49 protein-coding genes and 1 pseudogene (1 of these 50 running past the window's edge) are annotated in these 56,568 nt (G+C 70.2%); 23 read left to right on the forward strand and 27 right to left on the reverse strand.

Annotation, left to right across the window (positions count from 1 at the left end):
• Together AMYBE_RS0112745 and AMYBE_RS0112750 are read left to right on the forward strand one after the other, a co-directional pair.
• Positions 1-28, forward strand: the end of a protein-coding gene (locus AMYBE_RS0112745; RefSeq protein WP_020659768.1) for a hypothetical protein. Its footprint begins 566 nt before the window's first position; only the last 28 of its 594 coding nucleotides appear in the window; its start codon lies beyond the left edge, outside the window; its stop codon occupies positions 26-28.
• Positions 25-228 (forward strand): DUF6186 family protein, encoded by a 204-nt coding sequence (locus AMYBE_RS0112750; protein WP_020659769.1) that lies wholly within the window; start codon positions 25-27, stop codon positions 226-228. The genes AMYBE_RS0112745 and AMYBE_RS0112750 overlap by 4 nt, the downstream gene beginning before the upstream one ends.
• Positions 229-232: 4 nt before the next feature.
• On the opposite strand, the gene AMYBE_RS0112755 is transcribed toward AMYBE_RS0112750, so the two are convergent.
• The 5 genes from AMYBE_RS0112755 to AMYBE_RS0112775 all read right to left on the reverse strand — a co-directional run bounded on the left by AMYBE_RS0112755 (position 233) and on the right by AMYBE_RS0112775 (position 6,265).
• Positions 233-1,009, reverse strand: a complete 777-nt coding sequence (locus AMYBE_RS0112755; protein ID WP_027927610.1) for an SDR family oxidoreductase — start codon at positions 1,007-1,009, stop codon at positions 233-235.
• A 134-nt stretch (positions 1,010-1,143) separates the two neighbouring features.
• A complete protein-coding gene (locus AMYBE_RS0112760; protein WP_211226817.1) occupies positions 1,144-1,497 on the reverse strand; it encodes a hypothetical protein in 354 nt (117 codons plus the stop codon).
• A gap of 77 nt (positions 1,498-1,574) precedes the next feature.
• On the reverse strand, positions 1,575-2,516 hold the full coding sequence (gene ligD, locus AMYBE_RS0112765; protein ID WP_020659772.1) for a non-homologous end-joining DNA ligase: 942 nt from the start codon (positions 2,514-2,516) through the stop codon (positions 1,575-1,577).
• A gap of 32 nt (positions 2,517-2,548) precedes the next feature.
• A complete protein-coding gene (locus AMYBE_RS0112770; protein ID WP_154676181.1) occupies positions 2,549-4,111 on the reverse strand; it encodes a DUF2029 domain-containing protein in 1,563 nt (520 codons plus the stop codon).
• Positions 4,112-4,225: 114 nt separating this feature from the next.
• Positions 4,226-6,265, reverse strand: a complete 2,040-nt coding sequence (locus AMYBE_RS0112775) for an MDR family MFS transporter (protein WP_020659774.1) — start codon at positions 6,263-6,265, stop codon at positions 4,226-4,228.
• 381 nt (positions 6,266-6,646) lie between these two features.
• Between AMYBE_RS0112775 and AMYBE_RS0112780 the strand changes: the two genes are divergently transcribed.
• Positions 6,647-8,038 (forward strand): amino acid permease, encoded by a 1,392-nt coding sequence (locus AMYBE_RS0112780; protein ID WP_027927611.1) that lies wholly within the window; start codon positions 6,647-6,649, stop codon positions 8,036-8,038.
• 84 nt (positions 8,039-8,122) lie between these two features.
• Here AMYBE_RS0112780 and AMYBE_RS0112785 read toward each other — a convergent pair whose 3' ends face one another.
• Together AMYBE_RS0112785 and AMYBE_RS0112790 are read right to left on the reverse strand one after the other, a co-directional pair.
• Complete coding sequence (locus tag AMYBE_RS0112785) at positions 8,123-8,584, reverse strand: nuclear transport factor 2 family protein (protein ID WP_020659776.1); 462 nt, start codon at positions 8,582-8,584, stop codon at positions 8,123-8,125.
• 12 nt (positions 8,585-8,596) lie between these two features.
• Positions 8,597-9,505: a pyridoxamine 5'-phosphate oxidase family protein gene (locus tag AMYBE_RS0112790; protein WP_020659777.1), complete on the reverse strand. Its 909-nt coding sequence runs from the start codon at positions 9,503-9,505 to the stop codon at positions 8,597-8,599.
• Positions 9,506-9,609: 104 nt separating this feature from the next.
• On the opposite strand from AMYBE_RS0112790, the gene AMYBE_RS0112795 reads away from it, so the two are divergent.
• Positions 9,610-10,176, forward strand: coding sequence for a CGNR zinc finger domain-containing protein (locus AMYBE_RS0112795; RefSeq protein WP_154676182.1), 567 nt, complete (start codon positions 9,610-9,612; stop codon positions 10,174-10,176).
• Here the strand turns inward: AMYBE_RS0112795 and AMYBE_RS0112800 are convergent.
• On the reverse strand, positions 10,115-10,741 hold the full coding sequence (locus AMYBE_RS0112800; RefSeq protein ID WP_020659779.1) for a TetR/AcrR family transcriptional regulator: 627 nt from the start codon (positions 10,739-10,741) through the stop codon (positions 10,115-10,117). The genes AMYBE_RS0112795 and AMYBE_RS0112800 overlap by 62 nt on opposite strands.
• Positions 10,742-10,813: 72 nt before the next feature.
• Between AMYBE_RS0112800 and AMYBE_RS47000 the strand changes: the two are divergent.
• Positions 10,814-11,176 (forward strand): annotated as a pseudogene (locus AMYBE_RS47000) (EamA family transporter); the annotation flags it as partial.
• A gap of 550 nt (positions 11,177-11,726) precedes the next feature.
• On the opposite strand, the gene AMYBE_RS0112810 reads toward AMYBE_RS47000, so the two are convergent.
• The gene (locus tag AMYBE_RS0112810; protein ID WP_084470381.1) at positions 11,727-14,003 is read right to left on the reverse strand and encodes a glycoside hydrolase family 15 protein; all 2,277 of its coding nucleotides are present in this window, start codon (positions 14,001-14,003) and stop codon (positions 11,727-11,729) included.
• Positions 14,004-14,177: 174 nt separating this feature from the next.
• Here AMYBE_RS0112810 and AMYBE_RS0112815 point away from each other — a divergent pair, with 174 nt between their 5' ends.
• Positions 14,178-14,630, forward strand: coding sequence for a single-stranded DNA-binding protein (locus AMYBE_RS0112815; protein WP_020659782.1), 453 nt, complete (start codon positions 14,178-14,180; stop codon positions 14,628-14,630).
• A gap of 503 nt (positions 14,631-15,133) precedes the next feature.
• Complete coding sequence (locus AMYBE_RS0112820; protein WP_154676184.1) at positions 15,134-15,763, forward strand: hypothetical protein; 630 nt, start codon at positions 15,134-15,136, stop codon at positions 15,761-15,763.
• 15 nt (positions 15,764-15,778) lie between these two features.
• Here AMYBE_RS0112820 and AMYBE_RS0112825 read toward each other — a convergent pair whose 3' ends face one another.
• From AMYBE_RS0112825 to cmtR, 3 genes are all read right to left on the reverse strand, one after another.
• Positions 15,779-16,531, reverse strand: a complete 753-nt coding sequence (locus tag AMYBE_RS0112825; RefSeq protein ID WP_425386904.1) for an SDR family oxidoreductase — start codon at positions 16,529-16,531, stop codon at positions 15,779-15,781.
• A gap of 288 nt (positions 16,532-16,819) precedes the next feature.
• Positions 16,820-17,473, reverse strand: coding sequence for a cation efflux transmembrane domain-containing protein (locus AMYBE_RS0112830; protein ID WP_034286968.1), 654 nt, complete (start codon positions 17,471-17,473; stop codon positions 16,820-16,822).
• Complete coding sequence (cmtR, locus tag AMYBE_RS0112835) at positions 17,470-17,802, reverse strand: Cd(II)/Pb(II)-sensing metalloregulatory transcriptional regulator CmtR (protein ID WP_020659786.1); 333 nt, start codon at positions 17,800-17,802, stop codon at positions 17,470-17,472. The genes AMYBE_RS0112830 and cmtR overlap by 4 nt, the downstream gene beginning before the upstream one ends.
• 44 nt (positions 17,803-17,846) lie before the next feature.
• Here cmtR and AMYBE_RS0112840 point away from each other — a divergent pair, with 44 nt between their 5' ends.
• Positions 17,847-18,650: a helix-turn-helix transcriptional regulator gene (locus AMYBE_RS0112840; RefSeq protein ID WP_020659787.1), complete on the forward strand. Its 804-nt coding sequence runs from the start codon at positions 17,847-17,849 to the stop codon at positions 18,648-18,650.
• A gap of 88 nt (positions 18,651-18,738) precedes the next feature.
• Here AMYBE_RS0112840 and gcl read toward each other — a convergent pair whose 3' ends face one another.
• The 4 genes from gcl to AMYBE_RS0112860 all read right to left on the reverse strand — a co-directional run bounded on the left by gcl (position 18,739) and on the right by AMYBE_RS0112860 (position 23,421).
• A complete protein-coding gene (gcl, locus tag AMYBE_RS0112845) occupies positions 18,739-20,433 on the reverse strand; it encodes a glyoxylate carboligase (RefSeq protein ID WP_084469977.1) in 1,695 nt (564 codons plus the stop codon).
• 2 nt (positions 20,434-20,435) lie between these two features.
• The gene (locus AMYBE_RS0112850; protein ID WP_020659789.1) at positions 20,436-21,326 is read right to left on the reverse strand and encodes a 2-hydroxy-3-oxopropionate reductase; all 891 of its coding nucleotides are present in this window, start codon (positions 21,324-21,326) and stop codon (positions 20,436-20,438) included.
• Complete coding sequence (locus AMYBE_RS0112855; protein ID WP_020659790.1) at positions 21,326-22,150, reverse strand: hydroxypyruvate isomerase family protein; 825 nt, start codon at positions 22,148-22,150, stop codon at positions 21,326-21,328. The genes AMYBE_RS0112850 and AMYBE_RS0112855 overlap by 1 nt, the downstream gene beginning before the upstream one ends.
• 284 nt (positions 22,151-22,434) lie before the next feature.
• On the reverse strand, positions 22,435-23,421 hold the full coding sequence (locus AMYBE_RS0112860; protein WP_020659791.1) for a 2-dehydropantoate 2-reductase: 987 nt from the start codon (positions 23,419-23,421) through the stop codon (positions 22,435-22,437).
• Between the two features lie 417 nt (positions 23,422-23,838).
• Here AMYBE_RS0112860 and AMYBE_RS0112865 point away from each other — a divergent pair, with 417 nt between their 5' ends.
• Positions 23,839-24,576, forward strand: a complete 738-nt coding sequence (locus tag AMYBE_RS0112865) for a GntR family transcriptional regulator (RefSeq protein ID WP_020659792.1) — start codon at positions 23,839-23,841, stop codon at positions 24,574-24,576.
• A 140-nt stretch (positions 24,577-24,716) separates the two neighbouring features.
• Here the strand turns inward: AMYBE_RS0112865 and AMYBE_RS0112870 are convergent, their stop codons facing one another.
• The 4 genes from AMYBE_RS0112870 to AMYBE_RS0112885 form a co-directional block, all read right to left on the reverse strand.
• A complete protein-coding gene (locus AMYBE_RS0112870; protein ID WP_020659793.1) occupies positions 24,717-26,114 on the reverse strand; it encodes an OFA family MFS transporter in 1,398 nt (465 codons plus the stop codon).
• Between the two features lie 160 nt (positions 26,115-26,274).
• The gene (locus AMYBE_RS0112875; protein WP_020659794.1) at positions 26,275-28,404 is read right to left on the reverse strand and encodes an acetate--CoA ligase family protein; all 2,130 of its coding nucleotides are present in this window, start codon (positions 28,402-28,404) and stop codon (positions 26,275-26,277) included.
• Complete coding sequence (gene frc / locus AMYBE_RS0112880) at positions 28,404-29,633, reverse strand: formyl-CoA transferase (protein WP_020659795.1); 1,230 nt, start codon at positions 29,631-29,633, stop codon at positions 28,404-28,406. Before frc ends, AMYBE_RS0112875 begins: the two co-directional genes overlap by 1 nt.
• 17 nt (positions 29,634-29,650) lie before the next feature.
• Positions 29,651-31,465, reverse strand: a complete 1,815-nt coding sequence (locus AMYBE_RS0112885; RefSeq protein ID WP_020659796.1) for a thiamine pyrophosphate-binding protein — start codon at positions 31,463-31,465, stop codon at positions 29,651-29,653.
• Positions 31,466-31,862: 397 nt separating this feature from the next.
• On the opposite strand from AMYBE_RS0112885, the gene sucC reads away from it, so the two are divergent.
• From sucC to AMYBE_RS0112910, 5 genes are all read left to right on the forward strand, one after another.
• Positions 31,863-33,017 (forward strand): ADP-forming succinate--CoA ligase subunit beta, encoded by a 1,155-nt coding sequence (sucC, locus tag AMYBE_RS0112890; protein ID WP_020659797.1) that lies wholly within the window; start codon positions 31,863-31,865, stop codon positions 33,015-33,017.
• Positions 33,018-33,020: 3 nt separating this feature from the next.
• Positions 33,021-33,905: a succinate--CoA ligase subunit alpha gene (gene sucD, locus AMYBE_RS0112895; protein ID WP_020659798.1), complete on the forward strand. Its 885-nt coding sequence runs from the start codon at positions 33,021-33,023 to the stop codon at positions 33,903-33,905.
• Positions 33,906-33,962: 57 nt separating this feature from the next.
• Positions 33,963-34,820 carry a LysR family transcriptional regulator gene (locus AMYBE_RS0112900; RefSeq protein ID WP_020659799.1) on the forward strand — a complete coding sequence of 286 codons (858 nt, stop codon included), beginning with the start codon at positions 33,963-33,965 and terminating at the stop codon, positions 34,818-34,820.
• A 398-nt stretch (positions 34,821-35,218) separates the two neighbouring features.
• Positions 35,219-39,805, forward strand: coding sequence for an RHS repeat-associated core domain-containing protein (locus AMYBE_RS41570; protein ID WP_051124685.1), 4,587 nt, complete (start codon positions 35,219-35,221; stop codon positions 39,803-39,805).
• Between the two features lie 55 nt (positions 39,806-39,860).
• Complete coding sequence (locus AMYBE_RS0112910) at positions 39,861-40,688, forward strand: DUF6597 domain-containing transcriptional factor (RefSeq protein ID WP_020659800.1); 828 nt, start codon at positions 39,861-39,863, stop codon at positions 40,686-40,688.
• A 23-nt stretch (positions 40,689-40,711) separates the two neighbouring features.
• Here the strand turns inward: AMYBE_RS0112910 and AMYBE_RS0112915 are convergent, their stop codons facing one another.
• Together AMYBE_RS0112915 and AMYBE_RS0112920 are read right to left on the reverse strand one after the other, a co-directional pair.
• Positions 40,712-42,844: a bifunctional polysaccharide deacetylase/glycosyltransferase family 2 protein gene (locus AMYBE_RS0112915; protein ID WP_245573188.1), complete on the reverse strand. Its 2,133-nt coding sequence runs from the start codon at positions 42,842-42,844 to the stop codon at positions 40,712-40,714.
• Between the two features lie 49 nt (positions 42,845-42,893).
• The gene (locus tag AMYBE_RS0112920) at positions 42,894-43,397 is read right to left on the reverse strand and encodes a hypothetical protein (protein ID WP_154676185.1); all 504 of its coding nucleotides are present in this window, start codon (positions 43,395-43,397) and stop codon (positions 42,894-42,896) included.
• 320 nt (positions 43,398-43,717) lie between these two features.
• On the opposite strand from AMYBE_RS0112920, the gene AMYBE_RS0112925 reads away from it, so the two are divergent.
• From AMYBE_RS0112925 to AMYBE_RS0112940, 4 genes are all read left to right on the forward strand, one after another.
• Positions 43,718-44,899: a permease gene (locus AMYBE_RS0112925; RefSeq protein ID WP_020659803.1), complete on the forward strand. Its 1,182-nt coding sequence runs from the start codon at positions 43,718-43,720 to the stop codon at positions 44,897-44,899.
• Positions 44,900-44,974: 75 nt separating this feature from the next.
• Positions 44,975-46,234, forward strand: a complete 1,260-nt coding sequence (locus tag AMYBE_RS0112930) for an FAD-binding oxidoreductase (RefSeq protein ID WP_245573189.1) — start codon at positions 44,975-44,977, stop codon at positions 46,232-46,234.
• A gap of 16 nt (positions 46,235-46,250) precedes the next feature.
• Positions 46,251-46,853: a dihydrofolate reductase family protein gene (locus tag AMYBE_RS0112935; RefSeq protein ID WP_020659805.1), complete on the forward strand. Its 603-nt coding sequence runs from the start codon at positions 46,251-46,253 to the stop codon at positions 46,851-46,853.
• A gap of 12 nt (positions 46,854-46,865) precedes the next feature.
• Positions 46,866-47,246 (forward strand): PPOX class F420-dependent oxidoreductase, encoded by a 381-nt coding sequence (locus tag AMYBE_RS0112940; RefSeq protein WP_020659806.1) that lies wholly within the window; start codon positions 46,866-46,868, stop codon positions 47,244-47,246.
• Positions 47,247-47,256: 10 nt separating this feature from the next.
• On the opposite strand, the gene AMYBE_RS0112945 is transcribed toward AMYBE_RS0112940, so the two are convergent.
• Positions 47,257-48,099, reverse strand: coding sequence for an SDR family oxidoreductase (locus tag AMYBE_RS0112945; RefSeq protein ID WP_020659807.1), 843 nt, complete (start codon positions 48,097-48,099; stop codon positions 47,257-47,259).
• 96 nt (positions 48,100-48,195) lie between these two features.
• Between AMYBE_RS0112945 and AMYBE_RS0112950 the strand changes: the two genes are divergently transcribed.
• Complete coding sequence (locus tag AMYBE_RS0112950) at positions 48,196-48,747, forward strand: TetR/AcrR family transcriptional regulator (protein WP_020659808.1); 552 nt, start codon at positions 48,196-48,198, stop codon at positions 48,745-48,747.
• Here the strand turns inward: AMYBE_RS0112950 and AMYBE_RS0112955 are convergent, their stop codons facing one another.
• Positions 48,748-49,662 carry a LysR family transcriptional regulator gene (locus AMYBE_RS0112955; protein WP_020659809.1) on the reverse strand — a complete coding sequence of 305 codons (915 nt, stop codon included), beginning with the start codon at positions 49,660-49,662 and terminating at the stop codon, positions 48,748-48,750.
• Between the two features lie 83 nt (positions 49,663-49,745).
• Between AMYBE_RS0112955 and AMYBE_RS0112960 the strand changes: the two genes are divergently transcribed.
• The 3 genes from AMYBE_RS0112960 to AMYBE_RS0112970 are packed head-to-tail and all read left to right on the forward strand — an operon-like array spanning position 49,746 to position 53,124.
• Positions 49,746-50,453, forward strand: a complete 708-nt coding sequence (locus AMYBE_RS0112960) for a succinate dehydrogenase cytochrome b subunit (RefSeq protein WP_154676186.1) — start codon at positions 49,746-49,748, stop codon at positions 50,451-50,453.
• Between the two features lie 2 nt (positions 50,454-50,455).
• Positions 50,456-52,384 (forward strand): fumarate reductase/succinate dehydrogenase flavoprotein subunit, encoded by a 1,929-nt coding sequence (locus AMYBE_RS0112965; RefSeq protein WP_027927615.1) that lies wholly within the window; start codon positions 50,456-50,458, stop codon positions 52,382-52,384.
• Complete coding sequence (locus AMYBE_RS0112970; protein WP_020659812.1) at positions 52,381-53,124, forward strand: succinate dehydrogenase/fumarate reductase iron-sulfur subunit; 744 nt, start codon at positions 52,381-52,383, stop codon at positions 53,122-53,124. The genes AMYBE_RS0112965 and AMYBE_RS0112970 overlap by 4 nt, the downstream gene beginning before the upstream one ends.
• Before the next feature lie 160 nt (positions 53,125-53,284).
• On the opposite strand, the gene AMYBE_RS0112975 is transcribed toward AMYBE_RS0112970, so the two are convergent.
• Positions 53,285-54,139 (reverse strand): SAM-dependent methyltransferase, encoded by an 855-nt coding sequence (locus AMYBE_RS0112975; RefSeq protein ID WP_020659813.1) that lies wholly within the window; start codon positions 54,137-54,139, stop codon positions 53,285-53,287.
• A gap of 59 nt (positions 54,140-54,198) precedes the next feature.
• Positions 54,199-54,855 carry a hypothetical protein gene (locus AMYBE_RS0112980; RefSeq protein WP_020659814.1) on the reverse strand — a complete coding sequence of 219 codons (657 nt, stop codon included), beginning with the start codon at positions 54,853-54,855 and terminating at the stop codon, positions 54,199-54,201.
• A gap of 126 nt (positions 54,856-54,981) precedes the next feature.
• Between AMYBE_RS0112980 and pip the strand changes: the two genes are divergently transcribed.
• A complete protein-coding gene (gene pip, locus AMYBE_RS0112985; RefSeq protein ID WP_020659815.1) occupies positions 54,982-55,902 on the forward strand; it encodes a prolyl aminopeptidase in 921 nt (306 codons plus the stop codon).
• A gap of 102 nt (positions 55,903-56,004) precedes the next feature.
• Here the strand turns inward: pip and AMYBE_RS0112990 are convergent, their stop codons facing one another.
• A complete protein-coding gene (locus AMYBE_RS0112990; RefSeq protein WP_020659816.1) occupies positions 56,005-56,529 on the reverse strand; it encodes a dihydrofolate reductase family protein in 525 nt (174 codons plus the stop codon).
• Positions 56,530-56,568 lie beyond the last annotated feature (39 nt).

Here is a 56,568-nt window from a genome sequence, read left to right on the forward strand (position 1 = left end):
CGCCGCGGCAGCGAGGAGGACGGCATGAACAGCCGTCTCGTCACCGAAATCGGCTTCGGCGTCATCGTCGCCGCGGCGATCCTGCTGTGGCTCGGCAGCCACCTGTTCCCGAAGAAAATCCCGCCGCTGACCACCGTGCTCGCCGCCCTCATGCGCAAACGGTCCACCCGGATCGCTCTCGTGCTGGCCTGGTGGTGGGTCGGCTGGCACTTCTTCGTGCAAGCCTGACGGGTCAGCGATATCGCAGCGCCATCGGCTTCCCGCATTCGGCGAGGTACTGCTCGAACGTCACGACCCCGTCGGCGTGGTCCGGGGCGAGGTTGCCGCCCGCCGCGTACGCGCGCGCGATGCGGCCCGGCGCAGGCACGGTCACCACCTTCTTCCGCTTCCCCGCCGCGGCCAAAAACGAGTGGGCCAAGTCGGCCGCCGTCCGTACCTGCGGCCCGCCGAAATCCGCCACCCGGCCCTGCGCCGCGCCGAGCGCCAGCTCTACCAGCCGGGCCGCGACGTCGCGCACGTCCACGGGCTGGAACCGGAACTTCGGCACCGGGACCACCGGCAGCCGCGACGCGCCCGCGAGCAGCGTCCGCACGAGCGCGTGGAACTGCGTCGCGCGCAGAATCGTGTAGGGCAGGCCGGAACCGGCGATCACTTCCTCGGCCGCCAGCTTCGCCCGGTAATAGCCCAGTGGCACTCGGTCCACGCCGACGATCGAGATGTACACCAGATGCGCCGGCTGCCCGCTCCACCGCGCGGCTTCCACCAGCGTGCGCACGGTTTCGACCTCGTGCCGGTAGTCCGTCGCGCAGTGCACGACCGTGTCCACCCCGGCGACCGCGACGTCGATGCCGCGCCCGGTGCGCAGGTCGCCGACCGTCCATTCGACCCCTTCGCCGGAGCGCCGCCGCCGGCTCAGCGCCCGCACTGGCGCCTCCGCGGCCCGCAGCCGCTCCACGACGACCCGGCCCAGTTGACCGGTCCCGCCGGTGACGAGGATCTGCTCGGGCACATCGTCCTCCCGCGGCCGCGCCACCCGGGACAGGTGGCTCTCCCCCGCCATCCTGGCACGCCGGGAGCGGGGCGGAGTCAAAACGAGACGCGAGACGGCTCACCCGGCCGCCCCCGGAAACCGTCCGCCGCTGGTCAGAACCGCGAGCGCCAGCGCACCGTCGGCTCGTGCGCGGCTTCGTCCCGGCGCGGCGAATCCTGGCGGAGCAGCACCGACAGCCGGCCGTAGGCGGTGACGAGCTCGGACATCGCCTCGTTGACGCGATCCGCCCGAGTGTGCTCGAACGCCTGCCGCAACGCCGCCAGCGCGGCTGGTTCGGCAGTCGCCAGCAGGCCCGCCGCTTCCGACACCGTCGCGGCGAGCCCGTCCAGCATGGCTTTCGTTTCCGGCCGGTTGGGCGCGACCGTCAGCACCGGCGAGACGACGCGCAGCTGGTGGTGCAGCCGGTACAGCACGGCCAGCGGGTCGGTTTCCCCTGCACTGTTCATCGCGCGCTCCTCCGGTCCGTCGCCGGGGAGACGCGGCCGGCCCGCGTCCATGACGCGAGGCGCCCGAATGGGTTCGCTCAGGATTCCCCCGCCTCCAGCCCGTCCCGATCCGCCCACTCCAGCAACGGCTCGAGCGAGTACGCCACGTCGTCGATACCCTCGTGCAGGTCGCCGAGTTCGGCGAACCGGGCGGGCACGGTCGCGATCGTGCAGTCGCGCGGGTCGACCGATTCCACCTCGTCCCACCGTATCGGCGTAGACACCAGCGCCTCCGGCACCCCTCGCACCGAATAGGCGCTGGCGATGGTGTGGTCCCGGGCGTTCTGGTTGTAGTCGACGAACAGCTTCTTCGGGTCGCGGTCCTTGCGCCACCACGTGGTGGTGACCAGGTCCGGGGCCCGCCGCTCGACCTCCTGTGCGAACGCCAGCGCCGCGCGGCGCACGTCAGCGAAGCCCCAGCGCGGCTCGATCCGGACATAGACGTGCATCCCGCTGCCGCCGGAGGTCTTCGGCCAGCCGCGGATGCCGAGCTCGTCCAGCACCTCGCGGGCCACCAGCGCCACCTTCCGGACGGTGTCGAACCCGCAGTCCGGCATCGGGTCCAGGTCGATCCGCCACTCGTCCGGCCGTTCGGTGTCCGATCTTCTCGAATTCCACGGGTGGAACTCCACTGTGGACATCTGGACCGCCCACACCACGTGTGCCAGTTCGGTCACGCACAGCTCGTCCGCGTACCGGTCGTACCGCGGGAAGTGCACCCGGACCGTCTCCAGCCACGGCGGCGCGCCGTTCGGCACCCGCTTCTGGTGCACCTTCTCCCCGGCCACGCCGGACGGGAACCGGTGCAGCATGCACGGCCGCTCGCGCAGCGCGCGCACGATGCCGTCGCCGACCGCGAGGTAATAGCGGACGAGGTCGAGTTTGGTCTCGCCGCGGGCCGGGAAATACACCCGGTCCGGGCTGGAGACCCGGACGGTGCGGTCCCCTACCTCGAGCTCGACTGCTTCGGCCTTCCCCATGGCACCGACCGTATCCGGAAACCGCCGGGACGTCAGCGGCCGAACGGCACGAGGGTGAAATGCCCGACGCCCTTGGCCGCCGAATACACCGTCCACTGGTCCGGACCGGTGCCCGGGCCCTGGTCGTAGAGCAACCGGTAGTCCGGGGTGCGCGGCGGCAGCCGTTTGAACCAGTGGTAGTTGATCCGCAGGATCGTCCTGCTGACGAAGCCGTCCTCGGCCAGGCGCTTGTTGACGATCGTGGTGACCTGGCTGCGGTCGGAAAACACGTCCAAAATCTGGCAGTCGCAGTAGTAGGCCAGCGCCCCGATCTCGCCGGGACCGGCGACCGACTTGCCCCGCAGCCGCGCGCCGAGCTCCTTGCCGACCCGCGCGTAGTCGGTCGCGCTGGCCCAGTTGCCGAAGATGACCGGCGACGGCCAGGGCACGCCCTGCGCGAGGTCGACGCCCACGTTCGCGACCGCGACCGCGGCGCCGAGCCCCAGCGCGACCAGCGGCGGGACCCGGTTCAGCCTGCCCGGCCGGGCGCTGGCCTCGGCGTGCCAGATGCCGCACAGAAGCACCGCGCACGACGCGGTGCTGACGATCGGGGTCACGTAGTACCAGTGGTACGGACCGACCCCGAGCGCCGAGTAGACGAGGTAGTAGACGACACCGCCGGCGCCGAGCGCGATCACCGGAGCCAGCTGGGGGAAGCTCTCCCACTTGCGTGCGAAGCGCACTGCGAGCCAGCCGAGCAGCAGTGTCACGCCCACGAGCGCGGACGCGAACGAGACCATCACCGTGAACGGCTGGCCGAGGAAGTACATCATCGGACCGCTGAAGTAGCCCCAGGCGCCGAAGAGGCCCTCCTGGTCCTGCTTGATGACCAGGGTGTCCGGGATGAACGAGCCGAGCGCGAACCAGCTGGTCAGGAACCACGGCGCGGAGACCGCGACCGCGGTGCCGAAGACGGCCCAGAACTTCCTGCGCAACGCGCCGGTGGCGAAGGTGATGACGACGACGAACACGACGAGGTCGAGCCGGGTCAGCACGGCCAGCCCGGCGATCACGCCGAACCACACCGGCCGCTTCTCCAGCGCGAGCACCGCCAGCCACAGCAGCAGCGCCGAGGCCAGCAGCACCTCGAGGCCGGTGGCCGAGAGCAGGAACGGGTTCGCGACGACCAGCACCAGCCCGATCGGGCCGACCCACGGCGCGAGGCCGAACCGCCGGGTCAGCCGGGCCCACGCCCAGCCGATCGCCGCGCTGCACAGCACGGTGAGCACGCCGAGCGCGAACACCGGATGCACCGACCCGGTGACCCGGGTGAGCGCCGAGAGGAGGCCGAGCAGCAGGACGTCGAGCGGGGAGGTCGCCGAGTTCGCGACCGAGCCGGGCACCAGCGCCCATTCGCCGTGCAGGGCGAGGTTCTTCGCGTAGGACAGTGTGATGTACGCGTCATCGGTCAGGCTTTCGCGTACCAGCAGGAACGAGAGACCGCCGGCTGCCGCGGCGACCAGGGGCAGCCAGGCAAGCCGAGACCCGGACGGGACGCGCTGATCCGCGTCGTCCGAGTCCGCCGACGCCGTGCGCACGGATTCATCCACAGGCATGATCCCGAATCAGGAGAAACGGTCCGGCACGCTGCCGCCGCCGGGTTTTCCGATCAGCCGATGCTGCCACGTTCCGCTCCGCACCGGTACCGGTCCTGCGCGCGCGGACGGAATTCACGCCAACGCGTGCCGCCCGTCCGCGCGCGAAGCGCCCTGGTCCAGCAGGCGAGTCGCCACGCGGGTGATCGCGGCGTCCAATTCCGCGCGGTCCGCCGTGCCCCAGTCGCCGAGCCGTTCGGCGATCCAGTCGTGCCAGGCGCGCACGAGCTTGTCCCATTCGCGTTCGCCGGATCCGGTGAGCGACCAGCTGCCGCGCGCGTAATCCAGGTATCCGGTCAGCTCCAGCTTCGCGAAAGCCGGTTCCAGCACCGGCGCGGGCACGCCGTGGTCGTCGCCGATCGCCTCGAGGGTGGCCGGCCGCCCGGACCGCACCCGCAGCTGGACTTGCAGCACGCACCACAGCCCGCCGCGGTCGAGTTCGGACGCGGCCCGGGCGACGATCGCGGGCGCGGCTTTCCGTCGTTCGCGAAACAGCAGCGTCGCGACCGCCCGTTCCAGATCCCGGCCCGGTTCGTGCGCCTCCGGCATCGCGAATCCTTCGCCGAGATCCGGCGCGGCGGCGCGAGCGGTGTCGCGCAGCGGCATTTCCTTCAGGAAGAACGCGAGCACGAACGCGGCCAAACCGACCGGCGCGGCATAGAGGAACACGATGTGCAGCGAATCGGCGTAGGCGCCGATGACCGGTTCCGAAATCGCCGCGGGCAACTGGTGCAACGCTTGCGGGATCTGGACGGCTTTCGGGTCGATGCCGGGCGGCAGTGGATGCTCGGCGACCGCCTTGGCGAGGTTCGGGCCGAGCTGGTTCGCGTAGATCGTGCCGAAGACGGCCGCGCCGAAGGAGCTGCCGATCGAGCGCAGGAAGGTCACGCCGGAAGTGGCGACACCGAGGTCCTGGTAGTCGACGGTGTTCTGCACCGCGATGGTCAGCACCTGCATCCCGAGGCCGATGCCGAGGCCGAGCACCGCCATGTACAGCGCGGATTCCCAGAACCCGGTGTGCGCACCGAGCCGCGACAACAGGTACAGCCCGACAGTCATCACCGCGGACCCGACGAGCGGGTAGACCTTGTATTTCCCGGTCCGGCTGACCAGCGTGCCGGACAGGATCGAGGCCACCAGCAGCGCGAGCACCATCGGCAGCAGCCGAACGCCGGACGTCGTCGCTGTGACGCCCTGGACGTACTGCATGTACGTCGGAAGGTAGGACAGCGCGCCGAGCATCGCGAATCCGACCACGAAGCTCATGATCCCGGCGACGGTGAAGACCGGATTCCGGAACAGTCGCATCGGCAGCATCGGCTCCGGCGCGCGCAGCTCCACCGCGACGAACGCGCCGACAAGCACGAGCGAGCCGACCGCCATGCCGATGATCACCGGTGAGCCCCACGGGTAGGTGGTGCCGCCCCAGCTCGTGACGAGGATCAGGCCGGTGGAGGCGAGGCCGATCAGCAGGATGCCGAGGTAGTCGATCACCGGTTTGACCGCCGCCCGCACGCTCGGCATCGCGGACGCGGCGACGGCCAGCACCACCACGGCGAGCGGGATGTTGACGTAGAACGCCCACCGCCAGGAGAGATGGTCGACGAACAGCCCGCCCAGCATCGGCCCGGCGACGGTCACCACGCCGAACACCGAGCCGAGCGCGCCCTGGTACTTGCCGCGTTCGCGCAGCGGGACGACGTCGGCGATCAGCGCGGTGGAGGTGACCATCAGCCCGCCGCCGCCGAGGCCCTGCACCGCGCGCCAGACGATCAGCCAGGTCATGCTGTCGGCGAAGCCGCAGAAGAACGAGCCGGCGCCGAACACGATCACCGAGAGCTGGAACATCAGCTTGCGGCCGAACAGGTCGCCCAGCTTGCCGACGACCACCGTCATGATCGTCTCGGCCAGCAGGTACGCGGTCACCACCCAGGACAGGTGCCCGGCGCCGCCGAGGTCGCCGACGATGGTGGGCAGCGCGGTGCCGACGATCGTCTGGTCGAGAGCGGCGAGCAGCATGCCGAGCAGGACCGCGCCGAACACCGCGTGCACCTTGCGCCGGGACAGCCCGGCCGGCGCGGACTGGTCGCGGACTGCCTCCGCCGTGGCCGTCATCCGGCTCCTCCTCGCGCCTCGCCGGGCCGCCCCCGGCCGGTCCACGTAAGCACTTCCGTCCACTGTGGAATAGCCGCCCGGCCGGGGCGTCGCCCGTTCCGGTGAACCGCCCTCCCCCGACCGGGCGGCCGGACGACGCGGGGATCGTCGTTCCGGTCGCCGGGAACCCGAATGGGCCGCCGCCGGTGCCCGAAAGTCACCGTCCCGTCCCTCCACAGTGGAGCTTCCGCGGGTTCGGCCCGCAGGTCCAGGGCGATTTTCGGGCTGTCAAATCGAAAACGCCCGATTCGCCGGATTCGATCATGGTGATCTGCGGCACACCTTAAGTTCTTCCTAGGTGTGCTGCGTCACGCGCCGCGGTGCCGCTAGCGTCTCGCAACCATGGAATCCACAGTGGTCGCCAAAGAGGGCGACAACTACACGAAGGCACTCGGCAACCGCCAAGTGCAGATGATCGCGATCGGCGGGGCGATCGGGGTCGGGCTCTTCCTCGGCGCGGGCGGCCGGCTCCACGACGCGGGGCCGTCGCTGGTCCTTTCCTACGCGCTGTGCGGCGTCGCGGCGTACTTCGTGATGCGGGCGCTCGGCGAACTCGTGCTGCACCAGCCCAGCTCCGGCAGCTTCGTCACCTACGCCCGGAAGTTCATCGGGCCGTGGGCCGGTTTCGTGTCCGGCTGGATGTACTGGCTGAACTGGGCGATGACCGGGATCGCGGAGATCACCGCGGTCGCGATCTACGTGCACAAGTGGCTGCCCGGCCTGCCGCAGTGGATCACCGCGCTGGTCGCGCTCGGCGTGCTGATGGCGGTGAACCTGCTCAGCGTCAAGCTGTTCGGCGAGCTGGAGTTCTGGTTCTCCGTCGTCAAGGTGCTGGCGATCATCGTGTTCCTGGTGACCGCGATCGGCCTGGTGCTGGCCGGCGCGAACATCGGCGGCACCACCGCGGGCGTGCACAACCTCACCGACCACGGCGGGTTCTTCCCGGCCGGAGTCGGCATCGCGCTGATGACCCTGCAGGCGGTCGTGTTCGCCTACTCCGCCATCGAGGTCGTCGGCATCGCGGCCGGCGAGACCAAGGACGCGCGCAAGGTGCTGCCGAAGGCCATCAACGGCGTCGTGTGGCGGATCGGCGTCTTCTATGTCGGTTCGGTGCTGCTGCTGGCGATGCTGATGCCGTGGCCGTTCTACAACGGCAGCGAAAGCCCGTTCGTCACGGTCTTCTCGCGGCTGGGCATCGGCGGCATCGGCGACGTGATGAATGCGGTCGTGCTCACCGCGGCGCTTTCGTCGTGCAACTCCGGCCTCTACTCCACCGGCCGCATCCTGCGCGCGCTCGCCGACAACGGCGAGGCGCCGAAGTTCGTCGGCAAGATGAACTCGCACCACGTCCCCTACGGCGGAATCCTGTTCACGTCCGTCGCCTACGTGCTCGGCGTGGTGCTGAACTACCTGGTGCCGAAGGAAGCCTTCGACATCGCGACCGCGGTCGCGTCGCTCGGAGTGGTCGCCACTTGGGCGACGCTCGTGTACTCGCAGATGCGGATGCGCCAGGCGGCGCTGCGCGGCGAACTCGAACGACCGAGCTACCGGATGCCCGGCGCGCCGTACACCGGCTGGGCCACGCTCGGATTCCTGGCACTGGTCATCGTGCTGATGGGCTTCTCGGACGGTGCCGAGAAGATCGCGTTCTACTCGATCCCGGCGATCGTCGTGGTGCTGGCGATCGGCTGGCGGATCGTGTCCCGCAAGCAGCAGGCGCGCACCAGCGCCTGACCGGACGGGCGCGCTCCTACCCCGCATGCGCGCCCCCTCCCGGCAGGTCGCTCCGATACCCCGGAGCGGCCTGCCGGTTTTGCTTCACCAGAGCGGGAAGTCGACGCCGCGCTCGGACTCCGGGCGCGGCCCGAAGATCCGCCGCTCGGCTTCCCCGATCCGCCGGTCGTTGATCGACGCCTCGCGCCTGCTCATCAGCCCGTTCGCGTCGAACTCCCACAGCTCGTTGCCGTAGCTGCGCCACCACTGGCCTTCGCCGTCGCGGCTTTCGTACTGGAAGCGGACCGCGATGCGGTTCTCCCGGAAGCCCCACAACCCCTTGCGCAGCGCGTAATCCCGCTCGCGTTCCCACTTCGCGGTGAGGAACTCGACGATCGCCTCCCGGCCGGCGATGTGCACATCCCGATTCCGCCACACCGAATCCGGCGTGTAGGCCAGCGAGACTTTCCGCGGGTCCCGGGTATTCCATGCGTCCTCGGCGACCTGGACTTTCCGCAACGCCGCCTCCAGGTCGAACGGGGGAAACGGCGGGCGCGATTCGGTCATGATCAGGTCCTTTCAGCTGACGAGCGCGGGATTGCGCGGATCTGGCGTATGCGCCCTCTGCCGGGCCAAGGTCCGTCCGGAAGCGACTTCCCGCACGGCGAACCGGACGATCCGGCCGGTGCTTCCGTCGTCGCCGGGCCGGCCCGGCTCGCCCCACTCGATCGCGGCAGTGCCGGAAAGCTGCACGATGCGACCGGTCTCGAAGTCCGGGAAGAACAACGCGGCCTCCGGGTTGGCGGCGATGTTGCCGAGGCTGTTGAACAGGTTGTTGCCCGGATAGTCGGGCCACCACACCGAATCACCGTCGACGCGGACGAAACCGGGCGCGCCGCCGCGATGCGACGCATCCGCGCCATAGCCGGGGTTGATGGTGCCCAGGAAGAACGTGTCGGCGGCGCGGATGCGCTCGCGATCCGCCGCGCTCAGCGCCGTGTCCCGTCTCGTGGCGGCCGGCTCGGCTTCGAAGCTCAGTGTGCGCTGCTGGATGTATTGCGGGCAGTTCCCGTACGCCTGCTCGACCTCCACGAGCAGCTGCTCGTCGGTGGCTTCGCGAAGCTCGCCGTTGATCCGGACCCGGCGGCGCGTGGCGAACTCGACGCTGATCAGGCCCAGCTTCTGCCCGGCCGCGAGCCCGTGCAGCGGATCACCGGCCGGAAGCCCGGCGCGCACCGAGAGCGTCGTCGCCGAGCGCGGCTCGAGGAAGCCGGGCGGACCGGCCAGCGGCGAAGTCCACAGCCGTCCGTCCACGGCACGGCCGGTGACCGCCAGGAAGGTCCGCTCCAGCAGGAATCCGGCCATGCCCGGGGAAAGCCCGGCCGGCTCGGCCATCTTGGACAGTCGCGCCGCCTGCTTCTCCACCCCCGCCGCGCGCTGGACGGCCAGCTCACCCGCGTGGAATCCCGCATCGGCCCGGATGCTCATGGACAACCTCCATTTCTCACGGTACTCAGCGGGTTTTCCCGTGAGAAGCCTACGCGGGTGCTTCTCACGGATGCAAGCCGATTTATCCGTGATACGGTTCCAGGATGGGGATGCTTCCGGACGAGGTCGCGCCGATCCGCCTGATGGCGACGGTCTGGGCCGACACCTCCGGCCTTCACGACGACCTCGCCAGCCGGGAGGGGCTCGACGCCTGGCTGTCCGAGGCCGGCGTTGGGAGCGAACCCAGTTCAGCCGCCGAACTCGCACTGGCGCGTCGGCTTCGCGATGCCGTGCGCCGCCTGGCCGCGCAGGTCACCGGGGACGAGCGGCAGACCGCGCATTCGCCGACCCGGGAACTGGCCGCCGCCCTCGGCGATCTGAACGACCTGGTCGCTCACCTGCCGGTCCCCCAGTTGGCCTTCGTCGACGGAGCGCTCCGCGAAACCTCTTCGGCCGACAGCTCCGCCGTGGTCACCGCCTTAGCGCGCCTCGCCCGCGAATCGATCGCTCTTCTGGGCGGCCCGGACGCGGCGAAACTCCGCGCCTGCTACGCCCCGGGCTGCGTGCTGTACTTCATGAAGACGCATCCACGCCGCGAATGGTGCTCGGTCACCTGCGGAAACCGGGCACGCGCCGCGCGGCATTACGAGAAGGTCCGTTCGACCCGCTGACGGATCGGTCCAGCAGCTCCACCGCCGTCTCCGCGGCGCGGGTGAAGATGTCGTCCGCGATCCGCATTCCGGCCATCACCGCCGCACCCTCGTGCAGCAGCATGATTCGTTCCGAGGTCCGCTGCGGATCGGCGCTTCCGGCATCCTCGGCCAGCTGGGCGAAGAATCCGAGCATCCAGCGTTTGCTGCCAGTCACCACCGCATACGCCGGATGCGCGGGATCGCTGATCTCCGCGTGCGCGTTGATCATGCTGCAGCCTTTGCCGCCGTACTCCTTCGCCCACGCCGCCGAGGCGTCGAACGCTGCCCGCAGTCTCTCTTGCGGCACCGGGCCGACATCCTCGAGCCTTTTGGCGAGAAACTCACGCCATCTCGCGTCGCGCGCCGACAGGTACTCGACGACCAGCCGCTCCTTCGAGCCGAACCGGTCGTAGAGCGTCTTCTTCGTGACGCCCGCCCGCGCGGCGATCACGTCAACGCCGACCGCGTGGATCCCGTTCTCGTAGAACAGCTCCTCGGCGGCCCGCAGCACCGCATATGCCTTGGGCGTCCAGTCGATGACCATGGCCAGAGTGTATACCGATCTGTATAGTCCGCGCTTGTGAGTACACCGATCGGTATAGTCGGCCGGGCCGCAGTGGGCGCGTTGTTCGTCGGATGCTGGTCGTCGGGCTTCGTGGGCGCGAAGCTCGGGGCCGCCGACGCCGCGGCGCCGACCGTGCTGATGTGGCGGTTCGTGCCGCTCGCCCTGCTGCTGGCCCCGTTCCTGCGGCGGATCCCGGCGCGCTCGGCGGCCCGGCACGTGGTGATCGGACTGCTTTCGCAGTCCGGCTACCTGCTCACTGTCTACTGGGCGATCGGCCAAGGCGTCAGCACTGGGACAACCGCGTTGATCGACGGCGTGCAGCCCTTGGTCGCCGCCGCGGTGGCAGGTCCGCTGCTCGGCGCCGCCGCGACCGGGCGGCAGTGGACCGGGCTGGTGCTGGGGCTGGCCGGGGTAGCACTGGTCAGCTGGTCGGATGCTGGATCGTCCGCGCCGGGCTGGGCTTATCTGATCCCGTTCGCCGGCATGGCGGGTTTGGTCGGTTCGACCGTGCTCGAACGGCGGTCCGAGGTCCCGGTGGCCCCGGTGCAGGCACTGGCGGTCCATTGCGGCGCGTCGGCGGTCGTGTTCACCTTGCTGGCAGTCGTTTCCGGGACGGCGGCGCCTCCGTCGTCCGGCAGGTTCTGGTTCGCCCTGGCATGGCTGATCGTTCTGGCGACTTTCGGCGGGTACGGGCTGTACTGGCTGCTCGTCGCCCGGCTGGGGATGACCGCGGTGAACGGTTTGATGTTCCTGATCGCACCCGTGACGTCAGTGTGGGGCGCGGTGTGGTTCGGCGAACCGTTCACACTGCTGACCGGGGCGGGGCTGGGACTCGCGTTGATCGCCGCGGGCATCGCGTCGGGCAGATCCCGCGGTGATGCGGAGGCGGGGCCTTCGGATTCTGACCGTTCCGCTGCCGCCGAGCCGGATCGCCCGCCGCGCGAGCCGCGGCAGCGACCGCTGCTCAACTGCCGTACCGCTGCTGCACCACCGACGGCGTCTCCAGGTTCTTCCCCGCCGCCATGTTCTGCGCGAGCCGCAGGTACTGCCCCTCCGCCCACATCAGCGGCGCCGCGCTCCCAGTCGGCCGCCCAAGCCCGAAACAGGACACGTCCGCGCGGTCCCACACCTGCTCGGGAATGAAGTACCCGTCGTTCGCCGAGTCCGCCATCGACTTCAGGTAGACCCCCGCCGGGCGGTTGTTCGCGAGTTCGTACTCGCCGCGCTCACCGGACAGGACCGGCCACAGCCGGCCGAACCGTTGCGGCCCGTTCGCCGGCCAGCCGGTGCACGCGGTGGTGCTTTCGCCGTAGTTGTCGTGCGGGTAGCGGTGGAAGTAGACGTCGCCGTTCGGCAGGGTGACCTGCACCGGCGAGTTGCCGTCCGCGGCCGCCGCGGTCGGGGCGAGCGACTCGGACACTGCCGGGTCCGCGGGTCCGCGCACGCCGAGGCGGACCAGTTCGAGGTACCCGAAGTCGGTCACGTCGTGCTCGTAGTAACAGCCCTCGTCGAAGCAGATCTGCCCGGTGTCGTTCGGGTCGGTGCCCTTGTCCAGCCGCTCGTAGTAGGTGTGCCCGCCCCAGTAGCCGGACTTCGTGAGCGTCCAGGAGTCCAGCTGCGAGCGCCACGAATCCGCCGTCGACTCCCACTGCTGCGCGGACGCGGTGTCGCCGTTCGCCCGCGCGATCGCCCCAGCGGTCACCAGCCCGGCCACCTCCGCCGCGATCGACGACGGCGACCGGCCGTACTGCTCCTCCCACCTCTCGGTGGTGGCGGGGCCGCTCGTGCGGATGTGCTCGGCGGTCACCTTCACCCGCGCGTAGGTCGACGCGTCGGTGAGGCCGGTCAGCCAGGCCAGCATGATCGCGTCGGAGTCCTGGTCGAGCTGCTCGCAACAGCCGAGCTGCTGCGGCGTCGCGCCCTGGACCCCGCTCACCGGGCTGTACCGCGGGAACGCGCCTGCCGGGTACGTGGTGCCATCTCCTTGTGTGGGCGCGGAAATCCACTGCGAGGCCCAGAGAAACTGCGCCATCCGCTTCGCCTGCGCCGCGTCGCCAGCCGCGAGCAACCCGGTCGCCTGTTGGTAGAGGTCGCGTCCCCAGACGCGGTGGTACCCGTCGTTGAGCGCGTCGCCGTTCACGACGTCGCCCCACGGCGTGGACAAGCCCGCGACGCTCGCGCCGCGATGCGTTTTGTCCTCCGCCGCGTGCAGTGCCATCGCTGCGACGTAGTACGCGCGCCGCTGCTGGGTGTCGCCCGAAACCGTGCCGGGAGCCGGCTTCAGGCCGCCGAGATATCCCTCCCACCCTTGCCGGTACGCCTGTTCCAGCTGATCGAATCCGGCGCCCAGCGAGCCGTCCGCGGCCGCCGATGCCGCCTGCGCACTGTCTCCGTAGCCGAGCGCGACGGTGAACGTCGAGTCCTGGCCGACCGGAACCTGGCCGCACTGAACGACATTGCCCTTGGCGGTGGAGTCGAATTGGTTCGCGAGCGTCTTGTGGGCCCGCAAGTCTGCCAGGCAATCGCTGGCCGCTCCGGAGTATCCGTTGTCGTGCGCCACGAACCCGGTCGACGCCCGCAGCGCCGAAGCCACGGTTTGCCGGGCCCCGAACAAGTCTTCGGTGTCGCTGGCGGTCAGCCCGGTGCCGTCCCAGGCCGCGGTGTCGTTCGCCGCGCCGCCCGCCATCGAGGGGTTCGCGAGCAGGTAGACCTGGTACTGACCCCCGTCGAGCGACTGGAACCGGGTCCGGGTGACCAGCGTCGCGCGAGCGGAGTCGGTGACATAGGTCGTGGTGAGCCGGTAACGGCCGTTCTTCGCGGTGTTCGTGACGGTGTACTCGAGTGCTTTCTCGTCCGGCATCGAGACCGCGTGCGCCGTGTCGTCGCGTTCGAGGTCCACAAAGGACTTCCCGTCCGTGACGACGTACTGCATGTCCTGCATGTTGGGCACGTCCGCCCGCGGATAGAACACTTCGGACGTGACTCCCCCGGCGACGGTGAACCACAACGGGCTCCCGGTGCCGGCCGCGGTCCCGAGCGCGGCCTTGTCGCCGGTGGTCCAGGAGGACGGCCCTCCGCAGCAGTCGCCCGGACTCCCGCCGGTCGCAGCCTGGTCCGCGACCGGTCCGCCCGCGCGATCCTGTCCCGCGGCGGAGCCGATGCCCTGGCCCGCCACCGAAATCCCGACCACCGCGACCACTGCCGCCGCCCAGCCCCACTTCCCAGCGCACATTGCGCACATGGTGCCCGGGCCCCCGTCGCCGGACAACAGCCGAACGGCGGGAACCGGACGCATCCGACACGTCCCACCCGATGGAGTGAGCGAGAAGCCCCGGAAACTGTCGTACCCGGATGGTCCCCTGATTCCCGGAAGCGGCGCCCGCCCCTGGGCCCGCCCGGAACCGAGGAGCGCCCCATGGCCGGAGAAACCGTCGTCACCGTCGTCGGCAACCTGACCGCCGACCCCGAACTCGCCTTCACCCAGTCCGGTTCGGCGGTCGTGAATTTCACCGTCGCGAGCACGCCGCGCGTCTACGACCGGCAAACCAGCGAATTCAAGGACGGCGACCCGCTGTTCCTGCGCTGCAGCTGGTGGGGCGGCCCCGCGGAGAACGTCGCGGAAAGCCTGATGCGAGGTGCGAGAGTCGTGGTCCAGGGAAGATTGCGGCAACGCTCGTACGACACGAAGGAAGGCGACCGGAGAACGGTGGTGGAGTTGCAGGTCGACGAGGTGGCCGCGTCATTGCGGTACGCCACCGCCAAGATCACGAAAGTCTCGCGCAACGGCGGGCAGGCCGCGCCGGCCGGAGACGGCTGGGCGACGGATGCGCCCGCCCCCGCACTGGCGGGGGATGCGCCACCGTTCTAAGGGCGTGTCCCACCTGGCGCGGTCGGGCGACCGGCGTGCGCGGGCGGTCCGTCGGCGCGGGCGGGCGGGCGGTCCGTGAAGGGCCCCTTGAGGGAATCTAAGTCCCGGAAGAGGCCCTTCACGGACGTCCAGCCGCTCGCGATCCCAGCCGCTCGCGACCTCGGCCGCTCGCAGCCCGGCTTCCCCAGTCGCGACCGTCCGCAGTCCCGGTTAGCCCGACTCAGCCTGCCCCCAGGTCGCGTGCCGGCGACCGTCTCAAGAGAGGTTCAGACCACCGATCGATCGGTGAGCCTGAGCAGCCGACAGGTCGGTGCCGGTACGCAGAAGTCCACAGCGGCAAGGGAATTCGCGGCACCGGTCACCTGAAACCCCTGCTCACCAATCCGATCCGGCTCGCACCCGGCGATCCGTTCGCGGGAAACCCCGGCGAAGGCGGTAACCGGCCCCGGAAAGCCAACGAAAGGAGCTGACTCACGTTCGAGAGCGCTGGTAGCTTTCGCTCCATGCGCGCACGCCGCCGGAAGACGACAAGAATGTCGATTCTCGCTGGGCTTTCCGCCTTGCTGCTGGCAACAGTTTCCGGACCGGTCGCGGATGCCGCGCCGTCCCAGGCTTCCCGACCGCACCGCGAATGCAGCACCCCCTCGATCAACCGGTTTCAGCAGTGGCTCGCGAGCGGCGAAGGCACGACCGTCCCGCCGACCGGCAGCCTCCTGGTCAAGGAGGGCGCCGGATATGCGGCCAAGGTCGTGTTCCAGAACAACGAGTGGCACGTGGCCGTCGTCTGGCTCGGCAACAAGTTCGACGCACAGGCCGACCTCAGCCGGTCCGCCGGCTTCTGGCTCGCCTATCGCGCCGACGAGGACCTCTACGTCCAGCTTCGCCCCGCCTCGCACTGGAGCGGCGGCGACAAATGGCTGACCAAGATCCCCGCCACCGGCGGGCAGCTGGTCCGCAGGTACTTCTCCTTCGACCCCGGAAACTGGACGTGGCTGCCCGAGCTGGGCCAGCCGTCGTACTCGTTCCGGTCCGCGCTGGCCGAAGCCCGCGGCCTGGTCTTCGTCGGCAAGACCCCGAACGCCCTCGACTTCCGCGAACTCCGCGTCGACGGCTATCAGCCACCGTGCCTCTGAGCGGTGCGCCGCTCGCTAGTTCTGCACAGTCGGCCGAATGGTGATGTCCCCGATCTCCACGTCGTCCGGCTGCTCGATCGCGAACGCGATCGCCCTCGCCACCGCCGCCGGGTCCAGCGCGATCGCCGCGAGCCGCTCCCGCACCTGCGCCCGCTCGGCCGGATCGTCGATCGAGTCCGCCAGTTCCGTCCGCACGAAGCCGGGCGACACCGAGGTCGTCCGGAGCACTCCGTCCGTCGATTCCTGCCGCAGCGCCTCCAGCACCGTGCGCACCGCGTTCTTCGTCCCGGCATACACCGCCTGACCAGGCACGATCTTCAAGCCGGAAGTCGACACCGTCGTCACCAGATGCCCTCGCCCCTGCCGCCGGAACACCGGCATCGCCGCGGCGATCCCGTGCAGCACTCCACGGACGTTGACGTCGATCATCGCCGCCCAGCCGGTCACGTCGCCGTCCGCGACCGGGCCGAGCTTGCTGATCCCGGCGTTGCCGACGAGGACGTCCAACCGGCCGAACTCCTCGACGGCACAGGCTACGAGCCGTTCCATCTCCGCCAGCCGGGTCACGTCGGTGGCGACCGCGACCGCCTGACCGCCGCCCGCCCGAATCTCTTCGACCAGTGCGCCCAACCGGTCTTCGCGTCGTGCGCCGAGGACCACTGCACAGCCTCGCGCCGCGAGCAGGCGCGCGGTCGCCTCGCCGATGCCGCTGCTCGCCCCGGTGATCGCGACGACCTTGGCCATCTGCGCCCTGTTCATCTCTGACATGTCCGGAATCCCCGATCCTCGCTATGCGGACACTTGTCCGCTTACCTGGTCCAGTGTAGCGGACAAGTGTCCGTTTAACTTCGGGAACATCAACATCCGCTTCGGGCGAGTCAAGGATGCGTGCGGACGGGCCGCCGAGCAGGCGACGCGGCGGCATGCTCGAACGGACCGAACGACCGTCCGAGAAAGGCCCGAGGTGAGTGATCTAGCGGCAGCGCTGGCATTGGTGGGCACGTTCATTGCCCTGGCCATGACCTTGCGCGCCATCCAGCGGAACTTGCTCCGCGGTCAGCAGCAGTGCTCGCCGCGCCAGGCTTCGCGGCCTTCCTTGACCGCCACCGCGGCGATCACCAACGCCGCGGCCGGATCCGCCCAGTACCAGCCGAACAGCGTGTTGACCAGCAGTCCGACGAGCAGCACGCCAGAGAGGTAGGTGCAGAGCAGCGTCTGCTTGGAGTCCGCGACCGCGCTCGCCGAGCCGAGTTCCCGCCCGGCTCGGCGTTGCGCGCCAGAGAGAACCGGCATCACTGCCAGCGACACCGCGGCGAGCACGATCCCGGCCGTCGAATGCTCCGCTTCTCCGCCGCCGAACAGCGACCACAGCGCGTCGCCCGTCACGTATGCGGCCAGCAGGAAGAACGACACCGCGATCGCCCTGAGCGCGGCCCGTTCCCGATGCTCCGGATCGGCTCCCGAGAACTGCCACGCCACCGCGACCGCGGAGAGCACCTCGGCGACCGAATCCAGGCCGAAAGCCACCAACGCTGTCGAAGATGCGATTGTGCCGGCGGACACCGCCACGACCGCCTCGACGACGTTGTAGGTGATCGTCGCGGCGACCAGCCAGCGGACCCGCCGGTGCAACACCGCGCGCCGCGCACCGGTCACGACCGGCCCCGCGCCGCGGCCCTCCGCCCCTGACCCGCAGCAGGAGTCAGTCATCGCGTCGCCGGCGTTTCGTCAATGCACGCCTCGGAAGGCGCGACCGCCAACACGACCCGCGTCAGCTCCGCCAACGCGCGGCCGAGGTGCGGATCCGCGATCGCATACCGCACCTGCCGCCCCTGGTACGTCGCGACCACCAGCCCGCATCCGCGCAGGCAGGCGAGGTGGTTCGACACGTTCGACCGGCTCAGCTCCAGCCGCGCGGCGAGCTGAGCCGGGTAGACGATCCCGTCCAGCAATGCCACGAGGATCCGGCACCGAGTCGGGTCCGCCAGCGCGCGGCCGAGCCGCGCGAGCGCCAGTTCCCGGGTCTCCGATGTCAGCATGGACGGAATAGTACAGCACTCACTGAACTAAGTAGACTGGCCAAGTGGACAACCTTCTCGGCGATTTCCTCCGCGCCCGGCGGGAGCAGATCTCTCCCTCGGACGTCGGCTTGCCCGCCACCGGGCGCCGGCGCGTCCCGGGGCTCCGCCGGGAAGAGCTGGCACTGCTGGCGGGCATCAGCAGCGACTACTACGTCCGGCTCGAGCAAGGCCGCGACCACAACCCGTCCGCGCAGATACTCGAGGCGCTCGCCCGCGTCCTCGACCTGGACGACGCCGCCCGGAGGCACCTGCACCAGCTCGCGGCTCCGTTCCGCTCCGAACCGATCGAAGCGCGGGCCCCGGCGAGCATCGTCGAACTGATCGGCACCTGGCCGGCCACCCCGGCCTACGTCCAGGATCGGCTGACCAACGTGCTCGCCGCGAACCCCGTCGCGGCAAGGGTTTCGCCGAACTACGCGGTCGGCCGGAACTTGCTGCGCGCGGTCTTCCTCGATCCCGCCGAACGCGCGCTCCGCCGCGACTGGGACCAGCTGACCGCGGACGGCGTCGCCGGTCTGCGCGCCGCACTGGGGCCGGACGTCAACGACCCGTCCGCCGCCGACCTGATCGCGGAACTCGGTGCCAGCGAACGCTTCCGCGAACTCTGGGCGCGGCACGACGTCCGGCCGCGGACCGGGCACCCGGTGCGATTCCGCCATCCCGCCGCCGGGGACCTTGACCTGCACAGCGACAAGCTCGACATCCCCGGGCCGGGTTCGCTGCAGCTGGTGGTGTTCCACGCGACGCCGGGAACCCGGGACGCCGAAACCCTCGCCTCGCTGTCCGCGCTGAGCCCGGCCCGCTGACCGGCAGGGCCTGCCGTCGAGCCGGGATCCGCCAGCCGAGCGCGAAACCGGGCCGCAGCGGGCGTCCCCGCTCCGGCCCGGCCGCCGGTCAGTCGACCGGCTCGAACTCGCGCACCGCGTCCAGCGCGGCGCCCATCGCGGCGTTCCCTTCCCGCTCGATCATGATCTCCACGAGGACCGGACGGCGGGTGCGCTCCGCTTCCTTCCGCGCCCATTCCAGCGACGACCGGATCTCGCCCGGATCCGAGACCCGGGTGCCTGCGCAGCCGTAGGCCTCCATGATCTTCACGTTGTCCGCGCCGTGGTCGTCGTAATGGATGTCGACCTGGTAGTTCATGTCGTAGGGCAGTTCGGACTGCCGGATCAGGCCGAGGTACTCGTTGTTCAGCATGACGAGCACGAACCCGACGTCGTACTGCGCGGCGACGGCGAGCTCCTCGACCAGGAACTGGAACGAGTAGTCCCCGACGACGCCGACGACCTCGGCCTCCGGCCGCGCCTTCTTGACGCCGATCGCGGCCGGGATCTCCCAGCCCAGCGGGCCGGCCTGGCCGCACACCTGGTAGTGCCGCGGCAGGTGCGCGCGCTGGAACTGGCCGGACCAGATCTGGTAGAGCCCGATCGCGGTGACGAAGTACGTCTCCGGTCCGTAAAAGTCGTTGAGCTCCTTGAACACCCGCGGCGCCTTGATCGGCGTGCAGTCGAAGTCCTCCTTGCGCGGCAGCTCGGCCTTGAGGTCGCCGAGCCGCTTGACCCACGTGCGGTCCCGGGCCGGCGCCTCGCGCGCGTCGAGCGCGGCCAGCAGCGCCTCCACGAACTCGCGGGTGTCGGACACGACGCCGAGATCCGGGCCGAACACCTTGCCCAGCTGCGTGGGTTCGATGTCGACGTGGATGAACTTGCGGTCGCCGCGGTACACCGACAGCTCGCCGGTGTGCCGGTCGCCGAACCGCGCACCCAGCGCCAGGACCAGGTCGGACTCCAGGAAAGCCGCGTTCGCCCAGCGCTGCGACGTCTGGATGCCCGCCATGCCGGCGAACAGCTCGTGGTCCTCGGGGAAGCTGCCCTTGCCCATGAGCGTGACGCCGACCGGGACGCCGAGCCGCTCGGCGAGCCGGCGCAGCGGTTCGCTCGCCTCGCCGAGCACCACGCCGCCACCGGCCAGGATCAGCGGCCGTTCCGCGGCGAGCAGCATGTCCAGCGCGCGCTCGACTCGCGCCGGGGACGGTTTGACGGCGCTCACCGGCAGCGCCGAGTCGATGCTGGAATCCCACTCGATGATCTGCTTCTGCACGTCGATCGGCAGGTCGATGAGGACCGGGCCGGGACGGCCGGACCGGGCGATCCGGAACGCCTCGCGGAAGATCCAGGGCAGCTGCGCGGCTTCCTTGACCTGCACCGCCCACTTGGTGACCGGACGGGCGATCTCGACGATGTCGACCGCCTGGAACGCTTCCTGGTGCAGCTTCGTCGTCGCGGCCTGGCCGGTAATGCACAGGATCGGGACGGAGTCGGCGTGCGCGGTGTAGAGCCCGGTGATCATGTTGGTGCCGGCCGGGCCGGAGGTGCCTATCGCGACGCCGACGTTGCCGGTGGTGCGCGCCCACCCGTCGGCCATGTGCGTGGCGCCTTCCTCGTGGCGGACCACCAGGTGGTCGATGCCGCGGCCCTGCATCGCGTCGTACAGCGGCAGGATCGCCGCGCCGGGGCAGCCGAACGCGACGTCGATCCCCTCGTCGACCAGCACGTCGACGACTGCCTGCATAGCGGGGACTCGGGCCATGGTCAAACCTCCTCGGACGAGCGGCCGGACAGTTCTTCGACAACCTTGAGCAGCGCGGAGTGGTCCAGCGAGCCGTAGCCCATCGCCCGCCCGGCCGCGACCAGCTGCGCGACCAGACCGGTCAGCGGGAGCGCCACGCCGGACTGCCGCGCCGCGGCGAGCGCGATGCCCATGTCCTTGTGGTGCAAGTCGATCCGGAAGCCCGGCCGGAACTGGCGCGCCACCATGGACTTCCGCTTCAGCTCCAGGATCCGGCTGCCGGCGAGCCCGCCGGCCAGCACGTCGAGCCCGGTGCCCGCGTCCACTCCGGACGCTTCCAGCAGCACGATCGCCTCGGCGACCAGCCCGTAGATCCCGCCGACCACCAGCTGGTTGGCGGCCTTGACGACCTGGCCCGCACCGTGCGGCCCGACGTGCACGACGGTTTTGCCGAGCGCGTCGAACACCGGCTTGGCGGCGGCGAAGTCGGCTTCCTCGCCGCCGACCATGATGGACAGCGTGGCCTGCTCGGCCCCGGCCTGCCCGCCGGAGACCGGCGCGTCCAGCACCCGGATTCCCTTGGCGGCACCGGCTTTCGCGACCTCGATCGAGGTCTCCGGCCGGATGGTGCTCATGTCCGCCAGCAGCGTGCCCGGGGCGAGCGAGTCGAGGACGCCGCCCGGGGCGAGCACGACCTGCTCGACCTGCGGGTGGTCCGGCAGCATGGTGATCACGACTTCCGCGCCGGCCACCGCGTCCGCGACGTCGGCCGCCGCGCGCCCGCCGGCGGCTTCCAGCTTCGCCAGCGCGTCCGCGTTGAGGTCGAAGCCGCTCACGTCGTGCCCGGCGGCGGCCAGGTGCGCGGCCATCGGCGTGCCCATCACGCCGAGTCCGATGAAGCCGATCTTGCTCATCACTTTCCCCTTCGCTCGTACGGCAGCCAGGCCAGCGAGTCCACTGTGGACCCATCCGGTTTGTACTCGACGCCCACCGGCCCGGCGTAGCCTGCTGCCTGCAGCTTCTGCAGGTATCCTTCGAGATCCAGCTCCCCCGTGCCCGGCTGGTGCCGGCCCGGCGCGTCGGCGATCTGCACGTGCCCGGTGCGCGGGGTGTAGCGGGCGATCACGGTGTCGAGGTCGTCGCCGTTGACCGCCAGGTGGTAGAGGTCGGCGAGCAGCCGGACGTTGCCCAGGCCCAGCTCGTCGAGCACCGCGACCGCGTCGGCCGCGGTCTTCAGCGGGTAAGCCGGGGTACCCGACAGCGGTTCGAGCACCAGCTGTGCGCCGATGCCCTCGGCCGCTTTCGCCGCGGTGGCCAACTGCGTGCGGGCGAGATCGTCCTGTTCGGACGGGGAAACGCCGTCGACGCGGTTGCCGTACAGCGCGTTGAAGCTGCGGCAGCCGAGCCGCTCGGCGAGCCCGAGCGCCACGGTCAGGCCGGTCGCGAACTCCGCCTCGCGGCCGACCCACGACACGAGCCCGCGCTCGCCCGCGGCCATGTCGCCCGCGAAGAAGTTCAGCCCGGTGAGCTGCACGCCGGCGTTCTCGATCGACCGCGCGAACCGGTCGACCTCGGCCCCGGAAGGGTCAGCGCTGCCGAACGGCCACCAGTACTCCACCTTGGTGAAGCCCGCTGCCCGAGCGGCCTGCGCGCGCTCGAGCAGCGGGAGCTCGGTGAACAGGATCGACAGGTTGGCGGTGTAGGGCAGCGAGTGCCGCTCCCCGGCGGGACCGGTCATGATGCCTCGGCTCCTCACGTTACTAATTTCGCTTTGTGGAAGTTTTCTTCCGTAAAACGAGAATAGCTGGCGGCGGAGGCTCCGGTCAACGGGCAGCGGGGACTTCGCGTGCCGGACGCGCGGTCGTCCGGCAGATCGCCGGCGCAGTCGTCCGGGCAACGAAGAGCGCCCGGCGCACCCCTTCTCAGGTTGCGCCGGGCGAGCCCGTTCGACTGACCACAGTGGACTTTATTTACTCCCATGTGGACAGTCGACGATCATATTTTTCCGTTATCGAAAAGCATTCAGCCAACCGGGACCGCCGACGCGGTGCGATCGAGCAACCGGACCGCCGCGTGCACATGCCGCAGCGCCGGGGCGGCCGTCCCCGTGAGGTCGGCAAGCTCCACGACCGCACCGATGATGGCGTCGATCTCGAGCGGTTTCCCCGCTTCGAGGTCCTGGAGCATCGACGTCTTGTGGTGCCCGACGCGCCACGCGCCGTCGATCCGCTTCTCTACCGACACCTGCGGGTCCGCCCCCGCCGCGCGAGCGATCGCGAGGGTTTCGGTCATCATCGCGGCGACCAGAGCCCGGGTTTCGTCGTGCTCGCACATCTGCGCCATGGTCGCCCGGGTGAGCGCGCTGAGCGGGTTGAACGCGACGTTGCCCATCAGCTTGACCCAGATGTCGTCCCGCACCCGCAGCTCGACCGGAGCCTTCAGCCCGCCCGCGATCAGCGCGTCGGCGAACGCGGCGCAGCGAGCCGAGCAGCCGCCGCCCGGCTCGCCGAGGGAAAACCGGGTCCCCTCGAGATGCCGGATGACGCCCGGTTCCTCGATGACGGTCGAACAGTAGACGACGCATCCGATCGCCCGCTCGACGTCGAGCACACGGCTCGTCGCACCGCCCGGATCCACGGCCTCCACGCGGTGACCTTCCAGCGGATGCCCGGCCAGGCCGTGGAAATACCACCAGGGAATGCCGTTCTGAGCCGCGACGAGCGCGGTGTTGCGGCCGAGGAGGGGTTCGAGAAGCGGGCCGCAGTCCGGATACGAGTGCGCCTTGAGTCCCAGGAAGACGTAATCGACTGGGCCGACTTCGCGCGGATCGCTGGTCGCGTGCGGGCGCGCGGTGAAATCGCCGCGCGGACTCCGCACCCGAACGCCCCGTTCCCGCATCGCCGCGAGATGCGGGCCGCGGGCGATGAGGTGAACGTCGACGCCGGCCCGGTGCAGCGCCGCGCCCACGTACGCGCCGATCGCTCCCGCGCCCAGAACCGCTACCCGCATGACGCCTCCTGCTCGGTGTCACCTTGCTCAATGGATTGCATACAGTATCCATAATGCGATGTTGGGAATCCAGGATGTTGTCATCGGGAATGGCGATGACCGGCCTGGCGGATATCGGCTGCCGCGGGCGAGGAGACCCGGCCCACGGCAAACGGCCCTCGCCTGCCCGCCCCGTCCGCCGCGCCACGAACGAGCCTCGCCGGTCAGCCATGCCGGGAACGACCCCTCGCCTGCCCGCCGCGCCGCACAAACAATCCCCTCGACCGCCGCCGCGCACCGCAGACAAGCCAGCCGCCCCGGCACGCGGGCCGGGAAGATCGCCGACACAAACGATGGAAGCCCGGGATTTTGCATACTAAAAGCTGTATCCTGAGAGCTGATTCCTCGATTCCTGCCACATCCCACCCGAGGTGCACCGTGACCGAGACCGTCTCCCCCCTGCCCGACCGCGGGCCGACCGGCCGGCGCACGGCCAAGGGGTCCCTCGCCGGCAAGAACGCCAAGCGGGTGGAGCGGCCCGCACCGTTGCGGCAGGTCGTCTACGACGCGCTCGCCGAGCTGATCATCAACCGCACTCTTGAACCCGGCCAGCACCTGGTCGAAGCCGACCTGGCCGAGTACCTGGGCGTCAGCCGCCAGCCGGTCCGCGAGGCGCTGCAGCGGCTGCAGACCGAGGGCTGGGTGGATCTGCGGCCCGCACAGGGCGCGTTCGTCCACCTCCCCACCGACGAGGAAGCCGACCAGCTGCTCGGCGTCCGCGCCGTGCTGGAGACGCACTCCGCGCAGCTCGCCGCCGCCTGCGCGACCGAGGAAAACATCAAGCGGCTTTGGGAACTGCAGGACGTCGGCATGAAAGCCCTCGCCGCCGACGACGCCGAGCGGCTCGTCGCCGCGAACGCCGACCTGCACTCCTACATCACCGAACTCACCGGAAACGCCGTTCTCGCCGAACTGATCGGACTAGTCGACCGCCGGGTGCGCTGGTACTACACGCCGATCGCCCGTCCTCGCGGCCGCGACGCCTGGCAGGAGCACGCCGAACTGATCCAGGCGATCGCCGCGCACAACGTCGAGAAGGCGCAGCAGATCATGGCGCAACACACCGAACGGACCCGGAAGGCGTTCCACGAGCACCCCGAGACCGCAGCGGAGTAAGCACCCCGACCCGGACCGTCCTGCCCCGGATCCGAAGAGCCAAAACCCGGGTCGAGGCACCTTGCCAGGGCATCCTTCGTGCCTTGACCAGGTGCCTCGACCCGGGTGGCGATCAGATTTCAGCGCGCCGCCAGGCGGTCTCACCCACCAGCGCTACCCGCTGCCGGCGCGGCGGACGGAACGACCACCCCTTCCCCCACGCCCGGCCCGGACCGTCCGGGCTGTCGCAGGAACAACGTCATCCCCGCCGACAGCAACGCGATGCACCCGGCCAGCACGTAAGCCCCGGTGTATCCCCAAGCCGCGATGACCCCGGCGGCCAGCCCTCCCCCGCCGACGCCGCCGACCAGCTTCGCGCTGTACACGATCCCGTAGTTGGTCGCGTTGTAATTCTCCCCGAAGTAGTCCGGCACCAGCGCCGCGAACAACGGATAGAACGCCCCGCTGCCGAATCCGGTCAGCACCGCGAACACCATGAACCAGAACAGACTGTGCGTCTTCCCCGACCACAGCACCCCGAATTGCGCGCCGGCAGCGATCACCAGCACCCAGAACAGCGTGGCCTTCCGCCCGATCCGGTCCGACGCCCAGCCGACAATGCCGCGCCCGACCCCGTTCACCACCGCGAGCACGCCCGCCGAGGACGCCGCTACGAACGCCCCGAATTGGCTCTCCTTGGCGAAATCGACCTGGAAGTTGATCCCGAACAGCGAAACTCCGCCGATCACCACCAGGGTCGCCCACATCAACGGCAGCATCCCGCTCCGGATCGCTTCCATCGGCGTGAACTGGCGCACCGCGGGCGGGTTCTTCGCCAGGCTCCGTGCCTTGCCCGCCGCGTTTCCCTTCCCCCACGCGATCGGGTCGACCTCGGCCGGCCACCAGTTCTTGGGCGGATCCTTGAACACGAAGCCGCACAGCCCGACCACCACCAGCATGTACAGCCCGATGGCATCCAGCGTGATCGTCACGTTCTCGTGGCCGAGAAACGCGCTGAACAGGTAAATGAACGGCACCGACCCGTAAGCGAAACCGCCGTTCACGAACCCGGTCCGCGCTCCCCTTTTCTCCGGATACCATTTCCCGACCATGTTGATGCAGGTCGCGTAAACCAGCCCGGCCCCGATGCCGCCGAGCACCGAGTAGCCGGCGAAGGCCACCACCAGGTTCCCGCTGTGCGCGATGGAGAAGTACCCGATCCCGGAGCAGAGCGCCCCGACGAGCATCGCCGTCTTGGCCGACACGATGTTCTTCTCCCGCAGCCGCCCGGCCGGGAACGCCACCCCGGCCTGGAAAACTGCCCAGATGCTGGCCAGCCAGAACGCGTCCGTCAGCGACCAGCCGTACTTCTCCTCCAGCGTCCCCTCCACGGCTCCCCAGCCGTATTCGAAGACGCTCACCGCCATCATGGCCACCCACGGCAGCCACACCATCCAGCTGCGGGACCGTCCCATCAGGTCCCGCGGGCTCTCCCCGATCCGGTAAGTCCGCCCGTTCTCGTCGACAATCTCCTGGTAAGTCGGTTGGGCTGCGGTCATGAGAATTCTCTTTCGTCACCGTTGACTTCGGTTCCCGTGCCGGGCTTTCTCCGTTCTTCCCCCGAGCCGGGACGCGTCCGCGCCCCGACGCCCTTCCCTGTCCCACTCCGCTGACCTGCGGTTACGTGCCGGGCAACTTACGCCTCCCTCTCCGAGTCGATCAAGACAGCAATCCGGCCGAACGCGCCCAGCGGTACTTCGCGCCGAGCACGGCCACCGGCTTCTCGGTCGTGTACGGATAGGCCACGATCCCGTGCGCGTACAGGTGCTCGCTGGCCTGCTCGACCTCGACATCCCCGGACAGCGACGCCACCACCGGTTTCTCGATCCCCCGCCGGCGAAACTCCTCGACCACGTCCACGACGAGCTCCGCGAACACCATCGGCGGAGTGACGATCGTGTGCCAGTAGCCGAGAACCAGCGAGTGAATCCGATCGTCGGACAGGCCGAGCGCGATCGTGTTCCGGTAGGTCGACGGCGGTTCGCCGCCGGTGATGTCCACCGGGTTGCCCGCCGCGCCGAACGGCGGGATGTACTGGCGGAACGCCGCGTCGAGGTCGTCCGGGATGTCCATCAGCGACAGTCCGTTGTCGACGCAGGCGTCCGAGAGCAGGACGCCGGAACCGCCCGCCCCGGTGATGATCACGACGTTCTCGCCCTTCGGCGTCGGCAGCCTCGGCACTCCGCGCGCGTATTCGAGCAGGTCGTTGAGGCCCGGCGCGCGGATCACCCCGCTCTGGCGCAGGATGTCGTCGTAGACCCGGTCGTTTCCGGCCAGCGCACCGGTGTGCGAGCCCGCGGCTTTCGCGCCCTGCGAGGTCCGGCCGGCCTTCAGCACGACGATCGGCTTCTTCGCCGACACTCGCTTCGCCGTCTCGGCGAAGGCGCGGCCGTCCTTGAGATCCTCCAGGTGCATCGCGACCAGCTCGGTGTTCTCGTCGTGCTCGAAAAAGGTGAGCAGGTCGTCCTCGTCGATGTCCGCCTTGTTCCCGACACCGACAATCGCCGAGACGCCCATGCCGGCGGACCGGCTGAATCCCAGAATGGCCATGCCGATTCCGCCGCTCTGCGACGAAAGCGCGACGCCGCCCTTGACGTCATAGGGCGTGCAGAACGTGGCCGACAGGTTCTCCGGCGTGTAGTAGTAGCCGTAGATGTTCGGGCCCAGGATCCGTACGCCATGCTTGCGCGCGACGGCCAGAACCTCGTTCTGCAGCTCGATGTTCCCGGTCTCGCCGAAGCCGGACGGGATCAGGATCGCCCCGGCGGCCCCCTTCGCGCCGACCTCTTCCAGCGCGGCGGGAACGAATTTGGCCGGGATCGCGAAGATCGCCACGTCCACGTCGCCCGGGACGTCGGCGATGCTCGGATACGCCTTGCGGTCCAGTATCTCCGCGGCCTTCGGGTTGATCGGGTAGATGTCGCCCGCGTAGCCGCCGTTGACGAGGTTCTTCATCACGGAATTGCCGATCTTGCCGTCCTCGGCGGACGCCCCGATCACCGCGACCGCGGCCGGTTTCATGATCCGGTTCATCGCGGCCAGGATCTCCTCCTGCCCGAACCGCATCGGCTCCGCGGCCGCGGCCGGGTCGACCAGCATCCGGACGTCGACCGCGGTGGCCCCGGATCCGGTCGCCAGCACCGGGTTCAAGTCCGCTTCGGCCAGTTGCGGGAAGTCCGTGACCAGCTGTGACAGCCGGTGCACGATCTCCGCCAGCGCGGCCTTGTCCACCGCCTCGGCGCCGCGCACGCCGTCGAGGATTTCCGCCGCGGCGATGCCGTCCACCATGGACAGTGCTTCCTCGGTGCTGGTGGGCGCGAGCCGGAAGGTCACGTCCTTCAGCACTTCGACCAGCACCCCGCCGAGCCCGAACGCGACGATCTTGCCGAAACTCGGATCGGTGACCGACCCGATGATCACCTCCTGGCCGCCGGTCAGCATCTGCTGTATCTGCACGCCAGTGATCCGCGCGGAGGCGTCATAAGCCTTGGCGTTGGCCAGAATCGCCCGATAGGCGTCCGCCACCGCCTGCTCGTCGCCGAGGCCGACCAGCACGCCGCCGGCCTCGGTCTTGTGCAGGATGTCCGGCGACACGATCTTCGCGACCACCGGGAATCCGATCTCCGCGGCCTGTGCCGCCGCCTCGTCCGCAGACGTGGCCAGCCGTTCCTGTGGGGTCGGAATCCCGTACGCCTCGCAGACCGCGCGGCCTTCCGGCGCGGTCAGCACCGACCGGCCCTCCGCCGCGACCCGCGAGAGGATCTCCTCCACCGCCGCCCGATCGGCCATCAGATGACCCCCGCGGCGCGGAACTGCTCGACGTCTTCCCTGCGGTAGCCGAGTTCGCCGAGCACCTGGTCGCTGTGTTCGCCCAGCAGCGGCGGACGCTCGACCTCCACCGGCGAATCCGACAGCTTCAGCGGGCAGCCCACAGTCTTGAACGCGCCGCGCTCCGGGTGCTCGACCTCGACCACCGAGCCCAGTTCGGCCAGCGTCTCGTCCTCGATCAGCTCCTTGGTGGACAGGATCGGCCCGCACGGGATGTTGCGGGCGTTGAGCAGCTCCATCACCTCCCATTTCGTCAGCTGCTCGGTCCACTCCTCGACGAGCGCGAACACCTTGTCCAGTTTGGACAACCGGGCCTCCGGGGTGGCCCAGTCCGGGTCCTCGGCCAGTTCCGGCCTGCCGATCAGCTCGGTCAGCGGGGCCCAGCCGACCGGCTGGACGATCACGTAGATGTAGTCGTTCGGCCCGCCCGGCGCGCAGCGCACCGCCCAGCCGGGCTGGCCGCCGCCGGACGCGTTGCCCGAACGCGGCACCTCGTCGCCGAACCGCTCGTTCGGGTACTCGCCGAGCGGCCCGTGCGCCAGCCTCTGCTGATCGCGCAGCTTCACCCGGCACAGGTTCAGCACCGCGTCCTGCATCGCGACCTGCACCCGCTGGCCGCGCCCAGTGGCGGTGCGCTGGTACAGCGCGGCGAGGATCGCCGCGACCAAGTGGATGCCGGTGCCCGAATCGCCGATCTGCGCGCCGGTGGCGGTCGGCGGGCCCTGCTCGAATCCGGTGGTGCTCATCGAGCCGCCCATCGCCTGCGCGATCACCTCGTAGGCTTTGAAGTTCGCGTACCGACCGGGGCCGAACCCTTTGATGGACGCGTAGATCAGCCGGTCGTTCAGCTCGTGCAGCCGCTCCCAGGAGAACCCGAAGCGGTCCACGACGCCGGGTCCGAAGTTCTCCACCAGCACGTCCGCCGAGGACACCAGTTTGGCGAAGACCTCCTTGCCCTGCTCGCTTTTCATGTTCAGCGTGATGCTGCGCTTGTTCGCGTTGAGCATGGTGAAGTAGAGACTGTCCGCATCGGGCAGATCGCGCAGCTGGCCGCGGGTGATGTCGCCGCGGCCGGGCGCTTCGAGTTTCACGACGTCCGCGCCGAGCCAGGCGAGGATCTGCGTCGACGACGGTCCGGATTGGACGTGGGTCATGTCGAGGACGCGGACGCCCTCCAGTGCCTTGCCCATCTTCAGGTCCTCCCGACTTACTTGTACATCGTCTGATTCATGGTTCCGGGGGCGTAGGCGTCCGGGTCGACCCAGACGTTGATCAGCGACGGCTTGCCCGATTCCCGCGCCCGGCGCAGCGCCGGCGCGATGTCCGCCGGGTCGCGGACCTCCTCGCCGTAGCCGCCGAGCATCCGGGCGAACTGGTCGTAGGGCACGTCGCCGAGGGTGTTGCCGATCCGTTCCCGGGCCAGTCCGTACTTCTGCGCCTGGCCGTAGCGGATCTGGTTCATCGACGAGTTGTTGCCGACGATCCCGACGAACGGCAGGTCGAACCGCACCAGCGTCTCGAAGTCCCAGCCGGTGAGGGAGAACGCGCCGTCGCCGAACAGCGCGACGACTTCCTGGTCCGGCCGGGCGTGTTTCGCGGCCAGCACGAACGGGATCCCGACGCCGAGCGTCCCGAGCGGGCCGGGATCCATCCAGTGCCCCGGCGACTTGGGCTGCACCACCTGGCCGGAGAAGGTCACGATGTCGCCGCCGTCGCCGATGTAGATGGAGTCCTCGGTGAGAAACTCGTTGATCTCGTGCACCAGCCGGTACGGGTGGATCGGGTTCGCGTCGGAGTGCTGCAGCGGCAGCCGCTTCAGCTTCGCCTTCTCCTCGACCGCGCGCAGTTCCTCCAGCCACGGCTTCCGGCCGACCGCTCCGGTGTCGACCCGCCCGGACGCCGCCTGCGCGACCGCCGCCAGGATCTGGCCGGGATCGCCGACGAGACCGAGGTCGATGTCGCGGTTCTTGCCGACGGTCCGGTAGTCGAGATCGACCTGGACCACCGTCGCGTCGGCGGAAAGCCTTTTGCCGTAACCCATCCGGAAGTCAAACGGCGTGCCGACGATGACGATCACGTCGGCGTTGTCGAACGCGTACCGGCGGGACAGCTGGAAATGGTGCGGGTCCCCGGGCGGGAGTGTGCCGCGCCCGGCGCCGTTCATGTACGCCGGGATGTTCAGCGCGCGGACAAGTTCGGTCGCCGGTTCGGTGGCCCTGGCGGTCCAGACCTGGCTGCCCAGCAGAATCGCCGGTTTGCGGGCGTGCACCAGCAGATCCGCCAGCCGCTCGACGTCCGCCGGGTCCCCGGCACTGCGCGTCGACGCACGATAGCGGCCCGGCTCCGGGATGCGCGCGTTCTCGAGCGGCACGCGGGCGTCCAGGACGTCGCGCGGAATTTCCAAAAAGGACGGTCCGGGCGCTCCGGCGAACGCCTCGCGGAACGCCATCGACACCAGGTCGGCCGCCCGGGAGGTATGCGGAACGGTGGCGGCGAACTTGGTGATCGGCGTCATCATGTCCACGTGCGGGAGGTCCTGCAGGGAGCCCATCTTGTGCTGGCTCAGCGCGCCCTGGCCGCCGATCAGCAGCATCGGGCTCTCCGCGCGCAACGCGTTCGCCACGCCGGTGACCGCGTCGGTCGTGCCCGGCCCGGCCGTGACGACCGCGCAGCCGGGGCGGCCGGTGATCCGTGCGTAGCCGTCCGCCGCGTGCGCCGCGACCTGCTCGTGGCGCACGTCGATGACGGCGATGCCTTCGTCGACGCAGCCGTCGTAGATGTCGATGATGTGGCCGCCGCAGAGGGTGAAGATGGTGTCCACGCCTTCGGCTTTGAGAGCCTTGGCGACCAGGTGGCCGCCGGAGATGGTCTGCGGAGCGGACTCGTCGACGGTGGCTGGCCCGGCCGGCTTCGCGTTGGCCTCCTCGCCGGCGAGCGATCCGGGCTGCTCGCCGGAGGCCGGCTCCTCGGCGCGTCGGGTGGCCGGTTCGCCGGCGTGCCGGCCGGTCGTGGTTGGCGACATGCGCAACTCCTCCTGTCCCGCGGCGGACCTCTCTGATCCGCGCGTTCGTCCCGGCCCGCTGCCGTCGGCTGCGCCGGGCGGGTGACCTGTCACCGCAGGTCAGCGGACTGTCGGCGGTGAACTGTAGATTGCATACCGTATGCGGTAGGCATTAGACTTACTCCTCGATCGGCCCGCTGTCCAGGGGCAGCGGCGGGTTTGTCCGAAGGCCGGTCCGCAGTCGCCGGGGCGGGTGCGGACCCGGGTCGGCACGGCATCGGCGGCAGCTGATTGCGGCTTCGAGCTGGCAAGACCGCCGCAGCGCCTCATCGGACCGGGCCGACAAGGCGGCGCACGGAACCGGGCGGCCCCGCCGCTTCCCCTCCCCCTAGCTCACTCAGCGCAGGAAGGACCCCCGATGGATCTCTTCGAACACCAAGCGCGCGACCTCTTCGCCGCGCACGGCGTGCCGGTCCCCCGCGGCCGCGTCGCCGACACTCCCGAACAGGCGCGGTCGGCGGCGGCCGAGATCGGCGGTGCCGTCGTAGTGAAGGCACAGGTCAAAACCGGCGGCCGAGGCAAGGCGGGCGGTGTCAAGATCGCCGCCTCGCCGGATGCGGCCGAGCAGGTCGCCGACGACATTCTCGGCATGGACCTCAAGGGCCACCGGGTGCAGCGCGTCCTCGTGACCGAGGCGAGCGACATCGCCGACGAGTACTACGTCTCCTATCTGCTCGACCGCGCGGACCGGACGTTCCTCGCCATGGCGTCGGCTGCCGGCGGAATGGACATCGAAGAAGTCGCCGCGACCCGGCCCGAATCGCTCGTGCGGGTGCCGGTCGACGCGCGGACCGGGATCACCCGGGCGAAAGCCGGCGAGATCGTCGACGCGGCCCGGCTTCCCGGCGAGGTCGCGGACGTGCTGGTTCGGCTGTGGCAGGTCTTCGCGGCGGAGGACGCCACTCTGGTCGAAGTGAATCCGCTGGCGCGTACCGGTACCGGGGAGATCGTCGCGCTCGACGGCAAGGTCACCCTGGACGACAACGCCGCGTTTCGCCATCCGGACCGGCCGGAGGACGCCGCCGGCGGCGATCCGCTGGAGCGCCAAGCCGCGGAGCAGGGCCTCAACTACGTGAAACTGCAGGGCGACATCGGCGTGATCGGCAACGGCGCCGGACTGGTGATGTCCACTTTGGACGTCGTCGCGGCAGCCGCCCAGCAGGCGGGTGCGGCCGGTCCGGCCAACTTCCTCGACATCGGCGGCGGTGCGTCGGCCGAGGTGATGTCGGCGGGGCTCGGCGTGATTCTCGGGGATCCGGCGGTGCGGAGCGTTTTCGTGAACGTCTTCGGCGGCATCACCGCCTGCGACGCGGTGGCCGACGGCATCGTGAAAGCGCTCGCGCTGCTGGGCGATCGCGCGACGAAGCCGCTGGTGGTGCGGCTCGACGGAAACAATGTCGCGCAGGGCCGGCAAATCCTGGCCGAGGCAGCGCATCCGCTGGTCACGGTGGTCGAAACGATGGACGACGCCGCTCGCGCAGCGGCCGAGCTGGCAGCGACGGGGAAGGACTGACCGATGGCGATCTTCCTGGACCAGAACAGCCGCATCGTCGTCTCCGGCATCACCGGAGCCGAGGGCCTCAAACACACCCGGCGGATGCTGGCCGCGGGCACGAACGTCGTCGGCGGGGTGAACCCGCGGAAAGCGGGCCAGCTGGTGCCGGTCGACGACCGCGAGCTGCCGGTCTTCGGCAGCGTGGCCGCGGCGATGTCGGAAACCGCCGCGGACACCGTGGTCTTGTTCGTGCCGCCGCCCTTCGTCAAAGACGCCGTGATCGAGGCGGTCGACGCCGGAATCGGCCTCGCCGTCGTGATCACCGAAGGCGTTCCGGTGCACGACGCAGCCGCGTTCTGGGCGCATGCCCGAGGCAGCCGCACCCGGATCATCGGCCCGAACTGCCCGGGCATCGTCTCCCCGGGCCGCTCGAACGCGGGCATCATCCCCGCCGACATCACCGGGCCGGGCCGGATCGGGCTGGTGTCCAAGTCCGGCACGCTCACCTACCAGCTGATGCACGAACTGCGCGACATCGGCTTCTCCAGCTGCGTCGGCATCGGCGGCGACCCGGTCATCGGCACCACGCACATCGACGCGGTCGAGGCGTTCGAAAAGGACCCGGACACCGATGTGATCGTCCTGATCGGCGAGATCGGCGGCGACGCCGAAGAACGCGCCGCGGAGTACGTGCGAGAGCAGGTCAGCAAGCCGGTCGTCGGATACGTCGCCGGGTTCACCGCGCCGGAGGGCAAGACAATGGGGCACGCGGGAGCCATCGTGTCGGGCTCGGCCGGCACCGCGACCGCCAAGAAGGCGGCGCTCGAAGCCGCCGGAATCCGAGTCGGGCGCACGCCCAGCGAAACGGCCCGGCTGGTGCGGGAGGTGCTGACAGAGGCGGACTAGCGGCCGCGACTCTGCCACTGGGAAATCCTCGAAGAACGGTGCCACTCAGGAGGACGGATGGACCTGCGGCAGCTGGAAACCGTGATCGCGGTGGCCGAGGAGGGCGGTTTCACCGCTGCCGCGCAACGGCTGCACACGGGACAGTCGACAGTGTCCACCGTGGTCCGCGCGCTGGAACGCGACCTCGGCGTCGAGCTGTTCGAACGCACCACCCACCGGGTTTCGCTCACCCCGGCGGGCAAGGCGTTCCTGCCGGCCGCCCGGACCGCGCTGGAAGCGGCCGACCTGGCGCGGGCCACTGTGGACCGAGCGAGGTGGGAAATCGCCGGCGAGGTGCGGATCGGCGTCATGCCCGGGGCGTGGCCCGAGCCGCACCGCGCGCTCAGCACGTTGCGCCGCGATCACCCGGGCGTCCGGGTGCAGGTGCGGTCGGCGCCGCCGGGACGGCTGCGATCTGCCGTTCTCGAATCCGCGGTGGACGTCCTGGTGGCGGTGTCCGGCAGCGTCACCGGCGACGGGCTGGTGAGCCGGCCGCTCGGGCGCGAAGACATGGTCTTGCTCAGCTCGACGGGACAGCGCGCGGCCGATCGCCCGGTGCCTGCGGCGGAAGCCGCGCGCGCCGCGGTGATCGATTTCGCACCGGGGTGGGCGATCCGGGAAGCCACCGACCGCGCTTTTCGCGCCGCCCGGGTGCGCCGGACCGTGCTGCACGAGGTCACCGACGTCGCGGCGGCGGCCGAGCTGGTCCGGCACGACCTGGGCGCCTGCGTGCTGCCCGCCTCGGCGGCGGCGAAGTTTCCTGACCTCACCGGACGCCGGTTCGCCCACGGCGGTCCGGCCTGGGAGATCGAGGCGACCCATGCGGCCGGAGACCCGGCACCGGCGGTAGCCGCGCTATTGCGCTGTCTGGGCTGAGGCCCGGCGGCGCTCCCGCGGCCGGGAAAGACATGCTGGCCGCACCGCGGCGGAGTCCGGTTCAGGCGACGTCGGCTGCCCCGCGATCGCGACACGCGAGCGGCTCGCCGTCGTCCGTCCGGGCGGTTGCGTCCTGATAGTCTCCTCGCTTTGCCAGACTACGGAGGATCTGCCCGCTCTCGGACCCTGTCAGCATTCGCCACCCGATGGACCTCCGTCGCCCGCGCACCCGAACCGGCTTGCCCGGGCTTCCCGAACCCCGCTCTGAGACCCGCGACCGCCGCCCGCGGAGTCCCCCGGAACGGGCAGAACGGAACCGTTCAGCGGAACCGGCCGGAATGCTGGCCCGCGTCCGAACCGCCGGGCGATTCCCGGAACAGACGACAGGAGTTGTGCCCGTGTCCAACCCGTTGGTGGCGGACAAGAAGGACTCGACCACAGCCTTCTCCGGAATCACCATTCTGGAGAGCGGCCAGGCCATCAAGGACGGCATCGAGTCCGGCAACTGGGCCTCGGTCGCGATGGGCGCCGTGGGCGCCGGGATGGACGCCATCGGGATCGCGATGGACCCGTTCGGGTCGATCCTGGCCGCCGGCGTGGGCTGGCTGATGGAGCACGTCGGGCCGCTCAAGGAGGCGCTCAACTCGCTCACCGGCGACCCGGACCAGATCGCGGCGTGCGCGGAGACCTGGAAGAACGTCGCGAAGGAAGTCGGGGACGTCTCGGCCGAACTGGCGAACCAGGTCAAGACCGACCTGCAGTCCTGGACCGGCACCGCCGCGGACGCCTACCGCAAGCAGGCCGAGGACATGGCGAAGACGCTGGAAGGCGCCAGCAAGGCGTGCGAGGGCGCGTCGAAAGGCGTGAAGACCGGCGGCGAGGTCGTCGGCGCGGTGCGGATGCTGGTGCGGGACATCATCGCCCAGGTCGTCGGGCACATGATCTCCTGGGCGCTGCAGGTGCTGTTCACCCTCGGCATCGGGCTGACCTGGGTGGTTCCGCAGGTGGTCAATCTGGTGGCCAAGACCGCCAAGCAGATCGCCGAACTCTGCAAGAACCTGATCAAGGCGATCAAGTCGCTGGGCAAGCTGCTGGGCGAGGCGGGCAAGCTGTTCGCCGACGCCGCGAAGTCCCTGAAGAACCTCAAGTCCGGGCCGAAGGGCCCGAAGCCCAATCCGGGCAAGATCGACACGATGCACCCGTCCGGAGCCAAGGGCGGCGACGCGCCGCACGGCGGAGACGGCACGACGCCGTCCGGGGCGAAGGACCACCCGTCCGGCGGCAAGGACCATCCGCCCGCCAACGAGCACAAGGGCGGCGACGGCCCGGACTCGACCGGCGGCAAGGACGGCGACGGAACCACGGCGTCGGGCGCCGGCGGCAAGACCGGCGAGCGCGGCGGTCCCGACGGCCCGGGCACCCGCGACGGCGACAACTCGATCAAGAAGAACAACCAGCCGCCGGAGGAGAACTCCACCCCGGGCGAATGCCGTCCCGGCAGCGGCGACCCGATCGACATGACCACCGGCCGGATGATGCTGCCCGAGACCGATGTGGTGCTCGCCGGCGCGCTGCCGCTGGTGCTGACCCGCATGCACTTCTCCACCTACCGCGCCGGGTTCCGGTTCGGCCGCAGCTGGGCGTCCACTCTGGACCAGCGGCTCGAGATCGAGGACGGCGAGATCGGCTTCGCCGCCGAGGACGGCACCTTCCTGGTCTACCCGGCGACCGGCGATCCAGTGCTCCCGGTCAGCGGTCCGCACTGGCCGCTCAAGCGCTCGCCCGAGGGCGGTTACGTCATCGAGCAGCCGGACCTGGAGCGAATGCTGTACTTCGCGCCGGACGGCAACGGACGGCTGCCGCTGACGGCGATCTTCGACAACGACGGGCACCGGATCCACTTCTGCCACGACGAGGCGGGCGTGCTCGCCGAGATCCGGCACTCCGGCGGCACCCGCATCGGCGTGGAGACCTTCGAGGGCCTCGTCACCGCGCTCACGCTGCTCGGCGAATCGGACCAAGACGAGCGGACCGAGCTGGTCCGCTACCGCTACGACCGCGACCTGCGGCTGACCGACGTGACGAACTCGTCTGGCCAGTCGATGCGCTACGGCTACGACGAACTGGGCCGCGTCGTGCGCTGGACCGACCGCAACGGCCGCTCCTACGAGTTCGTCTACGACGAGCACAGCCGCTGCGTCTCGGGGACGGGAGCCGACGGCCACCTGTCCTACACCTTCGCCTACGACCGCGAGGCGCGGGTCAACACCGCGACCGATTCGCTGGGCAACACCACCGAATTCCACCTGAACGCCGACTTCCAGCTTGTGCGCGAGGTGAGCCCGCTCGGCGGCGTCACGCTCTTCGAGTGGGACCGCTTCGACCGGATGGTCGCGCGGACCGACGAACTGGGCCGTACCACGCGGTGGGAGTACGACGAGCAGGGCGACCTGGTGGCGCACACGTTCCCGGACGGCGCCCGCCGCCTGTTCGAATACTCCGAGCACCGGCTGGTGTCCACTGTGGAACCGGACGGTGCCGTGTGGCGCCGGGAATACGACGAAGACGGCCGCCTGGCCGCGATCCACGGCCCGCTCGGCGCGACCCTGCGCTACGTCGTCGGCGAGGACGGCGCGGTGCGCGAGGTCGTCGACGAGCTGGGCAACCGCACGCACATCGAATCCGACTCCTTCGGCAGGCCCGTCGCGATCACCGACCCGCTGGGCGCCACGAGGCGCACCGCCTACGACGCGCTGGGCCGGATCGCCGCCGAGACCGACGAGCTCGGCGGCACCTACGAGTACGCGTGGACCGTCGAGGGCGCCGGCTGGCGGCGGACCGCGCCGGACGGGTCCGTGCAGCGCCGGGTCTACGACGGCGAGGGCAACGTGCGCGAGGAGGTCGACGAGCTGGGCGGAACCACCCGTGTCGACTACGGCGCGTTCGACCTGCCGGTCACCCAGATCATGCCGGACGGCAGCCGCTTGCGCGTCGAGTACGACGCCGAGCTCCGGATGACTGCCGCCACCAACGGCGAGGGCCGGACCTGGCGGTTCGAGTACGACGGCGAAGGACGGAAGGTCCGCGAAGTCGACTTCGACGGGCGGGTGCTGACCTACGCCTACGACGCCGCGGGACAGCTCGTCGCGCGCACCAACGCGCTCGGCGAGGTCACCGCCTACGCCTACGACCTGCGGGGCAATCTCGTCGAGAAGCGCACTGCCGACGACGTCAGCAGCTACTCCTACGACGCGGCCGGCCGCCTGGTGCGCGCCGTGAACAGCAGTGCCGACGTGTCGTTCGCGCACGACCCGCTCGGCCGGGTCGTGTCCGAGACCTGCAACGGCACGACGGTCGCCACCGGCTACGACCTCGCCGGCAATCTCCTGAGCCGGCGGACTCCGGCCGGAGTGGAAAGCCGCTGGGACTACGACGGCCGGGGCAGGCCCACCGCGTTGGCGGCGGGCCCGCGAGCGCTCCGGTTCCGCCACGACGCGGCGGGCCGGGAGATCTGGCGCGGGTTCGGCGCCGCCGAGCTGACGCAGGAATGGGACCCGCGCCACCGGTTGCGCAGCCAGACCGTCGCCACTGGGCCGGATTCCGTCGCGCAGCGCCGCGGGTACGAATTCCGGGCCGACAACGCCATTTCCGCGGTCGAGGAGCTGGTGGGCGGCCGGCGCGAGTTCGCGCTCGACCGGATGGGCCGCGTCGTCGGCGTGCGCGGCCCGGGCGATCCGGAGCAGTACCGGTACGACCGGACCGGGACGGTGACGCTGCCGCGTCAGCGAGCCGGCCAGTTCGACGCGCAGGGACGGCTCGTGCACCGCGAGGGCTGGACGTACCGCTGGAACGGCGAAGACCGGCTCGTCGGCGTCACCACCCCGGCCGGGCAGCAGTGGCGATACCACTACGACGCGCTCGGCCGCCGGGTCGCGAAGCAGCGCCTCGAAGGCGAAACGGTCGTGTCCGAGACCCGCTTCGTGTGGAGCGGCGACCTGCTCGTGGAGCAGATCGAGTCCACCCCGGCGGGCCGGACGCGCAGCACGACCTGGGAGTGGCATCCGGGCGACGAAACCCCGGTGGCGCAGACCGATCGCGCGTACGACGGGGCCGCGTGCGTCGACGAGCGCTTCCACGCGATCGTCGCGGACTTCCTGGGAGCGCCGGCGGAACTCGTCGACGAGGCCGGGCAGATCGCCTGGCGCCGCGACGAAACGCTGTGGGGCGCGCCCCGCACCGTGCAATCCGGCCCGTCGACGCCGTTGCGGTTCCCCGGCCAGTACCTCGACGCCGAGACCGGCCTGCACTACAACCGCCACCGCTACTACGACCCGGGCAGCGCCTCCTACCTCAGCGCCGACCCGACCGGGCTCGACGGCGGGCTGGACACGCACGCGTACGTGCCGAACCCGCTCACCTGGAGCGACCCGTTCGGCCTCAAGGGCGGCTGCAAGGACCCGCTCAAGCTGAAGGGCAACGAGAAGAAGGGGCAGACCGGCACCTCGAAGCAGGGCCTGCGCTACGGCAAGATGGAAGGCAAGAACGGCGAGAAGAGCCGGGTCGACCACGTCGACCTGCACACCGACATGGTCCCGGGCAAGAGCGAGCACGGCATTTTCGGCACGCCCAACGGAAACCCGTGGACCAAGGAGAAGGTCGTCAAGGTGACCGACAACGCCTGGGCGAAGGTCAAGAACGGCGACAAGGGCATCACGAAGGAAGTCCAGGGCGACCGCACGGTCTACACGGTCCCGATGGACAAGAAGGTCGGGTTCATCGACGAGCGGATCCCGGAGCGCGGGCCGTTCGACCACAGCACCGGCAAGGCGGACATCGTCCGGGACCGGCAGGGCAACATCGTCTACCAGCGGGACGCGAACGGGAACTACGTCCGGGAACGGTTCGACCTCGACCACCTCAAGATCGTGGTCGACAAGAACAACAACATCGTCACCTCGTTCCCGGACCGCATCCGCGAGTACTGAGGCCGAACCGGCCGGCGGGCTTGACGAACGGCCCGCCGGCCGGTTCGGTACGAAGATGGTCGAGTACCTCGAACGTCCGCCGCTGCCGGAACTGGCCGGCGTCGTTCGCACGGTCTGGCTGCAGCGCACCGGGGGCGAGCCCTACGTGCAACGGCATCTGCCGACCGGCGGCGTCGAAATCCATTGGCCGGTCGGGGGCGCTCCGCGGCTGCTCGGGCCGTTGACCGCGCCCCAGGTCGAGGTCATCCCGCCGGATACGACCATCGTCGGGGTCCGGTTCCGGCCGGGGGCGGCTCCGCCGTTGCCCGCCGGGCTGGACGAACTCGCCGATCAGCACCTCGGGCTTGCCCAGCTGTGGGCAGCGGACCCGGTCGAGGAAGCCGTCGCGCTCGCGCGAACGCCCGCCGAAGCGCTGACGGCGCTCCAGCGGCACCTCGTCCGCGAGTTTCGCCGGGCGGGTGGTCCGGACCGGCTGGTCGGCGAAGCGGTGCAGGTGCTGATGCCGTGGCACCCGCTCGGGGTCGACGCGGTGGCGGAGCATCTGTCGCTTTCGGTCAGCCAGCTCCGGCGGCGGTGCCTGCACGCGGTGGGGATGAGCCCGAAAGTCCTTCAGCGGACCTTGCGGTTCCAGGGCTTTCTGGCGCTGGCGCAGTCCGGTGCCGTCGCGTCCGGACGTCGCGGCGCCGACGGCACCGCCGGGCTGGCGATCGACGCCGGGTACGCCGACCAAGCGCACCTGAGCCGAGAGTGCCTCCGGCTGACCGGGCTGACCCCGAGCCGCCTACTCGGCGGCGATCTCGACCGGTGCGCGTGCGGCCACGACCATTTCGCGTCCTACGCCCCGTTCCTCGCCGGCCGGCGACGGCCGCCGCCGCGCCGCTGACCCGTTCGGCGCAAGCGAACCGGTCAGCGCCCCGCGCGGGCGGGTCCGGCCGTGTTCCGGTCTCCGCCGGATCCGGGCAAGGACCCGTATCGTTCCATCCGCTGCCAGCGCAGCCTCGCCCCGGCGACCGCGGTCACCGCGGACTGGATGACAACGAGGTACATCAGCTGCCGGTAGACGAACTGCTGCAGCGGCAGGCTCCACAACGGACCCGGTCGCTCGCCGTCCAGGCGGAACGCGTACAGGCCCATGAACAGCTGCAGCAGCAGGAACCCGAGCCACACGCCGAGCACCCGGACCGGGTCGAGGAAGATCAGGCCGTACAGCGCGAACACGTCGACCGCCGGGGCGAGCAGCGGCAGCAGCACCTGGAACAGCAGCAGGTAGCCCAAACCTCGACGGCCCAGCTTCCCGGCCTGGCCGCGCTGCCGCAGCGCGGCCCGGTGCTTCCACATCGCCTGCATGGTGCCGTAGCACCAGCGGTAACGCTGGCGCCACAACGCGCCCAGCGAAGCCGGCGCCTCGGTCCAGGCGATCGCCTCCTCCTGGTAGACGACGCGCCAGCCGTCGCGGCTCAGTGCCATCGTCAGGTCGGTGTCCTCGGCCAGGGTGTTGTCCGGCACGCCGCCCGCGCGACGCAGCGCCGAGCGGCGGAACGCGCCGACCGCACCGGGGACGGTCGGCATGCATTCGGCGAGGTCGAACAGCCGGCGGTCCAGGTTGAAGCCGACCACGTATTCGATGTGCTGCCACCGCCCGAGCAAGCCGCCCCGGTTGATCACCTTCGCGTTGCCCGAAACCGCTCCGACCCGTCGGTCGGCGAACGGCTGCACCAGCTTCCGGACCGTGTCCGGCTCGAAGACGGTGTCGCCGTCGACCATCACCACCAGCTGGCACGACGCGTGCGCGATGCCGGTGTTGAGCGCGGCCGGTTTGCCGCCGTTGCGTTGCCGGATCACTCGGACCCGAGGCAGCCGCAGCGCTTCGGCCAGGTCGGCGGTGCCGTCGGTGGAGCCGTCGTCCACGACCAGGATCTCGACCGGATGGTCGGACGCCGCCAGCGAACGGACCGCGGCCTCGATCCCGGCGCTCTCGTTGTAGGCGGGCACGATCACGGTCACCGGCTCGGTCACCGGCCCCGCGCTCTGCCAGGGCTGCGCTGTCCGCTTGTGCCGCCGTGCGGCCGCCAGGGTCACCGCCGCGCGGAGCACGCTCAACGCTCCGGCTGCGTAGAGCAGCCAGTTCAGCACGTTCAAAAGCCAGCCGCTGCCGGTCAGGATCCAGATCAGCGCGAGCCCGAGCCAGTGCTCGGCCCAGGACGCCGGTTTCATCGCCCCGGTCAGCCCGGTCGCGGAGCTGACCGTGCCCACCGCGATTCCCTGCCGCTGGTACTCGGTGAGCAGCCGGTCGAGCGCCGCCACCGACTGCGACCGGTCGCCGCCGGCGTCGTGCATCAGCACCACCTGGCCGGCCTTCGCGTCCGCCAGGCCGCCCGCCACGATCCGGTCGACGCCCGGGCGCTGCCAGTCCTCGGTGTCCCGGGTGGTCAGCACCGTCAGGTAGCCGTCGGCACCGGCCTGCTGGACAGCGGCCCAGTCGGCGTCGTCCAAGGCGTCGTTGACCGAGGAGTACGGCGGCCGCAGCAACGTGGTGGTCCGGCCGGTGGCACCGGCCAGCGCGAGCTGCGTTTCGCGCAGCTGCACCGTCCGCTGCCAAGCGGGGATCAGGCCCAGGTTCGGATGGGTGAAGGTGTGCACGCCCACCTCGTGGCCGTCGCCGACGACCTGCTGGACCAGTCCGGGCTCGGCGACCACCTGAGTGCCGACCATGAAGAACGTCGCATGGACCTGGTGCTTGCGCAGCACTTCGAGGATCTTCGGGGTCCACTCCGGGTCCGGCCCGTCGTCGAAGGTCAGCGCGACGGTCCCGGCTCGCGGCCGGGCGGTCCGCGGCTGCCCGTTCTCCAGCGAAACCACCGGCCCGCCCGCGGAGACCGACGCGGGAACCTGGCCCGAGCTGCCCTGGGACTGGCCCGCCCCGTCCGGTGTGCTGCCGAACCGGTGCTGCGTGTACCCCTCGATCAGCAGCGCGCAGCTGAGCGTGACCACGAGAACGGCCAGCAGCAGCCAATGCGTCCGCGGCGGCACGTCGCGCACGCGCACATGACGCCCGCTCGGTCGGCGAGTTCTGTTCATGTCGGTGCGGTCACGCCTTCTTCGTCGGAGTCGCGCGTTTTGTCTGCCCCGGCGGGGTGAATGTCGGATTCCGGCCCGGTGCTGACGCCGACGGTGCGGTGCTCGGCGGAGCGGGCGCGGTGGTCAGCGCCGGTGCGCCCGCGGGCGTCGTCCCGACCGCGGCCGGCCGGGTGGTGCGCGACGCTTCGGGCGCCCGGGAATGCACGGCCGGACTGCTCGTCGGCGCGGTCGAGCCCGGCGCTTCGGTCTGTTCCGGCGCAGCATGGTTGCCGGGCAGCGCCGAGTCCGGCAGCGGCAGGATTGCGCGCGGCAGTCCTGGTCCGCCGAGCAACGTGCTGACCAGCAGAACGAGGTAAGCGAGCGCGGGCGCGGCCAGGAACCATCCGAATCGCCGCACGCGGCTGCGCCGCTGTCCGCTGCCGTCGACGAACACCGGGCCCTCCTCCGGAGACCCTGCTTCCGGGGAAAGCAGGACCACAGTGGGTCTGTCCGGGTCGGTCGGCGCATCGTGCATGGCGTCAGACACTAATCGGCGCGCCCCCTTCGCGCGACGGTGGCCTCGCCCACGACCGGCCGGTGGGAACTTGACGTTCGGCGGCCGGATCCGGTCGGGAAATCCCGTCGATGCGCGGCCGAAGATCAAGAACCGCAACCGGATCCGTCGATCCGACACCGGCTGCGGGGTCCACATCGGACAGTCTGGCTCGCGGGCGGACGGCCGCGCGAGCGAAGGACGCCATGGAATCTGGTGCCCGGCAAAGAAGAAAGTTTCCGACCGGGGCGAGTACCGTTGCCCGGGACGGGTATCCGGCCGGGCGAGGAGGTGCGTTGACGATGTCCGCGATAGGGCACGCGCTGGCGGTGGCCGGGTCCATGACCTGGGAGATCCTCTGGGCCCTGATCCTGGGATTCCTGCTGTCCGCGGTGGTGCAGGCGGCGGTGCGGAAAGCCACGATCGTCCGGCTGCTCGGCGACGACCGGCCGCGCACCCTCGCGGTGGCGTCCCTGCTCGGCGCGGCGTCCTCGTCGTGCTCCTACGCGGCGGTCGCGCTGGCGCGGTCGCTGTTTCGCAAGGGCGCGCACTTCACCGCGGCGATGGCGTTCGAAATCGGCTCCACCAATCTGGTGGTCGAGCTGGGCGTCATCATGGCGCTGCTGCTGGGCTGGCAGTTCACCGCCGCGGAGTTCGTCGGCGGCCCGCTGATGATCGTCCTGGTCGCGGTGCTCTTCCGGGTGCTGGTGCGGAAGCGGCTGCTCGCGCAGGCCCGGGAGCAGGCGGAGCGAGGGCTGGCCGGTTCGATGGAAGGGCACGCCGCGATGGACATGTCCGTGCCGGGCGAAGGCTCGTTCCGGCGGCGGCTGTTCTCCCCGGCCGGATTCACCTCGGTCGCGCACGTGTTCACCATGGAATGGGCAGCGATCCTGCGGGATCTGGTCGTCGGGCTGCTGATCGCCGGCGCGGTCGCGGCGTGGGTGCCGGATTCGTTCTGGCAGGCGTTCTTCTTCACCGGGCACCCGCTGGCGTCCGCGCTGTGGGGGCCGCTGATCGGGCCGGTCGTCGCGATCCTCTCGTTCGTCTGCTCCATCGGCAACGTCCCGCTCGCGGCGGTGCTGTGGAACGGCGGCATCAGCTTCGGCGGCGTCGTCGCGTTCATCTTCGCCGACCTGCTGATCCTGCCGATCCTCGCGATCTACCGGAAGTACTACGGCATCCGGATGACGCTGGCGCTGCTGGGGATCTTCTACGCCGCGATGGTCGGCGCCGGCTATCTGGTCGAGCTGCTGTTCGGCACGTTCGGCCTGATCCCGCGGGAACGCTCGGCGACCGTGCTGTCCGAGGGCATCTCCTGGAACTACACCACCTGGCTCAACATCGCGTTCCTGCTTCTCGCCGCGGTGCTGCTGGTCCGGTTCTTCCGCACCGGCGGCAGGGAAATGCTGCGGATGATGGGCGGTTCGCCGGACGCGATGGCCGCGCACGACTCGCCGGGACGCGACGACCGCCCCGCGTCCTGATCCTCGCCATGCCTGATTCTCGCCATGCGCGATTCGTTCAAGAAAGGGCTCCGGCGAATCCGTAGCGTCCGGTCCGTGACCGACCTGAGTGCGCTCGACGTCCTCGCCCCCGGCGACCCGGCCTACGAGGCCGGCCTCCCCGCCGTCCGGTGTGCGCGGCCGCGGCTGGTCGTGCGATGCCACTCGGTGTCGGACGTCCGCACTGCGATGGCGTACGCCGCCGCGACCGGGGAGCGCGTCGTGCCGCGCGGGGGCGGGCACTGCTTCGCCGGCCGGTCGTCGACCGACGGCATCGTGCTCGATCTTTCTCCGCTGGACCGGATCAGCGTCGCCGGCGGAACCGCTACGGTCGGCGCGGGTGCCCGGCTCGGGCCGCTGTACACGGCGCTGCACCACGTCGGCCAGACCATTCCCGCGGGGTGCGGGGACACCGTGGGCGTCGCCGGAGTGACGCTCGGCGGCGGCATCGGAATGCTCGGCCGCCGTTACGGGCTCACCTGCGACCGGCTCGTCGGTGCGCAGGCGGTGCTCGCGGACCGCAGCGTCGTCGCCTGCGACCAGGAGCGCGAACCCGACCTGTTCTGGGCGCTGCGCGGTGCCGGCGGCGGCCAGTTCGGCATCGTCACGGAGTTCCGGTTCGCCACGGTGGCGGAGCCGAGCGCGTACCGGATCCACGGCAGCTGCGCCGGTACCGAACGGCTCGTCGCAGCCTGGCAGGACTGGGCTCCGGACGCGCCCGACTGGCTCACGCTGAACCTCACGCTCGACTCCGGCAGCGCGACACTGTTCGGAGCCGCCGTCGCTCCCCCTGGCACGCCCGAAGCGGTCGCCGCACTTCTTCGCGACTTCGCCGCGCTCGCCGGTCTTCCGCATGCGATCAGCTTCAGCCCGAGCACGCCCTACAGCACGGTGAAGTCCTCCTTTGCCGGCCTCGATGCGGACGACGAGCCGCGGCGGATCCGGTCGGAGTTCTTCTCCCGACCGATGTCCGGCTGTACTGTCCGGACGCTTCTGCAGCGGCTAAGCGGCGACCGGCGACTCGCGTTCACCGCGATGGGCGGCGCGTACAACCGGGTGGCCGAAGAGGCCACCGCGTTCGCCCATCGGAGTACCCGGTACCTGCTCGAGCACATCGCCGAGCCGGGCGATCCGTGGGTGGACGAGTCCTGGGCGGTCGCGCACGCCGAAGGCACCGGCCGCGTGTACCCGAATTTTCCCGACCTCGCGCTGCGCGACCCGGCGGCGGCGTACCACGCGGCCAACCACCGACGGCTGGCCGAGATCAAGCGCACCTACGACCCCGGCCGCGTTTTCGATTTTCCGCAGGCTGTCTGAGCAGAAGGACTTCGGAATGACCAAAGTGTTCAGCGCACTGTCCGTTTCCGTCGACGGCTACATCAGTGGCCGCCGCCCCGAAGGAGCCGACGAAACCGGCAGTGGGCTCGGCGACGCGGGAACGCTCTTCGACTGGTACTTCACCGGCGACACCCCGAGCACTGTCTTCGACGGCTTCAAGCTCGCCGCGCCCAGCGCGAAGGTGTTCGACAGCCTCGCGAGCCGGGTCGGGGCTACCGTGGTCGGGCATGCGACCTACACCCACTCCAGCCATTTCGCGGGCGGCGGGCCGCATCCGAGCGCGCCGTTGTTCGTTGTCAGCCACCAGAAAGTGCCCGAGCTCAGCGGAACCCAGACCTGGGCCGCGACCGTGCAGGAGGCCGTCGAAAGCGCTCGGGCGGCGGCCGGCGAGAAGGACGTCGCGCTGATGGGCGGCGTCTTGGTCACCGAGGCGATCAAAGCCGGGCTGGTCGACGAAGTGATCCTGCACCAGGTGCCGCTCCTGCTCGGCGGCGGACGCGCGTTCTTCCGCGAACTCCCCGAGCAGGTCCGGCTTCGGCTCGTCGACGCCGTGCCGGCACCCGGCGTCACGCACCTGCACTACGAAATCCTCCGCTGAAAGGACGAAAGAATGCTCGATCCCCGAATCCGCCCGATCCTCGAAGGCGCCCCGATCGCCCACCTCGCCACCGTCCTCCCGGACGGCGGACCGCACGTCGTTCCGGTGTGGATCGGCACGCACGACGAGCGCATCGTCTTCCTGACCGGACCGGGCAGCCGCAAGGCGCGCAATCTCCAGCGCGACCCGCGAGCGGCGATTTCGCTTACCCCGCCGGACAACCCGTTCGAGCCGATCCTCATTCGCGGGCGAGTCGCGCAGTGGCTCGACGGCGACCCGGCGTGGGAGATCATCGACCGGGTGGCCGTGAAGTACATCGGACAGCCCTACTCGCGGGAGCTGGACCGGGTCGTCGGGCTGATCGAACCCGAGTGGCAGCACGCCGGGATGTGAACGGCCGCGCTCAGAAGACGACGGACTCCGCCACGTCGCGTTGTGCTTCGAGCTGGCCCAACCGGTTCGTCAACGCGGCATGGACGATCTCGTAGGTGTCCGGGCCCAGTGCGAGGCGCAGTGGCGGGTCCGGCCGCAGGGTGGTCTCGTACAGCACCGCGGCGATCTTGGCGGGATCGCCGGTCAGCTCACTGTCTTCAATCGACTCCAGGTACCGGCGCATCCGGCCGACCGGGTTGTCGCGGTACGGGCCGGTTTCGGTCGTGTACTGCAGCGCGGCGGCGAAGCCGGTCCGGGTCGCGCCGGGCTGCGCGATGGTGAGATGGATCCCGAACTCGGCGACCTCCCGCGCGACGCTCTCCGAGTAGCCTTCCAGCCCCCACTTCGCGGCGTGGTACGCGCTGTGCGTCGGCGCGCCGATCTGGCCGCCCAGGCTGGAGATCTGGATGATCCGGCCGCCGCCGCGGGCCCGCATCGGGGCCAGGAACGCCTTCGTGATCAGGATCGGCGCGATCAGCAGCACCTCGAGCTGGTCGCGGATCTGCGCGGCGGTCATTTCCTCGGCGGCGCCGACGACGGCGTAACCGGCGTTGTTCACTACGACGTCGACCGGCCGGTTCCGCTGGACCCGGCCGATCACCGCTGTGACGTCCTCCGGGTTCAGCAGATCGAGCCGTTCGACGGTCAGTTGCGCGCCGAAGGCAGCGGCGAGATCGCGCAGCGCGTCCGGCCGTCTGACCGTGGCGGTGACGTACTCGCCTCGGCGAAGGGCCTCGCCGACCAGATGGCGGCCGAGGCCGCCGGACGCTCCGGTGACGAACCAGTGCCGCGCGGCGCTGGACGGTGCAGACATCGAGGGCCTCCCACGGGTTAGAGTTAAGCGGAACCCATTCCGGTTAACCTCGAAGATATCCGGAATGGATTCCGGTTAGCAACCCGGGAGGAACCCATGGCCGACGCTCCACGCCGCACCAGGCGCGACGCGCTCGAGAACCGGGCGCGGCTGCTGGAGGTCGCCGCCCAGGCGTTCGCGGAGCACGGGCTCGCCACCGCGCCGGCGGCGATCGCGAAGAAGGCCGGCGTCGGCGTCGGCACTCTCTACCGGCACTTCCCCACCCGGGAAGCACTCATCGACGCGGCCTACCGCCACCAGCTCGCCGCGGTCTGCGAACGCGCACCCGCCCTGCTGGCGGAACACCCGGCAGAGGAAGCGTTCCGCCGATGGCTGACCGGTTTCCTGGACTACGTCCGCGCGAAGCACGGCATGTCCGAGGCCCTCAACGCGGTGATCGCCTCCGGCGTCGACCCGTACTCGGACAGCCGGACGATGCTGCTGCACGCGATCGGCACGTTCCAGGCCGCGGACGGCGCGCTCCGGGCCGACGTCCCGTCCGAGGACGTCCTGCTCCTCATCGGCGGGGTCGCCTACTCCGCGCAGCACTGCGAAGAGCCGCAGGCGAGCCGGCTCATCGACCTCGTACTGGCCGCGCTGGCCCGCTGATCACCGGCCGACCATCGAACTCATGCCCGGCGGCAGCTGCCCGCCGAGATAACGGATCACGGCGTCCTGCAACGCTCGCGCCGCCCGCGGCTGTTCGACGTCGCGCCGGTAGGCGAGCCGGACCACCCGGCTCAGCCCGGGTTCGGTGAACCTCGTCCGCCGGAACCGGTCCCCCACCACGGTGCTCGGCACGACCGCGAGCCCCAGCCCGGCCTGCACCAGCTCCAGCACCGCGTCCATCTCGCCGCCTTCGATCGCGAAGAGCGGGTCGAACCCCTCGGCGCGGCAAGCGTTCACCGTCGCCTCCCGCAAGTCGTAGCCCTGCCGGAACATCACGAGCGGCCGGTCCCGCAGCGCGGCGATCGGCATCCGGCCGCGTACCGGGGCGGGCGCGCCCTTGGCCGAGATCACCACCAGATCCTCGACGAACAACGCACGGCTCTCCAGCCGGGGATCGTCGTGCACCCGGCTGTCGACGATCATCGCCAGGTCGAGAGCGCCTTCCGACAAAGCGGTCTGCAGATCGCGCGACCCGCTTTCGTGCAGCACCAGCTCGATGCCCGGGTAGTCGCGGCGGAACGCGGCGAGCATCGCCGGCAGCAGGCCGGTGCACAGGCTGGGCGTCGCGCCGAGCCGCACGCGGCCGCGGCCCAGCTCGTCCAGCTCGCGGATCGCCCGGTACGCGTTCTCCGTTTCGGCGAGGATGCGGCGCGCGATCGGCAGCAGAGTCTCGCCCGCTTCGGTGAGCGTGACGTTGCCCCGGATCCGGTTGAACAACGCCGCGCCGACATCGCGTTCCAGCGCGCGGATCTGTTGCGACAGCGAGGGCTGCGCCACTCGCTCCTGTTCCGCGGCCCGGGTGAAGTGCCGCGTCTCGGCCACGGCCAGGAAGTACGCCAGCTGCTGGAACTGCATACCTCTAAGCATAGGCGCTGCCTATCATGTCCAGAGAAAGCATGTGTTTGCCCTCTCGTCAGCCGCGACCTACCGTCGACGGCGTGGCACTCGCACCCGCACCGCCGCGCCGTCGCCCGGCGCTCGTGACGTTCTGGCATTCGACCATCGGCAAGAAAGCCGTGATGGCCGTGACCGGCCTGATGTTCGTCGCGTTCCTGTTCGTGCACATGGCCGGGAACCTCAAGGTTTTCCTCGGACCACAGCACTTCGACGACTATTCGGCCTGGCTGCGCACCATCGGCGAGCCGGTGCTGCAGCAGACCTGGTATCTCTGGGCGCAGCGGATCGTGCTGCTCGTCGCGTTGGCGCTGCACGTGACCGCGGCGGTCCAGCTGTCCAAACGGGACCGTCGCGCCCGCCCGGTGAAGTACGCGCACGGCCGGCGACGCAAAGCCAGCTTCGCCACGCACACCATGCGCTGGGGCGGCGCCACACTCGCGCTCTACCTCGGGTGGCACATTCTCGATCTCACCGTCGGCGTCGCCAACCGGGACTTCCAGGACGGGCATCCTTACCACAACGTCGTCGCCGACTTCCAGGTCTGGTGGGTCAACCTGATCTACATCGTCGCGCTGCTCATGCTCGGCCTGCACATCAACCACGGCTTCTGGAGCGCCGCGCAGACCCTGGGCATCGCGGGCAAGGCCCGGGACCGTGCCCTGAAAACCGTCGGAACCGTGCTCGCCGTCGTGATCACCGGCGGTTTCCTGATCGTGCCGATCGCCGTCATGGCGGGATGGGTGGCCTGACCATGACCGACTACACGATCGGCGACCCGATCGCCGACGCCAAGGCGCCGGAAGGCCCGATCCAGGACCGCTGGGACGCCCGCCGGTTCGCCGCGAAGCTGGTCAACCCGGCGAACCGGCGCCGGCACCGGGTGCTCGTCGTCGGCACCGGGCTCGCCGGCGCGTCCGCCGGAGCGACGCTCGCCGAACAGGGCTACCAGGTGGTCCAATTCTGCTTCCAGGATTCGCCGCGGCGCGCGCATTCGGTCGCCGCGCAGGGCGGGATCAACGCGGCGAAGAACTACCGCAACGACGGCGATTCGGTCTACCGGCTCTTCTACGACACGGTCAAGGGCGGCGACTTCCGGTCCCGCGAGTCCAATGTGTACCGGCTGGCGCAGGTCTCCGCGCAGATCATCGACCAGGCGGTGGCGCAGGGCGTGCCGTTCGCCCGGGAGTACGGGGGCCTGCTGGACACCCGGTCCTTCGGCGGGGTGCAGGTGCAGCGGACGTTCTACGCGCGCGGCCAGACCGGACAGCAGCTGCTGCTCGGCGCGTACCAGGCGCTCTCCCGGCAGATCGACGCCGGCACGGTGGAAATGCATCCGCGCACGGAGATGCTGGACCTGGTCGTGGTGGACGGCCAAGCACGCGGGATCGTCGCCCGCGATCTGGTGACCGGCGAAATGACGACGCATCTCGCGGACGCCGTCGTGCTGGCGACTGGCGGCTACGGGAACGTTTTCTACCTGTCCACCAACGCGAAGGGGTCGAACGCGACGGCGATCTGGCGCGCGCACAAACGCGGCGCGTACTTCGCCAACCCGTGCTTCACGCAGATCCATCCGACCTGCATCCCGCGGTCGGGCGACCATCAGTCGAAGCTGACCCTGATGAGCGAGTCGCTGCGCAACGACGGGCGGATCTGGGTCCCGAAGCAGGCCGGCGATCCGCGTCCGCCGCAGGACATCCCGGAGTCCGAACGGGACTACTACCTGGAGCGGATGTATCCGAGCTTCGGGAATCTGGTGCCGCGCGACATCGCGTCGCGGGCGGCCAAAAACGTGTGCGACGCCGGGCTCGGAGTCGGACCGGGCGGCCTCGGGGTGTACTTGGACTTCGCCGACGCGATCGCCCGGATGGGACGAGCCGCGGTGGAAGCCCGGTACGGGAACTTGTTCGACATGTACGAGCGGATCACCGCGGAGAACCCGTACCAGGTGCCGATGCGGATCTATCCGGCCATCCACTACACGATGGGCGGACTGTGGGTCGACTACGACCTGCAGAGCACGGTGCCCGGGCTGTTCGTGATCGGGGAGGCCAATTTTTCCGACCACGGGGCCAACCGGCTGGGCGCGTCCGCGTTGATGCAGGGGCTTGCCGACGGGTACTTCGTACTGCCGTCGACGGTGAACGACTACCTCGCCCGAGGGTCTTTTCCCGAGCTCGACGCGGCGGATCCGGCCGTCGCCGCGGCGGAAGCCGCGGTGCGGGAACGGTTGGCGCGGCTGCTGTCGGTCGGCGGGACCCGGAGCGTGGACTCGTTCCATCGCGAGCTCGGGCACCTGATGTGGGACCACTGCGGGATGTCGCGGTCCGAGGAAGGACTGCGGAAGGCGCTGGAGCGGGTGCCGGAGCTGCGCGCCGAGTTCTGGCGCGACGTCCGCGTTCCGGGCACCGGGGCCTCGCTGAACCAGGAACTCGAGAAGGCCGGCCGGGTCGCGGACTTTCTCGAACTCGCCGAGCTGCTGCTGCTCGACGCCCTGGTGCGGGAAGAGTCCTGTGGCGGGCATTTCCGGGAGGAGCACCAGACCGGGGACGGCGAGGCCCAGCGGGACGATCTCCGGTTTTCGCACGTTTCCGCTTGGGAGTACGGGGAACAGCCGGTGCTCCATCGGGAAGTGCTGGAGTTCGACCATGTTCACCCTACTCAGCGGAGTTATACGTGAAACTCACCTTGCGCGTGTGGCGGCAGGCCGGCCCGGACGACGCCGGGCGGCTGGTCGAATATCCAGTGGACGACGCCAGTCCGGACATGTCGTTTCTCGAACTGCTGGACGTGGTGAACCAGCGGATCATCGAGGACGGCGGCGAGCCGGTCGCGTTCGATCACGACTGCCGGGAAGGGATCTGCGGGTCGTGCGGGGTGGTGATCAACGGACAGGCGCACGGACCGGAGCGCACGACCGCCTGCCAGCTGCATCTCCGCTCGTTCTCCGACGGCGACGTGGTGGACGTGGAACCCTGGCGGGCCCGGGGTTTTCCGGTGATCAAGGATCTGGTGGTGGACCGGTCCGCGTTCGACCGGATCGTCGGGGCAGGCGGGTACGTGAGTGTCGCCACCGGGAGCGCGCCCGAGGCACACGCGACACCGGTGGCCAAGCCGGTCGCGGATCTGGCCTTCGACAACGCCATCTGCATCGGGTGCGGGGCTTGTGTCGCGGCTTGCCCGAACGGGTCGGCCACGTTGTTCACCGCGGCCAAGGTGGCGCATTTGAATTCCCTGCCGCAGGGGGAAGTCGAGCGGGAGCGGCGCGTGCTGGGGATGGTGGCGGCGATGGATGCGGAAGGGTTTGGCGGGTGCACCAACACCGGGGAGTGTGTTTCGGTGTGTCCTCAGGGGATTCCGCTGGCGAGCATCGGGTCGCTCAACCGGGAGTTCCTTCGGGCCAGCCGACGGGTTCGATAAGGGATCGTCGCGGCTTCGGATCAGCCCCGCCGGCTGGGGCGTGTTCCGTGAAGGGCCCCTTCGGGGAATCTAGGTCCGTCAGGGGCCCCTTCAGGGAATCCAAGTCCCCCAAGGGGCCCCTCACGGACTTGGCCGGGTGGTCCCGCAGCCAAGTGCGGCTCTAGATCTTGCGGCCGACGACGCCCGCGACGCACTTGGCCGCGTCGCTCAGCGGGCGCAGCCTGGGCCCGTCCTGCCACCATTCGTCGGCGACCGACAAGCCCGGGCCGTCGGTGCGGTTCGGCGGGAGCAGGTCCAGCCCGGCCAGCATGTCCTCGATCTCGGCGCGGGTGCGAAACCGCCCGGCGCCGAGCGGGCCGGCTACCAGGATGCCTTCGATCCGCTTCGCGACGGCGGTCAGCTCGGGGATCTCGGGGTCGTAGAAGTGCGCCATCGCGACGAAAGAGCCAGGCGCGAGCGCGTCGAGGTACTGGCGCATCACGGCGGACGCGCCGTCGCCCTCGTAGTGGTGCATGGTGCCGATGTGCAGCAGTGCCACCGGCTCCGAGAAGTCGAGGCACTCGCGCACCGTCTCGTGCTGCAGCACGTCCTGCGGCTCGAAGATGTCCGCTTCGACCATGTGCGTGAACTCGTTGTCCTCCAGCAGCGCGCGCCCGGTCGCGAGGACCACCGGGTCGTTGTCGACGTAGACCACCTGCGCGTCGCGGCGGTAGCGCTGCACGATCTGGTGGGTGTTCTCCGCGGTCGGCAGGCCGGAACCGCAGTCGAGGAACTGGCGGATGTCGGTCTGGCTGGCCAGCATCCGCAGCACGCGGTTGTGGAAACCGCGGTTGCCGCGGGCGATGTGCACCGCTTCCGGAACCGCCGCGCTGATCTTTTCCATGACCGCGCGGTCCACCTCGTAATGGTGGTTTCCGCCGAGGAAGCCGTCGTAGATGCGGGCGATGCTCGGCCGGTTCGGGTCCACCCCCACCGGCACCTGGCTGGGCGACAACGGGGACGACGAGCCGGTCATGGACACCTCGGGGAGCAGTCAGGTCGGCAGTGACCCGCTCACAGTAGTACTCCGGCCGGTCACCCGCGCCAGTGCTCGGGCACCGGGTAGCCCGCTTCGCTCCATTGCTGCAGATAGGAACTGACCGCGGCTCCGAACGAGTCGCCGCCGGGGCCGGGCGGCTGGTTCGCGCCGTCCGGCGGGCCCTGCGTCGGCTGGGTGCGCCGCGGCGCCGGGCGGCTGGTCGGCCGGACCGACGTGTCGCGCACCTGACCGGTGATCGCGGGCGGGGCCGGAGACGCGCTGAGCGTGCTCACCGCGGGCGGTGCCTCGGACTGCCGGGTCGGCGCCGGCGGCACCACCGGTTGCCCGTCCGATCCGCCGGGCGACGGCCACAACGCCCACGCGCCCAAGCCGGCGCACAGGACCACGGCGGCGCCGGCGACGACGCTGTAGCGCATCGGTCGCCGCGTGACCGGCGGCGCGGTTTCCCTCGGCGGCGCGGTGGCTTCGACGGCGGGTGCCGGGCCGCGCGCCGCGAGCTGCTCGGCCGCCGAGCCGGTGGACCCGTCGAGCACGCCGCCGAACGCCGAGGACGTCGCTTCGGCCCGCTGAACGCGGGGCCGCACGAGCGGCGGGGGTTCGGTGCCGTCGATCCGGGGCATCGGGGCGGTTTCGGACAGCCGCACCAGATTGGCGACCGACTCCAGGTCGCTGCCGGACTCCGGGTTCCCCATCCAGACCTCCAGCCCGTTCGCGCGCCCGACGCCGCCAGATCCTAGGGACCCCCGGCTGGCGCTGTAAACCCGGTCCGTGCGTGATCCAGTACTGTCTGCCGGGCCGATGCGACGGGAGGGTCCGCCATGGCGGGTTATTCGGCGGAAATCACCGATTCGGGCCTGCTCGACGTCGGCGACGGGCAGCGGATCTGGTGGGACGCCTCCGGCGCGCCGGACGGCAAGCCGGTGCTGACCGTGCACGGCGGCCCCGGCGGAGGCGGCACCCAGTTCGGCCGGCGGGGCTTCGATCCGGCGAAGTTCCGCGTCGTGTCCTTCGACCAGCGCGGCTGCGGGCGGAGCACGCCGAACGTCGCGGACCCGTCAGTCGGCCTCGACCGCCACACGACCGACCGGCTGATCTCCGACATGGAGCGGCTGCGCGTCCGCCTCGGCATCGAAAAGTGGCTGCTGTACGGCGGTTCCTGGGGCACGACGCTGACGCTGGCCTACGCGCAGCGGCATCCGTCGCGGGTGAGCGGCCTCGTGCTGCTCTCGACGTTCACCTCCACCGCCGACGAGGTCGAGTGGCTCTACGGCGGTCTCCGGCGGCTGCTGCCCGCGCAGTGGGCGGAGTTCCGGGCTGTCGGCGACCTGGCCGGGTACTCGCGGCTGCTGGCGAGCCCGGACCGGAACGTCCAGCTGCGAGCCGCGCGCGCTTGGTGCGCTTGGGAGGACGCGGTCGTCGCGCACGAGTCCGGCGGCGGGCACAGCGACCTGCCGGACGACGACCTGATCGCATTCGCCCGGCTTTGCGCGCATTACTACCGGCATCACGCGTGGCTGGACGACGATCAGCTGCTGCGCGGACTCGACCGGCTGGCCGGGATTCCGGCGGTGCTGATCCATGGGGCGCTGGACTGGGGCGCGCCGTTGGCGAAGGCGTGGCAGCTGGCGCAGGCTTGGCCCGAGGCGGAGCTGATCGTGATCGAGGACGCGGGGCACCTCGGGAACGCTGCGTTCGGGAAGGCAGTGCTGGAGACGATCGCGCGGTTCGAGGACCGCTGAGCTCCCGCGCGGCCGGGCGAGTATGCCGTGAAGGGAACATTGGCGGACTCAGAGTCCCTCAATGTTCCCTTCACGGACAGAAAAGCGACACCGGGCGATCCCTCACGGCACCACCCGATACCGCAGCGTCGTCCCCCGCTGCCAGCTCAATTCCAGCCCGACCGGCGGACCAGAGCGCGAGAACAACCGCACCCCGTCCCCCAGCAGCACCGGCATCACCATCACCTCGACCTCGTCCAGCAACCCCGCCCCGACACACGCCAGCCCCACGCTGGCCCCCAGCACGTTCACTGTCTTCTCCCCCGCGGCGGCCTGCGCCAACGCGACTCCCTCAGCCAGCGAAGCGCAGTACGTCACCCCCGCCGCCGCAGGCAACGGCTGCCGCGTCAGCACTACCTGCGGACCGTCCCAGCCGCAGCCGAACGCTTTTCCCTCGCCTTCGGTCCCGCGATACGGGTCGTCCCCACAGAACGTGCGCCGGCCCACCAACAGCGCACCGGTCTCCGCGGCCAGTGCATCCGCGGCGGGGTTCGGCCCGGTGTAGGCGGCCAGCCAGCTCATGTCCCCGCCCGGGCCGGCGATGAAGCCGTCCAGCGACATCGCCGCCGAGTACAGCAGTGTGCCCATGTCGAAAGCCTTCCGTGTCGGTTTCCGGTACCGACTCCC

It is taken from the genome of Amycolatopsis benzoatilytica AK 16/65, from assembly GCF_000383915.1.
Taxonomy (GTDB): domain Bacteria; phylum Actinomycetota; class Actinomycetes; order Mycobacteriales; family Pseudonocardiaceae; genus Amycolatopsis; species Amycolatopsis benzoatilytica.

Excerpts from the sequence above, each read along its gene's own strand:
- AMYBE_RS0112750 (WP_020659769.1), top strand. The coding sequence starts at position 25 with ATGAACAGCCGTCTCGTCACCGAAATCGGCTTCGGCGTCATCGTCGCC.
- AMYBE_RS0112760 (WP_211226817.1), bottom strand. The coding sequence starts at position 1,497 with ATGAACAGTGCAGGGGAAACCGACCCGCTGGCCGTGCTGTACCGGCTG.
- ligD (WP_020659772.1), bottom strand. The coding sequence starts at position 2,516 with ATGGGGAAGGCCGAAGCAGTCGAGCTCGAGGTAGGGGACCGCACCGTC.
- AMYBE_RS0112770 (WP_154676181.1), bottom strand. The coding sequence starts at position 4,111 with ATGCCTGTGGATGAATCCGTGCGCACGGCGTCGGCGGACTCGGACGAC.
- AMYBE_RS0112775 (WP_020659774.1), bottom strand. The coding sequence starts at position 6,265 with ATGACGGCCACGGCGGAGGCAGTCCGCGACCAGTCCGCGCCGGCCGGG.
- AMYBE_RS0112780 (WP_027927611.1), top strand. The coding sequence starts at position 6,647 with ATGGAATCCACAGTGGTCGCCAAAGAGGGCGACAACTACACGAAGGCA.
- AMYBE_RS0112785 (WP_020659776.1), bottom strand. The coding sequence starts at position 8,584 with ATGACCGAATCGCGCCCGCCGTTTCCCCCGTTCGACCTGGAGGCGGCG.
- AMYBE_RS0112790 (WP_020659777.1), bottom strand. The coding sequence starts at position 9,505 with ATGAGCATCCGGGCCGATGCGGGATTCCACGCGGGTGAGCTGGCCGTC.
- AMYBE_RS0112795 (WP_154676182.1), top strand. The coding sequence starts at position 9,610 with ATGGGGATGCTTCCGGACGAGGTCGCGCCGATCCGCCTGATGGCGACG.
- AMYBE_RS0112800 (WP_020659779.1), bottom strand. The coding sequence starts at position 10,741 with ATGGTCATCGACTGGACGCCCAAGGCATATGCGGTGCTGCGGGCCGCC.
- AMYBE_RS0112810 (WP_084470381.1), bottom strand. The coding sequence starts at position 14,003 with ATGTGCGCAATGTGCGCTGGGAAGTGGGGCTGGGCGGCGGCAGTGGTC.
- AMYBE_RS0112815 (WP_020659782.1), top strand. The coding sequence starts at position 14,178 with ATGGCCGGAGAAACCGTCGTCACCGTCGTCGGCAACCTGACCGCCGAC.
- AMYBE_RS0112820 (WP_154676184.1), top strand. The coding sequence starts at position 15,134 with ATGCGCGCACGCCGCCGGAAGACGACAAGAATGTCGATTCTCGCTGGG.
- AMYBE_RS0112825 (WP_425386904.1), bottom strand. The coding sequence starts at position 16,531 with ATGTCAGAGATGAACAGGGCGCAGATGGCCAAGGTCGTCGCGATCACC.
- AMYBE_RS0112830 (WP_034286968.1), bottom strand. The coding sequence starts at position 17,473 with ATGACTGACTCCTGCTGCGGGTCAGGGGCGGAGGGCCGCGGCGCGGGG.
- cmtR (WP_020659786.1), bottom strand. The coding sequence starts at position 17,802 with ATGCTGACATCGGAGACCCGGGAACTGGCGCTCGCGCGGCTCGGCCGC.
- gcl (WP_084469977.1), bottom strand. The coding sequence starts at position 20,433 with ATGGCCCGAGTCCCCGCTATGCAGGCAGTCGTCGACGTGCTGGTCGAC.
- AMYBE_RS0112850 (WP_020659789.1), bottom strand. The coding sequence starts at position 21,326 with ATGAGCAAGATCGGCTTCATCGGACTCGGCGTGATGGGCACGCCGATG.
- AMYBE_RS0112855 (WP_020659790.1), bottom strand. The coding sequence starts at position 22,150 with ATGACCGGTCCCGCCGGGGAGCGGCACTCGCTGCCCTACACCGCCAAC.
- AMYBE_RS0112860 (WP_020659791.1), bottom strand. The coding sequence starts at position 23,421 with ATGCGGGTAGCGGTTCTGGGCGCGGGAGCGATCGGCGCGTACGTGGGC.
- AMYBE_RS0112870 (WP_020659793.1), bottom strand. The coding sequence starts at position 26,114 with ATGACCGCAGCCCAACCGACTTACCAGGAGATTGTCGACGAGAACGGG.
- AMYBE_RS0112875 (WP_020659794.1), bottom strand. The coding sequence starts at position 28,404 with ATGGCCGATCGGGCGGCGGTGGAGGAGATCCTCTCGCGGGTCGCGGCG.
- frc (WP_020659795.1), bottom strand. The coding sequence starts at position 29,633 with ATGGGCAAGGCACTGGAGGGCGTCCGCGTCCTCGACATGACCCACGTC.
- AMYBE_RS0112885 (WP_020659796.1), bottom strand. The coding sequence starts at position 31,465 with ATGTCGCCAACCACGACCGGCCGGCACGCCGGCGAACCGGCCACCCGA.
- sucC (WP_020659797.1), top strand. The coding sequence starts at position 31,863 with ATGGATCTCTTCGAACACCAAGCGCGCGACCTCTTCGCCGCGCACGGC.
- sucD (WP_020659798.1), top strand. The coding sequence starts at position 33,021 with ATGGCGATCTTCCTGGACCAGAACAGCCGCATCGTCGTCTCCGGCATC.
- AMYBE_RS0112900 (WP_020659799.1), top strand. The coding sequence starts at position 33,963 with ATGGACCTGCGGCAGCTGGAAACCGTGATCGCGGTGGCCGAGGAGGGC.
- AMYBE_RS0112910 (WP_020659800.1), top strand. The coding sequence starts at position 39,861 with ATGGTCGAGTACCTCGAACGTCCGCCGCTGCCGGAACTGGCCGGCGTC.
- AMYBE_RS0112920 (WP_154676185.1), bottom strand. The coding sequence starts at position 43,397 with ATGCACGATGCGCCGACCGACCCGGACAGACCCACTGTGGTCCTGCTT.
- AMYBE_RS0112925 (WP_020659803.1), top strand. The coding sequence starts at position 43,718 with ATGTCCGCGATAGGGCACGCGCTGGCGGTGGCCGGGTCCATGACCTGG.
- AMYBE_RS0112935 (WP_020659805.1), top strand. The coding sequence starts at position 46,251 with ATGACCAAAGTGTTCAGCGCACTGTCCGTTTCCGTCGACGGCTACATC.
- AMYBE_RS0112940 (WP_020659806.1), top strand. The coding sequence starts at position 46,866 with ATGCTCGATCCCCGAATCCGCCCGATCCTCGAAGGCGCCCCGATCGCC.
- AMYBE_RS0112945 (WP_020659807.1), bottom strand. The coding sequence starts at position 48,099 with ATGTCTGCACCGTCCAGCGCCGCGCGGCACTGGTTCGTCACCGGAGCG.
- AMYBE_RS0112950 (WP_020659808.1), top strand. The coding sequence starts at position 48,196 with ATGGCCGACGCTCCACGCCGCACCAGGCGCGACGCGCTCGAGAACCGG.
- AMYBE_RS0112955 (WP_020659809.1), bottom strand. The coding sequence starts at position 49,662 with ATGCAGTTCCAGCAGCTGGCGTACTTCCTGGCCGTGGCCGAGACGCGG.
- AMYBE_RS0112965 (WP_027927615.1), top strand. The coding sequence starts at position 50,456 with ATGACCGACTACACGATCGGCGACCCGATCGCCGACGCCAAGGCGCCG.
- AMYBE_RS0112975 (WP_020659813.1), bottom strand. The coding sequence starts at position 54,139 with ATGACCGGCTCGTCGTCCCCGTTGTCGCCCAGCCAGGTGCCGGTGGGG.
- AMYBE_RS0112980 (WP_020659814.1), bottom strand. The coding sequence starts at position 54,855 with ATGGGGAACCCGGAGTCCGGCAGCGACCTGGAGTCGGTCGCCAATCTG.
- pip (WP_020659815.1), top strand. The coding sequence starts at position 54,982 with ATGGCGGGTTATTCGGCGGAAATCACCGATTCGGGCCTGCTCGACGTC.
- AMYBE_RS0112990 (WP_020659816.1), bottom strand. The coding sequence starts at position 56,529 with ATGGGCACACTGCTGTACTCGGCGGCGATGTCGCTGGACGGCTTCATC.